The organism is Streptomyces parvus, from assembly GCF_014648875.1.
GTDB lineage: Bacteria > Actinomycetota > Actinomycetes > Streptomycetales > Streptomycetaceae > Streptomyces > Streptomyces parvus.
Genome location: NZ_BMRY01000001.1, coordinates 288,975 through 344,345, shown reverse-complemented (window position 1 = coordinate 344,345; position 55,371 = coordinate 288,975). Strand labels below are relative to the sequence as shown.

General features: G+C 71.5%; 56 protein-coding genes and 2 pseudogenes (2 of these 58 running past the window's edge). 31 read left to right on the top strand and 27 right to left on the bottom strand.

The features are described from left to right. The 4 genes in view from IE140_RS01475 to IE140_RS01460 are tightly spaced (each overlapping or abutting the next) and all read left to right on the top strand, a layout consistent with a single transcriptional unit that may run on beyond the window. A protein-coding gene (locus IE140_RS01475; RefSeq protein WP_150194832.1) for an endonuclease/exonuclease/phosphatase family protein crosses the window boundary here: on the top strand, positions 1-413 show its 3' portion. The gene continues 760 nt to the left of window position 1, outside the view; 413 of the gene's 1,173 nt are visible here — the last part of the coding sequence; its start codon lies off the left edge, out of view; its stop codon occupies positions 411-413. Then, positions 410-1,576 (top strand): glycosyltransferase family 4 protein, encoded by a 1,167-nt coding sequence (locus IE140_RS01470; RefSeq protein ID WP_150194830.1) that lies wholly within the window; start codon positions 410-412, stop codon positions 1,574-1,576. The genes IE140_RS01475 and IE140_RS01470 overlap by 4 nt, the downstream gene beginning before the upstream one ends. Next, a complete protein-coding gene (locus IE140_RS01465) occupies positions 1,573-2,703 on the top strand; it encodes an endonuclease/exonuclease/phosphatase family protein (protein WP_150194828.1) in 1,131 nt (376 codons plus the stop codon). Before IE140_RS01470 ends, IE140_RS01465 begins: the two co-directional genes overlap by 4 nt. After that, entirely contained in the window at positions 2,660-3,670 is a 1,011-nt protein-coding gene (locus tag IE140_RS01460) for an aldo/keto reductase (RefSeq protein WP_093442963.1), read from the top strand. Before IE140_RS01465 ends, IE140_RS01460 begins: the two co-directional genes overlap by 44 nt. 140 nt (positions 3,671-3,810) lie before the next feature. Here the strand turns inward: IE140_RS01460 and IE140_RS01455 are convergent, their stop codons facing one another. Beyond that, positions 3,811-4,575, bottom strand: coding sequence for a GntR family transcriptional regulator (locus IE140_RS01455; RefSeq protein WP_006127478.1), 765 nt, complete (start codon positions 4,573-4,575; stop codon positions 3,811-3,813). 279 nt (positions 4,576-4,854) lie between these two features. On the opposite strand from IE140_RS01455, the gene IE140_RS01450 reads away from it, so the two are divergent. From IE140_RS01450 to IE140_RS01435, 4 genes are all read left to right on the top strand, one after another. Further along, positions 4,855-6,153: a sugar ABC transporter substrate-binding protein gene (locus tag IE140_RS01450; protein WP_032778833.1), complete on the top strand. Its 1,299-nt coding sequence runs from the start codon at positions 4,855-4,857 to the stop codon at positions 6,151-6,153. 115 nt (positions 6,154-6,268) lie between these two features. Then, positions 6,269-7,276 carry a carbohydrate ABC transporter permease gene (locus IE140_RS01445; RefSeq protein ID WP_032763232.1) on the top strand — a complete coding sequence of 336 codons (1,008 nt, stop codon included), beginning with the start codon at positions 6,269-6,271 and terminating at the stop codon, positions 7,274-7,276. After that, the gene (locus tag IE140_RS01440; protein ID WP_032763231.1) at positions 7,273-8,136 is read left to right on the top strand and encodes a carbohydrate ABC transporter permease; all 864 of its coding nucleotides are present in this window, start codon (positions 7,273-7,275) and stop codon (positions 8,134-8,136) included. Before IE140_RS01445 ends, IE140_RS01440 begins: the two co-directional genes overlap by 4 nt. A gap of 9 nt (positions 8,137-8,145) precedes the next feature. Continuing rightward, complete coding sequence (locus tag IE140_RS01435) at positions 8,146-9,675, top strand: glycoside hydrolase family 3 protein (RefSeq protein ID WP_150194826.1); 1,530 nt, start codon at positions 8,146-8,148, stop codon at positions 9,673-9,675. 311 nt (positions 9,676-9,986) lie between these two features. On the opposite strand, the gene nagB is transcribed toward IE140_RS01435, so the two are convergent. After that, the gene (gene nagB / locus IE140_RS01430) at positions 9,987-10,772 is read right to left on the bottom strand and encodes a glucosamine-6-phosphate deaminase (RefSeq protein ID WP_032778839.1); all 786 of its coding nucleotides are present in this window, start codon (positions 10,770-10,772) and stop codon (positions 9,987-9,989) included. Positions 10,773-11,002: 230 nt separating this feature from the next. Here nagB and IE140_RS01425 point away from each other — a divergent pair, with 230 nt between their 5' ends. Both IE140_RS01425 and IE140_RS01420 read left to right on the top strand, forming a co-directional pair. Next, the gene (locus IE140_RS01425) at positions 11,003-12,085 is read left to right on the top strand and encodes an SIS domain-containing protein (RefSeq protein WP_150194823.1); all 1,083 of its coding nucleotides are present in this window, start codon (positions 11,003-11,005) and stop codon (positions 12,083-12,085) included. A 369-nt stretch (positions 12,086-12,454) separates the two neighbouring features. Next, entirely contained in the window at positions 12,455-13,921 is a 1,467-nt protein-coding gene (locus IE140_RS01420; protein WP_032763224.1) for a sensor histidine kinase, read from the top strand. A gap of 184 nt (positions 13,922-14,105) precedes the next feature. Here IE140_RS01420 and IE140_RS01415 read toward each other — a convergent pair whose 3' ends face one another. Next, the gene (locus IE140_RS01415; RefSeq protein ID WP_003953983.1) at positions 14,106-14,363 is read right to left on the bottom strand and encodes a WhiB family transcriptional regulator; all 258 of its coding nucleotides are present in this window, start codon (positions 14,361-14,363) and stop codon (positions 14,106-14,108) included. 320 nt (positions 14,364-14,683) lie between these two features. Continuing rightward, the gene (locus tag IE140_RS01410) at positions 14,684-15,652 is read right to left on the bottom strand and encodes a diacylglycerol/lipid kinase family protein (RefSeq protein ID WP_010061515.1); all 969 of its coding nucleotides are present in this window, start codon (positions 15,650-15,652) and stop codon (positions 14,684-14,686) included. Between the two features lie 165 nt (positions 15,653-15,817). Between IE140_RS01410 and IE140_RS01405 the strand changes: the two genes are divergently transcribed. After that, positions 15,818-16,267: a hypothetical protein gene (locus IE140_RS01405; RefSeq protein WP_032763749.1), complete on the top strand. Its 450-nt coding sequence runs from the start codon at positions 15,818-15,820 to the stop codon at positions 16,265-16,267. A gap of 30 nt (positions 16,268-16,297) precedes the next feature. On the opposite strand, the gene IE140_RS01400 is transcribed toward IE140_RS01405, so the two are convergent. The 3 genes from IE140_RS01400 to IE140_RS01390 all read right to left on the bottom strand — a co-directional run bounded on the left by IE140_RS01400 (position 16,298) and on the right by IE140_RS01390 (position 18,157). Further along, entirely contained in the window at positions 16,298-17,227 is a 930-nt protein-coding gene (locus IE140_RS01400) for an RNA polymerase sigma factor SigF (RefSeq protein ID WP_010072101.1), read from the bottom strand. A gap of 23 nt (positions 17,228-17,250) precedes the next feature. Then, complete coding sequence (locus IE140_RS01395) at positions 17,251-17,664, bottom strand: ATP-binding protein (protein WP_003966375.1); 414 nt, start codon at positions 17,662-17,664, stop codon at positions 17,251-17,253. Between the two features lie 232 nt (positions 17,665-17,896). Continuing rightward, the gene (locus tag IE140_RS01390; RefSeq protein ID WP_093442955.1) at positions 17,897-18,157 is read right to left on the bottom strand and encodes a UBP-type zinc finger domain-containing protein; all 261 of its coding nucleotides are present in this window, start codon (positions 18,155-18,157) and stop codon (positions 17,897-17,899) included. Positions 18,158-18,191: 34 nt separating this feature from the next. Here IE140_RS01390 and IE140_RS01385 point away from each other — a divergent pair, with 34 nt between their 5' ends. Then, the gene (locus tag IE140_RS01385; protein ID WP_150194843.1) at positions 18,192-19,793 is read left to right on the top strand and encodes a Na+/H+ antiporter; all 1,602 of its coding nucleotides are present in this window, start codon (positions 18,192-18,194) and stop codon (positions 19,791-19,793) included. On the opposite strand, the gene IE140_RS01380 is transcribed toward IE140_RS01385, so the two are convergent. Both IE140_RS01380 and IE140_RS01375 read right to left on the bottom strand, forming a co-directional pair. Beyond that, positions 19,769-20,695: a 1-aminocyclopropane-1-carboxylate deaminase/D-cysteine desulfhydrase gene (locus IE140_RS01380; protein ID WP_150194821.1), complete on the bottom strand. Its 927-nt coding sequence runs from the start codon at positions 20,693-20,695 to the stop codon at positions 19,769-19,771. The genes IE140_RS01385 and IE140_RS01380 overlap by 25 nt on opposite strands. Before the next feature lie 34 nt (positions 20,696-20,729). After that, positions 20,730-21,311, bottom strand: coding sequence for a DNA-binding protein (locus IE140_RS01375; protein WP_093443021.1), 582 nt, complete (start codon positions 21,309-21,311; stop codon positions 20,730-20,732). Positions 21,312-21,572: 261 nt separating this feature from the next. On the opposite strand from IE140_RS01375, the gene IE140_RS01370 reads away from it, so the two are divergent. Continuing rightward, positions 21,573-21,776 carry a hypothetical protein gene (locus tag IE140_RS01370; protein ID WP_189459993.1) on the top strand — a complete coding sequence of 68 codons (204 nt, stop codon included), beginning with the start codon at positions 21,573-21,575 and terminating at the stop codon, positions 21,774-21,776. Continuing rightward, complete coding sequence (locus IE140_RS01365) at positions 21,773-22,231, top strand: hypothetical protein (RefSeq protein WP_189459991.1); 459 nt, start codon at positions 21,773-21,775, stop codon at positions 22,229-22,231. The genes IE140_RS01370 and IE140_RS01365 overlap by 4 nt, the downstream gene beginning before the upstream one ends. A gap of 308 nt (positions 22,232-22,539) precedes the next feature. On the opposite strand, the gene IE140_RS01360 is transcribed toward IE140_RS01365, so the two are convergent. The 4 genes and pseudogenes from IE140_RS01360 to IE140_RS01350 form a co-directional block, all read right to left on the bottom strand. After that, complete coding sequence (locus IE140_RS01360; protein ID WP_093442949.1) at positions 22,540-23,739, bottom strand: hypothetical protein; 1,200 nt, start codon at positions 23,737-23,739, stop codon at positions 22,540-22,542. Positions 23,740-23,819: 80 nt separating this feature from the next. Beyond that, positions 23,820-23,975, bottom strand: a pseudogene (locus IE140_RS35800) (1-aminocyclopropane-1-carboxylate deaminase); the annotation flags it as partial. A 34-nt stretch (positions 23,976-24,009) separates the two neighbouring features. After that, positions 24,010-25,206 (bottom strand): globin domain-containing protein, encoded by a 1,197-nt coding sequence (locus IE140_RS01355; RefSeq protein ID WP_150194819.1) that lies wholly within the window; start codon positions 25,204-25,206, stop codon positions 24,010-24,012. Positions 25,207-25,310: 104 nt separating this feature from the next. Next, complete coding sequence (locus IE140_RS01350) at positions 25,311-25,757, bottom strand: RrF2 family transcriptional regulator (protein WP_032763215.1); 447 nt, start codon at positions 25,755-25,757, stop codon at positions 25,311-25,313. 175 nt (positions 25,758-25,932) lie between these two features. Here IE140_RS01350 and IE140_RS01345 point away from each other — a divergent pair, with 175 nt between their 5' ends. The 6 genes and pseudogenes from IE140_RS01345 to IE140_RS01320 all read left to right on the top strand — a co-directional run bounded on the left by IE140_RS01345 (position 25,933) and on the right by IE140_RS01320 (position 31,226). Next, positions 25,933-27,339: a family 2B encapsulin nanocompartment shell protein gene (locus IE140_RS01345; RefSeq protein ID WP_032763214.1), complete on the top strand. Its 1,407-nt coding sequence runs from the start codon at positions 25,933-25,935 to the stop codon at positions 27,337-27,339. Positions 27,340-27,432: 93 nt separating this feature from the next. Further along, the gene (locus tag IE140_RS01340) at positions 27,433-28,476 is read left to right on the top strand and encodes a family 2 encapsulin nanocompartment cargo protein polyprenyl transferase (protein ID WP_150194839.1); all 1,044 of its coding nucleotides are present in this window, start codon (positions 27,433-27,435) and stop codon (positions 28,474-28,476) included. Positions 28,477-28,565: 89 nt separating this feature from the next. Continuing rightward, a complete protein-coding gene (locus IE140_RS01335; protein ID WP_150194817.1) occupies positions 28,566-29,162 on the top strand; it encodes a GNAT family N-acetyltransferase in 597 nt (198 codons plus the stop codon). Positions 29,163-29,228: 66 nt separating this feature from the next. After that, a pseudogene (locus tag IE140_RS01330) lies at positions 29,229-29,660 on the top strand (DUF6304 family protein); the annotation flags it as partial. A gap of 238 nt (positions 29,661-29,898) precedes the next feature. Beyond that, the gene (locus IE140_RS01325) at positions 29,899-30,867 is read left to right on the top strand and encodes a DUF1648 domain-containing protein (protein ID WP_150194813.1); all 969 of its coding nucleotides are present in this window, start codon (positions 29,899-29,901) and stop codon (positions 30,865-30,867) included. A gap of 2 nt (positions 30,868-30,869) precedes the next feature. Beyond that, positions 30,870-31,226: a GntR family transcriptional regulator gene (locus IE140_RS01320; RefSeq protein ID WP_109180063.1), complete on the top strand. Its 357-nt coding sequence runs from the start codon at positions 30,870-30,872 to the stop codon at positions 31,224-31,226. Positions 31,227-31,392: 166 nt separating this feature from the next. On the opposite strand, the gene snpA is transcribed toward IE140_RS01320, so the two are convergent. After that, positions 31,393-32,046 carry a snapalysin gene (gene snpA, locus IE140_RS01315; RefSeq protein ID WP_150194811.1) on the bottom strand — a complete coding sequence of 218 codons (654 nt, stop codon included), beginning with the start codon at positions 32,044-32,046 and terminating at the stop codon, positions 31,393-31,395. Positions 32,047-32,305: 259 nt separating this feature from the next. Here snpA and IE140_RS01310 point away from each other — a divergent pair, with 259 nt between their 5' ends. From IE140_RS01310 to IE140_RS01290, 5 genes are all read left to right on the top strand, one after another. Beyond that, a complete protein-coding gene (locus IE140_RS01310) occupies positions 32,306-33,259 on the top strand; it encodes a LysR family transcriptional regulator (protein WP_093442937.1) in 954 nt (317 codons plus the stop codon). Between the two features lie 100 nt (positions 33,260-33,359). After that, positions 33,360-34,358: an NAD-dependent epimerase/dehydratase family protein gene (locus tag IE140_RS01305; RefSeq protein WP_229826662.1), complete on the top strand. Its 999-nt coding sequence runs from the start codon at positions 33,360-33,362 to the stop codon at positions 34,356-34,358. A gap of 164 nt (positions 34,359-34,522) precedes the next feature. Beyond that, positions 34,523-36,169 carry a choice-of-anchor A family protein gene (locus tag IE140_RS01300; protein WP_229826661.1) on the top strand — a complete coding sequence of 549 codons (1,647 nt, stop codon included), beginning with the start codon at positions 34,523-34,525 and terminating at the stop codon, positions 36,167-36,169. A gap of 33 nt (positions 36,170-36,202) precedes the next feature. Next, positions 36,203-36,562: a DUF952 domain-containing protein gene (locus IE140_RS01295; protein WP_150198405.1), complete on the top strand. Its 360-nt coding sequence runs from the start codon at positions 36,203-36,205 to the stop codon at positions 36,560-36,562. Then, complete coding sequence (locus IE140_RS01290) at positions 36,559-37,440, top strand: SDR family oxidoreductase (RefSeq protein WP_150198403.1); 882 nt, start codon at positions 36,559-36,561, stop codon at positions 37,438-37,440. Before IE140_RS01295 ends, IE140_RS01290 begins: the two co-directional genes overlap by 4 nt. 16 nt (positions 37,441-37,456) lie before the next feature. On the opposite strand, the gene IE140_RS01285 is transcribed toward IE140_RS01290, so the two are convergent. The 8 genes from IE140_RS01285 to IE140_RS01250 all read right to left on the bottom strand — a co-directional run bounded on the left by IE140_RS01285 (position 37,457) and on the right by IE140_RS01250 (position 45,951). Continuing rightward, complete coding sequence (locus IE140_RS01285) at positions 37,457-38,680, bottom strand: DUF1266 domain-containing protein (protein WP_150198409.1); 1,224 nt, start codon at positions 38,678-38,680, stop codon at positions 37,457-37,459. A 5-nt stretch (positions 38,681-38,685) separates the two neighbouring features. After that, positions 38,686-39,867 carry a DUF1266 domain-containing protein gene (locus tag IE140_RS01280; RefSeq protein WP_150198401.1) on the bottom strand — a complete coding sequence of 394 codons (1,182 nt, stop codon included), beginning with the start codon at positions 39,865-39,867 and terminating at the stop codon, positions 38,686-38,688. A 43-nt stretch (positions 39,868-39,910) separates the two neighbouring features. Further along, complete coding sequence (locus tag IE140_RS01275; RefSeq protein WP_150198399.1) at positions 39,911-40,585, bottom strand: response regulator; 675 nt, start codon at positions 40,583-40,585, stop codon at positions 39,911-39,913. Then, positions 40,582-41,901 carry a sensor histidine kinase gene (locus IE140_RS01270; protein WP_189459989.1) on the bottom strand — a complete coding sequence of 440 codons (1,320 nt, stop codon included), beginning with the start codon at positions 41,899-41,901 and terminating at the stop codon, positions 40,582-40,584. Before IE140_RS01270 ends, IE140_RS01275 begins: the two co-directional genes overlap by 4 nt. Before the next feature lie 28 nt (positions 41,902-41,929). After that, entirely contained in the window at positions 41,930-43,090 is a 1,161-nt protein-coding gene (locus tag IE140_RS01265) for an acyltransferase family protein (RefSeq protein WP_150194691.1), read from the bottom strand. Beyond that, complete coding sequence (locus tag IE140_RS01260) at positions 43,087-44,052, bottom strand: alpha/beta hydrolase (RefSeq protein ID WP_150194689.1); 966 nt, start codon at positions 44,050-44,052, stop codon at positions 43,087-43,089. The genes IE140_RS01265 and IE140_RS01260 overlap by 4 nt, the downstream gene beginning before the upstream one ends. Positions 44,053-44,252: 200 nt before the next feature. Further along, on the bottom strand, positions 44,253-45,125 hold the full coding sequence (locus IE140_RS01255) for an alpha/beta fold hydrolase (protein WP_150194687.1): 873 nt from the start codon (positions 45,123-45,125) through the stop codon (positions 44,253-44,255). 136 nt (positions 45,126-45,261) lie between these two features. After that, positions 45,262-45,951, bottom strand: coding sequence for a TetR/AcrR family transcriptional regulator (locus tag IE140_RS01250; RefSeq protein WP_093440255.1), 690 nt, complete (start codon positions 45,949-45,951; stop codon positions 45,262-45,264). A gap of 128 nt (positions 45,952-46,079) precedes the next feature. On the opposite strand from IE140_RS01250, the gene IE140_RS01245 reads away from it, so the two are divergent. After that, positions 46,080-47,198 (top strand): serine hydrolase domain-containing protein, encoded by a 1,119-nt coding sequence (locus IE140_RS01245; protein ID WP_150194685.1) that lies wholly within the window; start codon positions 46,080-46,082, stop codon positions 47,196-47,198. 73 nt (positions 47,199-47,271) lie between these two features. Here IE140_RS01245 and IE140_RS01240 read toward each other — a convergent pair whose 3' ends face one another. After that, positions 47,272-47,685, bottom strand: a complete 414-nt coding sequence (locus tag IE140_RS01240; RefSeq protein ID WP_189459987.1) for a MerR family transcriptional regulator — start codon at positions 47,683-47,685, stop codon at positions 47,272-47,274. Positions 47,686-48,117: 432 nt separating this feature from the next. On the opposite strand from IE140_RS01240, the gene IE140_RS01235 reads away from it, so the two are divergent. Then, positions 48,118-49,608 (top strand): SulP family inorganic anion transporter, encoded by a 1,491-nt coding sequence (locus tag IE140_RS01235; protein WP_150194696.1) that lies wholly within the window; start codon positions 48,118-48,120, stop codon positions 49,606-49,608. A 198-nt stretch (positions 49,609-49,806) separates the two neighbouring features. Here IE140_RS01235 and sodN read toward each other — a convergent pair whose 3' ends face one another. Next, positions 49,807-50,202 carry a superoxide dismutase, Ni gene (gene sodN / locus IE140_RS01230; protein ID WP_003966342.1) on the bottom strand — a complete coding sequence of 132 codons (396 nt, stop codon included), beginning with the start codon at positions 50,200-50,202 and terminating at the stop codon, positions 49,807-49,809. A 191-nt stretch (positions 50,203-50,393) separates the two neighbouring features. Here sodN and sodX point away from each other — a divergent pair, with 191 nt between their 5' ends. Continuing rightward, on the top strand, positions 50,394-50,822 hold the full coding sequence (gene sodX / locus IE140_RS01225) for a nickel-type superoxide dismutase maturation protease (RefSeq protein ID WP_093440284.1): 429 nt from the start codon (positions 50,394-50,396) through the stop codon (positions 50,820-50,822). Here the strand turns inward: sodX and IE140_RS01220 are convergent. Beyond that, entirely contained in the window at positions 50,735-51,355 is a 621-nt protein-coding gene (locus IE140_RS01220) for a CGNR zinc finger domain-containing protein (RefSeq protein ID WP_093440268.1), read from the bottom strand. The genes sodX and IE140_RS01220 overlap by 88 nt on opposite strands. Before the next feature lie 100 nt (positions 51,356-51,455). Between IE140_RS01220 and IE140_RS01215 the strand changes: the two genes are divergently transcribed. The 3 genes from IE140_RS01215 to IE140_RS01205 all read left to right on the top strand — a co-directional run bounded on the left by IE140_RS01215 (position 51,456) and on the right by IE140_RS01205 (position 53,682). Continuing rightward, positions 51,456-52,217, top strand: coding sequence for a class I SAM-dependent methyltransferase (locus IE140_RS01215; protein ID WP_150194683.1), 762 nt, complete (start codon positions 51,456-51,458; stop codon positions 52,215-52,217). A gap of 197 nt (positions 52,218-52,414) precedes the next feature. Continuing rightward, entirely contained in the window at positions 52,415-52,903 is a 489-nt protein-coding gene (locus IE140_RS01210; protein ID WP_150194681.1) for a SigE family RNA polymerase sigma factor, read from the top strand. Continuing rightward, positions 52,900-53,682 (top strand): hypothetical protein, encoded by a 783-nt coding sequence (locus tag IE140_RS01205; RefSeq protein ID WP_150194679.1) that lies wholly within the window; start codon positions 52,900-52,902, stop codon positions 53,680-53,682. The genes IE140_RS01210 and IE140_RS01205 overlap by 4 nt, the downstream gene beginning before the upstream one ends. Positions 53,683-53,791: 109 nt before the next feature. Here IE140_RS01205 and IE140_RS01200 read toward each other — a convergent pair whose 3' ends face one another. Together IE140_RS01200 and IE140_RS01195 are read right to left on the bottom strand one after the other, a co-directional pair. Next, the gene (locus tag IE140_RS01200; RefSeq protein ID WP_030715429.1) at positions 53,792-54,556 is read right to left on the bottom strand and encodes an amino acid ABC transporter ATP-binding protein; all 765 of its coding nucleotides are present in this window, start codon (positions 54,554-54,556) and stop codon (positions 53,792-53,794) included. Next, positions 54,553-55,371: the 3' portion of an amino acid ABC transporter permease gene (locus tag IE140_RS01195; RefSeq protein ID WP_093440275.1), read on the bottom strand. It continues 150 nt past the right edge of the window; the window shows 819 of its 969 coding nt (coding positions 151-969); the start codon falls outside the window, past its right edge; the stop codon is at positions 54,553-54,555. Before IE140_RS01195 ends, IE140_RS01200 begins: the two co-directional genes overlap by 4 nt.

The following is a 55,371-nucleotide window of genomic DNA, read 5'->3' as shown; positions in this document are numbered from 1 at the left end:
ACGTCGACCGCAACCCCCTGACCGCCGCCTACCACCGCTCCGTGCGGCAGCTCTCCGACCGCCGCGACCGCCACTTCCGGGCCCTGCGCGACGACCTCGACGCCAACGAGAACCCGGTGGTCCTCGCCGGGGACCTCAACGTGCTGCCGGGCACCGGGGACCTGCGCTGGTTCGACGGGCTGCGGGACGCCGCCGACGCCGGGGACTCGGTGTACCCGGCGACGTTCCCGGTGAGCGGCCCGGCCCTCTGGCGGCTCGACTGGGCGTTCGTGTCGCCCCGGGTCGACCTGCACCGGCAGTCCGTCCAGGACCCGCCCGCCGCGCTCTCCACCCACCGGCTGATCGAGCTGGACCTCTCCCTGCCCACCTCCGGAGCTACCACCGCCCCGGCCACCGAGAAGGACCGGTCATGACCCGGCGCTCCGCGCGCTCGCCCCGCTTCGACGCGGCGATCGTGCTCACCTACTACCTCCCGTACACCAGCGGGCTCACCGAAGTGGCGCGCACGGTCGCCGAAGGGCTGGCCGCGCGGGGCCGCCGGGTCGCCGTCGTCGCCTGCCGCCACGAACCCGGACATCCCGCGCGGGAGACCGTGAACGGCGTGGAGGTGTTCCGCGCCCCGGTCGTCGCCCGCATCGGACGGGGTGTGGTCAGCCCCGCGTTCGCCCCGCTCGCCGGACGGATCGCCCGCGCCTCCCGGGTCGTCAACCTCCATCTGCCGATGCTGGAGGCCGGGATCGTCGCCCGGCTCGCCGGAGACACCCCGGTCGTCGCCACCCACCACGACGACGTCTGGCTGGCCGGCGGCGCGCTCGCCCCGCTCCAGGTCAAGGTGGTCGACGCCTCGGTCGCCGGGGCGCTGCGCCGCTCCTCCGCCGTCGTCGTCAACAACGTGGACCACGCGGAGCATTCACGCCACTGGCCCCTGATGCGCGAGCGCCGTCTGCTCTCCATCGCCCCGCCCTGCCGGGAGCGCGAGCCCGCGCCCGCCGCCTTCCGCGAGACGGCGGGCCCGCACTTCGGCTTCCTCGGCCGGATCGCCCCGGAGAAGGGGCTGCACCACCTGGTCGACGCCTTCCGGACCTTCCCGGACCCCGAGGCCCGGCTGCTCATCGCGGGGGACTACTCCAAGGTCGCCGGCGGCAGCGTCGTCGGGGCGCTGCGCACCCGGGCCGGGGACGACCCCCGCATCCGCTTCACCGGCTTCCTCCACGACGAGCAGGTGGCGGGCTTCTACGCCTCGCTGGACGCCTTCGCCCTCCCGTCCGTGGCCGAGGAGTCCTTCGGCATCTCGCAGGCGGAGGCGATGATGCTCGGCGTCCCCTCGGTCGCGAGCGACGCCCCGGGGATGCGCGTCCCGGTGACGGAGACGGGTTTCGGCCGTCTCTTCCCGCCCGGCGACGCCCACGCCCTGGCCGCGGCCCTGCGCGAGGTGGCCGCCTACCCGCCGGAGCGCCGCGCCGAGGGCGGCCGTGCCGCCCGCGCCCGGTACGGGACGGACCACTGCCTGGACGCCTACGACGCCCTGTTCCGGGAGGCCGGGGCGCTCCGGGGGGCCCAGGGAGCCCGCGCGTGACGGAGTCGGAACCCCTGGCCGCCGCGGCCGTCGGTGCCGGGGGATGGCCCCTGTGGGCGGCGGCCGCCTGGGCCGGATTCCTCGCCGCCCACCTCGCCCTCAACGGCCGCTGGTGGTTCTGGCTGCTGCCCTCGCTGCTGCCGCCGCCCCTCTTCGTCGCGGTCCCTGCCCTGCTCCTGGTGCTCGCCGGGGCGACGGGGGACCTCGCGGCCGGAGCGGTGGCGGCCGCGGCTCTGCTGCTGGGGGCCCGGCAGTCCGGTCTGGTGCCCGGCGCACTGGTCCGGGGAGCACGCCGCCCGCCGCCGGACGGGGCCGTGCGCGTCGTCTCCTGGAACACCCAGCACTGGTGCCAGAGCACCGACCCCGAGCCGTTCTACGCCTTCCTGCGCGAGCTCGACGCCGACGTCTACCTCCTCCAGGAGTACCACCACGACCGGTTCAACGGCACCTACCGGCTGATCGACGACGAGCGGCGGCTGCGCGCGGCCTTCCCCGGTCACGAGGCCGTCATCGCCCGCGGCCTGATCACCCTCTCCCGCCTTCCGGTCGCCGCGACCCTCGAGACGGCCGCCCGCCGGACCCTGCGGGTGGATCTGGAGATGCCCGGCGACGGTCGGATTCTCGCCATGTTCAATGTCCACATCCCGGTACAGCTGCGGCTGATCAGCCCGTTGCGCGCAGACTTCTACCGCGCGGTCCGCTCCCGGGCCGCCGACCGGCGGCAGGAGTACCGGGGACTCCTCGCGGACGTCGCCGGCTGCCCCCATCCGGCCCTGATCGCCGGGGACTTCAACACCACCGCCGCGATCGGGGACGCCCGCCGCATCGCCCGCCTCGGCTCCGATGCCGTCGCCCTGGCCGGGAAGCTCTGCCCCGTCTCCTGGCAGCCTCGCCCGGGTCTGCGCTGGTGGCGGCTGGACTGGGTGCTCAGCACACCGGGCGCCCGCGTCCACACCTACCGCTTCCGCGATCCGCGCGGGCTGTCCGACCACTGCGTCCAGGAGGTGTCCGTGTCGCTCGCCGAACCGGACGAACGGCCCCCGGCCGGCCTCCGTGTCCACCACCACGACGAAGGAACCCACCATGCGTTACCGCTACCTCGGCAAGACCGGCCTGCGGGTCAGTGAACTCTGCCTGGGCGCCATGACGTTCGGCCGTGAGGCCGACGAGACCACCAGCCACGCCCTGCTGGACCGCTTCACCGAGGCGGGCGGCACCTTCGTGGACACCGCCGACATCTACTCCGCCGGAGCCTCCGAGGAGATCCTCGGCCGCTGGCTGAAGAGACAGCGCCGCGACGACGTGGTGATCGCCACCAAGGTCCGGTACGGCACCGGGGAAGGCCAGAACGACCGCGGCCTGGGCCGCAACCACCTGATCGCCGGGGTCGAGTCGAGCCTGCGCCGGCTCGGCACCGACCACATCGACCTCTACCAGGTGCACGCCTGGGACCCCGGCACCCCGCTGGAGGAGACCCTGGCGACGCTGGACGCCCTGGTCACCTCCGGCAAGGTGCGCTACATCGGGGCCAGCAACTTCTCCGGCTGGCAGCTCCAGAAGGCCGTCGACCTCAGCCGTGCGAACGGCTGGGAGCCCTTCACCGCCCTCCAGCCGCTCTACAACCTGCTGGACCGCTCCGCCGAGTGGGAACTGCTGGAGGTCAGCCGCAACGAGGGCCTCGGCGTCATCCCGTGGAGCCCGCTGCGCGGCGGCTGGCTGAGCGGCGCGATCCGGCGCGGCGCGGAACGGCCGCCCACGGGCACCCGCGTGGAGACCGCCGAGCGGCTCGGCTGGGGCGAGTCCTGGAGCGCGTACGAGGGCGACGAGCGCACCTGGCGGGTGCTGGACGCCCTGCACGAGGTCGCGGGACGCACGGGCCTGGCGGTGCCGGTGCTGGCCCTCGCCTGGCTGCTCGGCCGGCCCGGCGTCACCGCGCCCATCGTGGGCGCGCGCACCCTGGAGCAGCTGGAGACCAACCTGGGCGCAGCCGACCTGGACCTGGACCCGGCAGACGCGGACCTGCTCACCACGGCGAGCGACCAGACGCTCCCGTACCCGTACAGCGTGATCGAGATGGACCCCGAGCTGCGCTGACGCTCCCGAGGGCGTGCCAGGCGTCGCGGGGCGGGCGGGACTTTCGATACACGCCCTGGCGTGACCGAAAAAGGGCGGTGGCCCGGGGAAACGATCCCCGGGCCACCGCCCTGTGTCCGTCGTGCCGGAGGCTGCGGCTCTCAGTCCGTCGGGCGCTTGAGGCGCGCCACGAACTTGTAGCGGTCGCCCCGGTACACCGAGCGCACCCACTCCACCGGTTCGCCCTGGCCGTCCACCGAATGGCGGGACAGCATGAGCATCGGCAGACCCACGTCGGTGCCCAGCAGCCCCGCTTCCCGGGGCGTGGCGAGCGAGGTCTCGATGGTCTCCTCCGCCTCGGCGAGACGGACGTCGTACACCTCGGCGAGTGCGGTGTAGAGCGAGGTGTACTTCACCAGCGAACGGCGCAGCGCAGGGAAGCGTTTGGCCGAAAGGTGTGTGGTCTCGATCGCCATCGGCTCCCCGCTGGCGAGCCGGAGCCGCTCGATGCGCAGCACCCTGCCGCCCGTCGAGATGTCCAGCAGACCGGCGAGGGTGTCGTCCGCCGTGACGTAGCCGATGTCCAGCAGTTGGGACGTCGGTTCCAGCCCCTGGGCGCGCATGTCCTCGGTGTACGAGGTGAGCTGGAGGGCCTGGGAGACCTTCGGCTTGGCGACGAAGGTGCCCTTGCCCTGGATGCGTTCCAGCCGGCCCTCGACGACCAGTTCCTGGAGGGCCTGGCGCACGGTGGTGCGCGAGGTGTCGAACTCGGCGGCCAGGGTGCGTTCGGGCGGCACAGGGGTGCCCGGCGGCAGGGTGTCCGTCATGTCGAGGAGATGCCGCTTGAGCCGGTAGTACTTCGGTACGCGCGCCGTGCGCGTACCCGTACCGGTCTCGCTCCCCGTACTGCCCCCGTCGGCACTCATGGCCCGCCTTCCCGACGCTTGCGTTGCTGCCGTCACCGGCTCCTCCGTCTGTCGCGGCTCACATGGTGGCACGGTCCGGTCACGGGTCGTCGCCCTCCCTTAGGTGTCGGTCCTATAACGGACGCGAGTGCACTTCTTATACACCCTTGACACCCCTAAAGGTCTAGGCCAAGCTCCCGGTACTGGTCTAAACCATTAAAGACCAGGTCCAGCCCCAGCAGAACTCGTCGAATGTCTTCGCGGTGGGTGGGGTTGCAGCATCCCTGAGGAGGGTTTGACGTGAAGCGCAAGCTCATCGCGGCGATCGGTGTCGCGGGTATGTTGGTTTCGGTCGCGGCGTGTGGTTCGGACGACAAGAATTCGTCCGCCGACCCGAAGGACCGCAAGGAAACCCTGACCGTCTGGCTCATGGGTGAGGCCCAGTCCACCTGGCCTGAGCTGGTCAAGGACGTCAACGCCGAGTTCAACAAGAAGTACCCGGGCGTCACGGTCAAGGTTCAGTACCAGCAGTGGGCCGACAAGGTCAAGAAGCTGGACACCTCCCTCGGTGGCGACAAATTCCCGGACGTTGTCGAACTCGGCAACACCGAGACGATGCAGTACATCCTCAATGGTGCGCTCGGAGAAATCGACCCCAAGAAGTACGAGAACTCGGACACCTGGATCAAGGGTCTGAAGGACACGTGCTCCTTCGAGGGCAAGACCTACTGCGTTCCTTACTACGCGAGCGCCCGTCTCGCCGTGTACAACAAGGACATGCTGAAGGCCGGCACCGGCAGCGACGCCCTCCCGCAGACCGAGGACGAGTTCCTCGCCGCGATGGACAAGGTCGACGCCGAGCTGGGCAAGAAGGACAAGCGCGCCTCCTCCCTCTACTTCCCGGGCCGTTACTGGTACGCCGCGATGTCGTACGTCGCCGCCTACGGTGGCCAGATAGCAACGTACGACGAGGGCAGCAAGGAGTGGAAGGCCGCGCTCTCCACCCCCGAGGCGCAGAAGGGCCTCCAGCACTTCGTCGACCTGGTCAAGAAGTACAACAAGGCCGACGTGACGAAGGACGAGCAGGACCACGCCAACGTCATGGCCAACGAGAAGGCCGCGGTCATCTACGGCCAGGCCTGGGAGGCCGGCAGCGTCACCACCGGCGAGAACGGCAACCCGAAGCTCGAGGGCAAGATCGCCACGGCCGGTATGCCCGGCCCCGAGGGCAAGGCCCTCCCGTCCTTCATCGGCGGCTCGGACCTCGCGACCATCTCCAAGTCCAAGGTCCAGGACCTCGGCGAGGAGTGGATCTCCCTCTTCACCAACGCGAAGTCCATGGAGGTCCTCGCGTCGAAGAACATCCTCCCCAACAACGAGAAGCAGCTTGAGCCGCTGAAGGCCAAGCCGGAGACCGCCGCCATCGCCAACGCGGTGCCGGACGCCTGGTTCACGCCGATCGCGCCGGGCTGGGCCTCCGTGGAGAAGGAGGAGATCCTCCAGAACATGCTCCTGGAGATCGTCAAGGGTGCCTCCGTCGCCGACGCCAGCAAGAAGGCCGACGAGAAGATCAACGAGCTGATCAACAAGGAATCCTGACCTTCCGATCGCCAGGCGGGGGCCCGGCACCTGTGCCGGGCCCCCGCTCCTTTCCCGCAAATGCATGCCGTGAATTCCGGGGTCCGCCCCGGACCCGCGATGGAAGGTCAGCCACGTGTCTGCCGCTGATACCAAGGCCGCCGGGCCGCCGGTCCCCGTACCCCCCGACCCGCAGGCGATCGGGAAGTCGTCCCACGACGACGATGCGCCCCGGGTGCAGAAGAGGAAGCGGAAGAAGGGTGAACTCCTCCCCTACTTCCTGATCCTCCCGGCGATCGTGGCGATCGCCGCCGTCTACCTCTACCCCCTCGGCAAGACGGTCGTCATGTCCTTCCAGGACATGGGCCGCCGCGAGCTGTGGTCGGGAGAGCCGGCCCCCTGGGTCGGCTTCGAGCAGTTCACGAACATCCTCGGCGACTCCGAGTTCTGGTGGGTCACCTTCCGCACGGTCGTCTTCATGGCCATCTGCGTCGTGCTCACCATGGGCATCGGGCTGCTGGTCGCCCTGCTCATGCGCAGGCTCTCCACCTGGGTCCGGCTGGTGCTCACCGCCTGCCTCATCGCCGCCTGGTCCATGCCGCTGATGGTCGCCGCCTCGATCTTCCGCTTCATGGCCGACTCCGACTACGGCCTGATCAACACCCTGATCGCCAAGGTCGTCGGCGAGGACTGGCTCGGACACAACTGGTACCTCAACCCCGTCCAGGGCTTCGGCATCATCACGCTGCTGGTCGTCTGGGGCGCCATCCCGTTCGTCGTCGTCACCCTGTACGCCGCCCTCACCCAGGTCCCCAAGGAACTGGAGGAGGCCGCCGCCCTCGACGGCGCCAGTGCCTACGGCATCTACAAGTTCGTCACCTGGCCGGTCATCAAGCCGGTCTTCACCATGGTCGCCACCCTCTCGGTGATCTGGGACTTCAACGTCTTCGGCCAGATCTGGCTGCTGCGCGGCAACAAGCCCGAGCCGGAGTACGAGACCCTCGGCCTCTACTCCTACTCCAAGGCGTTCGAGTCCACCTCCTTCAGCCAGGGCACCGCGATCGCCCTCATCACGGTGCTGCTGCTGTCCGGCGTGGCCGTGTACTACCTGCGCCAGCTCATGAAGACGGGAGAGGTCGAATGAGCAGCACGACCCAGACGACACAGGCGCTGCGGCCCGACCGCAAGAAGAGCCGGCTCCACCTCGACATCCTCGGCCTCGGCATCGCCCTGGTCATGGTCTTCCCGGTCTACTGGCTGGTCATCAGCGCCCTGCGGCCCAACCGGGAGATCCGCAGCTACGACCAGACGCTCTGGCCCACGTCGATCACCTTCGACAACTTCGTCCGGGCCACCGAGCAGCCGAACTTCGGCACGGCCATCCAGTCCAGCCTGATCGTCGCGGTCACCGCGGTGGTCGGCGGCATGATCATCGCGACGCTGGCGGCCTTGGCGATCGGCCGGTTCCGGTTCTTCGGCCGCAAGGCCCTGGTCCTGATCATGATCCTGGTCCAGATGCTGCCGCCGACCGCGATGCTCATCCCCATCTACGCCCAGCTCAACGCGATGGGCGGGATCGACGAGTACTGGGGCCTGATCGTCGTCTACCTCGTCTCCACGCTGCCCTTCGCCACCATCATGATCCGCGGCTTCGTCGTGAACATCCCGGTGGAGCTGGAGGAGTCCGCGATGGTGGACGGCTGCACCCGCTTCCAGGCCTTCCGCCGGGTGATCTTCCCGCTGCTCGCCCCCGGGCTCGCCGCCGCGTCGATCTTCGCCCTGGTGAACGCGTGGAACGAGTACCTCTTCGCGTACATCCTGATCAACGACAACTCCAAGTACACGCTGAACGTCTGGCTGATGACGTTCACGACCGAGCGCGGAACGGACTACGGAGCCCTCATGGCCGCATCGACCATGATCGCCATCCCCGTCGTCGTGTTCTTCATGATCATCCAGAAGAAGATGGCCGCAGGCCTGACTTCCGGCGCCGTGAAGGGATAGTGCGGGCCCATGACCACCCTCGTCTCCACCACGGACACGGTGACGCGCGACGCGCTCGCCGTGCTCCAGCCCGGATTCACCGGAACCACCGCACCGGACTGGCTGCTGCGCCGCGTCGGTGAGGGCCTCGCCTCCGTGGGCCTGTTCGGCCGCAACATCACCTCGCCCGAGCAGCTCACCGCCCTCACCGAGCGGCTGCGCGCCGAACGGGACGACGTCCTCGTCGCCATCGACGAGGAGGGCGGCGACGTGACCCGCCTGGAGGTCACGCACGGCTCCTCGTTCCCCGGCAACTTCGCCCTCGGCACGGTGGACGACGTCCACCTGACCCGGGCCGTGGCCCAGGAGCTCGGCCGCCGGCTCGCCGAGTGCGGCGTCAACCTCAACTGGGCGCCGTCCGCCGACGTCAACTCCAACCCGGACAACCCGGTCATCGGCGTACGCTCCTTCGGCGCCGACACCCGGCTCGCCGCCCGGCACACCGCCGCGTACATCGAGGGGCTCCAGGCCGCCGGCGTCGCCGCCTGCACCAAGCACTTCCCCGGACACGGCGACACCGCGGTCGACTCGCACCTCGCGATGCCCCGCATCGATGTGGACCTCGACACCTTGCACGCCCGTGAGCTGGTGCCCTTCCGGGCGGCCATCGCCGCGGGTTCCAAATCGGTGATGAGCGCGCATATCCTGCTTCCCGCACTCGATCCGGACCGCCCGGCGACCCTGAGCCCGCAGATCCTCACCGGTCTGCTGCGCCAGGAGCTGGGCTACGACGGCCTGATCGTCACGGACGCCGTGGAGATGGACGCCATCGCCGGTGCGTACGGCATCGAGCGCGGGTCCGTCCTCGCCCTCGCGGCGGGCGCCGACGCCATCTGTGTGGGCGGCGGCCTGGCCGACGAGGAGACGGTGCTGCGGCTGCGCGACGCCCTCGTCGCGGCCGTGCGCAGCGGGGAACTGACCGAGGAGCGGCTCGCCGACGCGGCCGCCCGTGTACGAGCCCTGGCGTCCTGGACGCAGAGGGTTCGGGGGGACATCCGGGAGTCGGGCGCGGCAGTGCAGGAGGGGACCGCGCCCGGCACCGGAGTCAGCTCCGACATCGGCCTGATAGCCGCCCGCCGCGCGGTCCGGGTGACCGGTTCCGGCGACCGCCTGACCGAGGCGGCGTACGTGGCCTCGTTCGGCGCGGAGGCGAACATCGCGGTCGGCGACGAGACCCCGTGGGGCATCGCCGCCGAGCTGGAGCGGATCCTGCCCGGCACGGGCACGGACACCTACACGGCCGGGACCACCGGTGCGGTGGACACGATCCTGGCAGCGGCGGGGGAGCGGCGCGTCGTCGCCGTGGTCCGCGACGAGCACCGGCACGCCTGGATGGGCGCGGCGCTCGACGCCCTGCTGGCGGCCCGCCCGGACACGGTCGTGGTCGAGATGGGCCTGCCCCAGTCGGACCCGAGGGGCGCGCTTTATGTCGCCACCCACGGCGCGGCAAGGGTCTGCGGTCAGGCAGCAGCGGAAGCGCTGACGGGCACGAAGTCCTGACACCGGGCAAACCCAGCCCGTCCGGCGACACCCAGCCCGTCCGGCGTTTGAGGACAAGGCCTGGGGCCGGTGGGCCCGCAGCAAAAGCTTCGGGCCGGCCAAACCCAGCCCGTCCGGGACCGCAGCTCAAAAGCTTCGGCCGGCCAAAATCAAGCCCGTCCGGCGATTGAGGACAAAACCTCCCGCCGGACGGGCTGCACCATTTCCGCACCGCGCACCCGCGCACCGCGCACCGCACGGCTCAGGGCCGGGACACCGCAACGGCGTCCCGGCCCTGAGTCGTACAGGAGCAAGGGGTGAGGGGCGAAGCCCTACAGCCCCTGCCACCCCGGCTTCGCCGCATACGTGGCCCGGAAGTAGTCCGCCAGCTTCAGCTTCGACGCCGCCGCCTCGTCCACCACCACCGTCGCGTGCGGGTGCAGCTGGAGCGCCGACGCCGGAACGATCGAGGCCACCGGCCCCTCCACCGTCTGGGCGACGGCCTCCGCCTTGCCCTCGCCGGTGGCCAGCAGGATCGGGTGCCGGGCGTCCAGGATCGTCCCGATGCCCTGCGTGATCACGTGGTGCGGCACCTGCTCGATGTCGTCGTCGAAGAAGCGCGCGTTGTCCACCCGGGTCTGCTCGGTCAGCGTCTTGATCCGGGTGCGCGAGGCGAGCGAGGAGCACGGCTCGTTGAAGCCGATGTGCCCGTCCGTGCCTATGCCCAGCAGCTGGAGGTCGACGCCGCCCGCCTCCGCCAGCGCCCGGTCGTACGCCTCGCAGGCCGCCTGGACGTCCTCGGCCGCGCCGTCGGGGCCCATGAAGGACGCCTCGGAGAGCCCGAGCGGCTCGATGACCTCGCGCAGCACCACGGAGCGGTACGACTCCGGGTGGCCCGCGGGCAGCCCGACGTACTCGTCGAGCTGGCAGATCCGGGCGCGCGAGGCGTCGACCGCGCCGGAGGCGACCTTCGACGCGAGCGCGCGGTAGATGGGCAGCGGGGTCGAGCCGGTGGCAACGCCGAGCAGGGCGTCGGGCTTGCGGCGGAGCAGCGCGGCGATGGCCTCCGCGATCAGTTCGCCGCCTGCCGTGGCGTCCGGGACGATGACAACTTCCACGCTGTGCCTGCCGATCTGACTAGAGGAGGAGGTGGTATAGACCAATCAAACTCCAATTTAGCAGAATCGGGCAGCCGTACGGAGAGGAGTCCACGCACCGGCGGCCCGCATCCCCGCCCGCCGCAGACGCCCCTCCCCGCCCGCCCCGGCCCGCTGGCGGCCCACGGAATTGCCTGGTCGACTTGTCCGGTACGGCGACACCGCAGCCGACAGCACAGGGAGGCCCCCATATGTCCGCCACCTTTCCGGCCGACCCGGGCGGCCAGGGCGACCGGCCCGGCTGCATCATGTCCGGCGAGATGGCCGAGCAGCCCGCGATGCTGCGCCGCATCCTCGACCGGGGCGCGCCCCGCATCCGCGAGGTCGCCGCCGAGATCGCCGCCCGGAAGCCCCGCTTCGTCCTGCTCACCGCGCGCGGTACCTCCGACAACGCGGCCCTGTACGCGAAGTACCTGCTGGAGATCCGCCTCGGCCTGCCCTGCGGCCTCGCTTCCATGTCCACCACGACGGCGTACGGGGCCAAGCCGGATCTGCGGGACGTCCTGGTGATCACCGTCAGCCAGTCGGGCGGTTCACCGGACCTGGTGGCCTCGACGCAGGCGGCCCGGGACGCCGGGGCCGTCACCCTCGCCGTCACCAACAACCCGGACTCCGCGCTCGCCGCCGTGTCCGAGTACCACATCGACATCCTGGCGGGCCCGGAGAAGGCGCTGCCGGCCACCAAGACGTACACCGCCTCCCTGCTCTCCCTGTACCTCTTCGTGGAGGGCCTGGGCGGCCGCGACGGCACCGACGCCGCCGCGGCGCTGCCGGACCTCGCGGGCGTGATCCTGGGCCGCCGGGCCGAGGTCAAGGCGCTGGCCTCCCGCTACCGCTTCGCCGAACGCATGGTGATCACCTCGCGCGGCTACGGCTATCCGACGGCTAAGGAAGCGGCCCTGAAGCTCATGGAGACCAGCTACATCCCCGCTCTCTCCTACTCCGGCGCGGATCTGCTGCACGGTCCGCTGGCGATGGTCGACAACATCTCCCCGGTGATCGCCGTGGTCACCGACGGCCGGGGCGGCGAGGCGCTCCAGCCGGTGCTGGACCGGCTGCGCGGGCGGGGCGCGGATCTCTTCGTGGTCGGCCCCAAGGCCCAGGTGGAGGCGGCGTCGGCCGGGTTCTCGCTGCCCACGGCGGGCGTCCCGGAGGAGTTGCAGCCGGTCCTGGAGATCCTGCCGCTGCAGATGCTGGCGTACGAGGTGACGATCGCCCGGGGCCAGGACCCGGACGCGCCCCGCGCCCTGGCGAAGGTCACCGAGACCCGCTGAAAACCGGAGGCGGTGGCGCCCCGAAAACACCCGCGGGCCGCGGCGCCGGGGCGGGACCCTCAGCCCGCCCGGCACCGCAGCCCGGAGCTACCTGGCCGGCGGTGTGCGGTGCCCCCGGCCACTGGAGGCACCGGCGCGGTCAGGGCAGAGAGCGCCGGGTGCCTCGGTCCACTCTCCTGTGCGGGGAGAGCGGAGGTCTTGATGAACATTGTGGACTAGACCAATACCCGTGTCCATCCGTGTGCACGACATTCTCGGGCCGGCCGCCGCCCCTGTCCATCGTCGTACCTCCGTACACCTGCACGGCTCATCGGCCCCAGCGGTTCGAACGCCTTCGGTAACCCCAGGTACGCTCCACACGTGCCCTCCATGAACGACCTCGTCCGCCAGCACACCGCTCTGAGCGACACCGACCTCGAGTGGCTCCATCTGCTGGTCTCGGAGTGGCAGCTGCTCTCCGACCTGTCCTTCGCCGACCTCGTGCTGTGGGTGCCCACCCGCGACGGCACCCGGTACGTCTCCGTCGCCCAGATGCGCCCCAACACCGGGCCCACCTCCTACCAGGACGACATGGTCGGCCACCTGGTCCCGCGCGGCCGCCGCCCGCTGCTGGACGCGGCCCTGGACGAGGGACGGATCGTGCGCGAGGGTGATCCGGAGTGGCGCGAGGAGGTGCCCGTACGGGTCGAGTCCATCCCCGTACGCCGCGACGGCCGGGTCCTCGGCGTCATCGCCCGCAACACCAACCTGCTCACCGTGCGCACCCCCTCCCGGCTGGAGCTCACCTACCTCCAGTCCGCCTCCGACCTGGCCCAGATGATCGCGGCCGGGGCCTTCCCGTTCCCCGGGCAGCAGGTCGACATGGACGCCTCCCCGCGCGTGGGCGACGGCCTGATCCGGCTCGACGCCGACGGGATCGTCCAGTACGCCAGCCCCAACGGCCTCTCCGCCTACCACCGCCTCGGCCTCGCCTCCGATCTGGTCGGCCACCACCTCGGTACCGTCACCGCCGAACTGGCCCCGTCGCGGGGGCCGGTGGACGAGGCTCTGGTCAAGGTGGCCAGCGGTTACGCGCCCCGCGAGTTCGAGGTGGAGTGCGCGGGCGGGGTGATCCAACTGCGGGCCATTCCGCTCAAGCCCAAGGGCGTCCGGATCGGCTCCCTGGTCCTCCTGAGGGACGTCACCGAACTGCGCCGCCGCGAGCGCGAGTTGATCACGAAGGACGCGACCATCCGGGAGATCCACCACCGGGTGAAGAACAACCTCCAGACGGTGGCCGCCCTGTTGCGCCTCCAGTCCCGCCGGATGGACTCCGAGCAGGGCCGCGAGGCCCTCAACGAGGCGGTCCGGCGCGTCGGTTCGATCGCCATCGTCCATGAGACGCTGTCCCAGAATCTGGACGAGCGGGTCGAGTTCGACGAGATCGCCGACCGGGTCATCGCGATGGTGTCGGAGATCTCGCCGGGCAAGGTCACCTGCCGGCGCACCGGACGCTTCGGCATCCTCGACGCCGAGGTCGCCACCCCGCTCTCCATGGTCCTGACCGAGGTGCTGCAGAACGCCCTGGAGCACGCCTTCGCTCTGGCCGACCACGGCACGGTCGAGGTCTCCGCCGTGCGCGGCGGATCGCCCACCGAGGGGCGGTTGCTGATCACCGTCACCGACGACGGGCGCGGGCTGCCCGAGGGGTTCGACCCGAAGCAGGCCGGCAACCTCGGGCTCCAGATCGTACGGACGCTGGTCGAGGGGGAGTTGGGCGGTACGTTCGGCATGGTCCCGGCCCCCGAGCGCGGCACCCAGGTGGTGCTGGACCTCCCGGTTCAGGGTCTCAAGTAGCCGGGCCGTCCCGGGGGACCGGGCGCACACAGCAGAGCGGGCCCGGACCGTGGTGACGGTCCGGGCCCGCTCCGTGATGCTCACGTTGCGATGCGCTTCGGGGTACTGCGCGCTGCGACTCGAAGGCGGGGCTGTGCGTACGCTCTGTACGCGCCGCCGGGCTGAGGCTTGGTGCGGGGGTCGCTCAGGCGCTGGCGTTACGCGCCCGGTTGCGAGCGGCGCGGCGCTTCATCGCGCGGCGCTCGTCCTCGCTGAGGCCACCCCAGACGCCGGAGTCCTGGCCGGACTCGAGCGCCCACTGCAGGCACTGCTCCATGACGGGGCAGCGGCGGCAGACAGCCTTGGCTTCCTCGATCTGCAGCAGCGCGGGACCGGTGTTGCCGATGGGGAAGAACAGCTCGGGGTCTTCCTCACGACAAACGGCGTTGTGACGCCAGTCCATGGCTGCTACCTCTCCTTGGTATTACACGCTTGTTGCTTGTGAATGTGAACGCTTTCACGAATCCCCCCGCAGATGACGGGCCGACCCCCAGGTGGACTGGGTGTGGTCTGTGATGGTGAGGAGGGGTTCTGGCTCTCAGTGGAGGCCGGTGTTGCGGGCCGTCCCGATCGCCATGAAGAGATTCCCAAACCTCGGCGACGGATACAACCCCTTCTGGAAAGTTTTTTTTGATTCCTCGGTGTCGACTAGGTCACAGGCGCACTTCTTGGGGGTGGGACCCAGTCCAAACGTTCGAGTTAAAGGACTTTCGGCCCTTCCACTCACACAATCACACGCAGTGCACGGCGTACGCCTGTGAACGTCACGCTCGTACGCAGTCCCAGGTGGTCACCGTCCATCTGGAAGGGCAGTGGGACCTTTGAATGCAAGGTGAAGTCCGTGAGGTCATGCCGTGAAACGGCATGCTTCCCGCGGGGCCCCTTCTCGGGGCTCGAAGTGAGCAGCTGGGTGCCGTACAGGGCCACCGCCGGGGTGGACAGACGCTTCAGTCCGAGGACGTCCAGCGCGGTGTCGAAGGAGGCCTTCGGCGAGGCGTAGACCGGGCGATTGCCCAGGTAGGTCCAGGGGGCGGTGTTGCAGATTATGGACAGCGCGAGGTCGGTCACCGGGTCCTGGCCGGGCACGTCGAGCGTGATCGTCCCGTGTCTGCGGTGGGCCTCGTTCAGGAACTGCCGCACCACCTGGCGGACGTACAGGGCGTGCGTCGAACGCTTGCCGCCCTCGCGTTTCTGTTCGACCCGGCCGACGACTCCCGCGTCGAACCCGAGTCCGGCACAGAAAGTGAACCAGCGTTCGGGGACGGACTCGTCCTCCGTGCCCGGGGTGCCGGCGGCCAGGCCCAGACCAACCGTGCGTTCGGTCCGGTTCTCCAGGGCGTCCAGGATCGCGCCGGTCGCCTCCACCGCGTCGTTCGGCAGCCCCAGGGCGCGCGCGAAGACATTGGTGGACCCGCCGGGGACCACGGCGAGCTTCGGGAGGCTGTCCACGTCCGGACCCCGGTGCAGCAGCCCGTTCACGACCTCGTTGACCGTGCCGTCGCCGCCGAGGGCGACCACCAGATCGATGTCGTCGCTGTCCGCGGCCCGCCGCCCCAGATCCCGCGCGTGCCCCCGGTACTCCGTGGTCACCGCCTCCAGCTTCATCTCGCTGGCCAGCGCGTGGATGAGCACGTCACGGGTGCGGGCACTGGTGGTGGTAGCAGCTGGATTGACCACGAGGAGTGCGCGCATGACGGCCAGCCTACCTACCGGGCGGTTCGGCCCTGAAGTCCCGGTTCGCTGCGCTCGGGTCCGGTGACGGAGCGTGATGGTCTGCCCCGGTCCACCGCCGAACGGGTGCGGCTCCCGCGCACCCCGGCTTCACTTCCGGGCGCCGGGGATGCCAACCTGAAAGGCGTGAGCACTCAGCAGACACCGTCCACGCCGTCGCCCTCCACCGCGGAGCGCCCGACCAGGATCACCGTCCTCGCCGGGGTCAACGCCCTCGAAGGCGTGGCTCTCGCCGTCGGTGGGATCTACCTGCTGATCATGGGGCTGCTGGGGAAGCTGGAAAGCACGCAGCAGGCGGAGACGGTCGGGATCACCCTGGTCGCGCTCGGCGCCATCCCGCTGATCGCCGCCCGCGGACTGCTGCTGCTGCGCAGCTGGAGCCGGGGGCCCGCGCTGATCACCCAGATCATGGCGCTGCCGGTGGCCTGGACGCTGTTGCGCTCGCAGGGTGCGCTGATCCCCACCGGGATCGTGCTCGCGGTGGTCGCCGTCACCGGCCTCGTGCTCGTCCTGAACCCGGCGACCACCCAGGACCTGGGCATCCGCCGGGGGCCGAGGACGACCCCCGACGCCTGAGCCTTCCGGCCCCGCTCGTCACTCCTCGGCTCACTCCTCGACGAGCAGCCGCTCGCGGAGCTGCGCCAGGGTGCGGGCCAGCAGCCGCGAGACGTGCATCTGCGAGATGCCGACCTCCTGGGCGATCTGCGACTGGGTCATGTTCCCGAAGAAACGCAGCAGCAGGATCCGCTTCTCGCGCGGCGGCAGGTCCTCCAGGAGCGGCTTGAGCGACTCCCGGTACTCCACGCCCTCCAGCGCCTCGTCCTCCGAGCCCAGCGTGTCCGCCACGGCCGGCGACTCGTCGTCCGTGTCCGGCACGTCCAGCGAGAGCGTGCTGTACGCGTTGGCCGACTCCAGGCCCTCCAGCACCTCCTCCTCGGAGATGCCGAGCCGCTCCGCCAGCTCGTGCACGGTCGGCGAACGGCCGTGCTGCTGGGAGAGCTCCGCGGTGGCCGTGGTCAGCGAGAGGCGCAGCTCCTGGAGACGGCGCGGCACCCGCACCGCCCAGCCCTTGTCCCGGAAGTGGCGCTTGATCTCGCCGACCACCGTGGGCGTGGCGTACGTCGAGAACTCCACCCCCCGGTCCGGGTCGAACCGGTCCACGGACTTGATCAGCCCGATCGTGGCGACCTGCGTCAGGTCGTCCAGCGGCTCGCCGCGATTGCGGAACCGGCGGGCCAGATGCTCCACCAGCGGCAGATGCATGCGCACCAGCCGGTTGCGCAGCTCGGCCTTCTCCGGGGAACCGTCGGGCAGCTCCCGCAGTTCGAAGAACAGGGCCCGGGCCCCGCTGCGGTCGTGTGGATCGTGGTGCCCGTGCTCGCTCATCTGGCCCGCCCGCTCTGCCTGCGACTGCTGCTCCACCGCGACGTCGAAGCCCTCGGGCCCGTCCGCTCCGTCCACCGGATGCGGCCGGGCCTGTTGCTCCGGGATGCCTGCTGGGCGCACCACCCCGGACCGGATCGTCTCGTCCCGCACAGGACCGTCCCCGTTCCCGTTGCTCACGCCGGCCCGGGGCCGGCGCCGCGCTGTTTGTAGAGGCTGATGCTGACCGTACGGTCGTCCGCGACCGTGGAGTCGACCTTGCCGGCCAGTGCGGAGAGCACCGTCCAGGCGAAGGTGTCGCGCTCGGGCGCCCGGCCGTCGGTGGTGGGCGCCGACACCGTCACTTCGAGGGAGTCGTCGACGAGGCGGAAGACGCAGCTGAGGACGGAACCCGGCACGGCCTGCTGGAGCAGGATCGCGCAGGCCTCGTCGACCGCGATGCGAAGATCCTCGATCTCGTCGAGAGTGAAGTCCAAACGCGCTGCGAGACCGGCCGTGGCCGTTCGCAGCACCGACAGGTAGGCACCCGCAGCGGGCAGCCGGACTTCCACGAAGTCCTGATTCCCGGGCTCGCCTGCGATCTGGGACACCCTCACCTCCAAGGTGGCACAAACTCTTTCGAGGTTCCGGGAAGGGTGGCCCGGAGCCATGCGGTCCGTCGACGGTTCTTCGGCTCGGCGACGTTATCGGATCCATGATGCCGTGTCGTACGGACCCCATACCTCGACCGTCACTCATGGTAAGCCCATGAGTACGGACAGTGGCTAGGGGTCTGCGGCGTCCAATTGCGAAGAACCGGCGCCGCATTGACGTACCCAGACGTCAGACGATCGAACCGTCCTCGAAGCACCAGCGCCAGCTCTCGCCCGGCTCGAAGCTCCGCATCACGGGGTGACCGGTCGCCCGGAAGTGTCCGGTGGCGTGCCGCAGCGGCGACGAATCGCAGCAGCCGACGTGCCCGCAGGTCAGACAGAGCCGCAGTTGCACGGGGTGGGTGCCCGCCTCCAGGCACTCGGGACAGGTCTCACCGAGCGGCACGGGCTCGGGGCGTGGCAGATCCGCTGCATGCGCACACTCGCTCATGATGGGCAGGTTACGACGGATCGAGGACGGTGGGATGGACGCGCTGCCGCTGATCGCCCTGGTCGCCGTGAGTGCCGCGGTGGCCGGCGCGGCCCGCCGCACCCCGGTGCCCGCACCGCTCGTGCTCGTCGCCGTGGGGCTCGTGGCCGGTTATCTGCCGGGCGTCCCGACGTACCACCTGGACGCCCATGTCGTCCTCCCGCTGCTGCTTCCGCCGCTGCTCCACACGGCGGCCCTGGACAGCTCCTACCTGGACCTGCGGGCAAACATCCGGCCGGTCGCGCTGCTCTCCGTGGGCTACACGCTCTTCGCCACCGTCGCGGTGGGCTGGCTGGCGTACCGGATCATCCCGGACCTGCCGCTGACCGCCGCCCTGGTCCTGGGGGCGGTCGTCGCCCCGCCGGACGCCGTGACGGCCGCCGCGATCGCCCGCCGGGTGGGGCTGCCCGCCCGGGTGACCACGATCCTCCAGGGCGAGTCCCTGGTGAACGACGCCACGGCGATCACCGCCTTCAGGGTGGCCCTGGCCGCGGCGGTGGGGGAGGGGATGAGCTGGGGCGCCGGCATCGGCGAGTTCCTGCTCGCCGCGATCGGCGGGGTCGGCGTCGGGCTGCTGCTGATGGTGCCGCTGCACTGGCTGCGCACGCACCTGAAGGAGGCTCTCCTCCAGAACACGCTGTCCCTCCTGATCCCCTTCGTGGCGTACGCGGCGGCCGAACGGGTGCACGCCTCCGGTGTCCTCGCCGTGGTCGTCGTCGCCCTCTATCTGGGGCACCGTTCCTGGCAGGTCGACTTCGCCACCCGGCTCCAGGAAGCGGCCGTCTGGAAGATGGTGGCGTTCATCCTGGAGTCCACGGTGTTCGCGCTGATCGGCCTCCAGCTGCCGTTCGTCCTGAAGGAGCTCGGCCCGTTCGGCGTCCAGGAAGCCATCGGTTACGCCGTCGTGGTCTTCCTGGCCGTCGTCGTGGTCCGCTTCGTCTGGGTCTACCCGGCCACCTATCTGCCCCGGTGGCTCTCCCGCCGCGTCCGGGAGCGTGAACCCGGGACCGACTGGACTGCGCCGCTCATCGTCGGCTGGGCGGGGATGCGCGGGGTCGTCTCCCTCGCCGTCGCGTTCTCCATCCCGCTGGTCACACAGGACGGCGAACCCTTCCCGGCCCGCAGCCTGGTGCTGTTCCTGACCTTCACCACCGTCATCGGGACGCTGGTGATCCAGGGCCTGACCCTGCCCGTCCTCGTCCGCGTACTGAAGCTGCCGCACCCCGACCCGCAGACCGTCACGCTCATCGAGGCGCAGGCCCAGAGCGAGGCGTCCGAGGCGGCGGAGGCCCGGCTGCGGGAACTGCTCGACGACCCGCACAACAGCCTGCCGCCACCGCTGGCCGACCGGCTGCGCACCGTGCTGGAGCGCCGCCGCAACGCCGTCTGGGAGCGGCTGGGCGCCGCCGACCCGGTCACCGGGGAATCGGCGGACGACACCTACCGGCGGCTCTCACGGGAGATGATCGAGGCCGAACGCGCAGTCTTCGTCCGGCTCCGGGACGAGCGGCGGATCGACGACGAGATGATGCGTACGCTGCTGCGCCGGCTGGACCTGGAGGAAGCGGCCGCCTACCGGGAGACGGACGGCTCCTGAGGCGGCGCGTCCGGGGCACCGGTGATCACGGCGGCCACCCGGCTGCCCCGCGCGAACGCCCCCTCGCCGGCCAGCGCGGCCAGCGCGTACAGCAGCTTGGCGACGTAGACGCGCTCCACGGGCAGCCCGTGCCGCTCCTCGAAACCATCGGCGAAGGCGTTCAGCTCCGGGGTCGTACGGGCGTAGCCGCCGAAGGTGAAGCGTTCCTCCAGCGACCAGTCCCCGGCCGGGCCGCCGAACGCCTCGCGCTGGAGCCGCGCCACCTCCCCGGCCAGGAAACCCCCGCCGACCACCGGCACGCCCAGTGCCCGCTGCCCGGGATCCAGCCCGGCGGCGAGCCCGGCCAGGGTGCCCCCGGTCCCGCAGGCCACGGCCGCCACATCGACCTCTCCGGCCAACTCGCGCCCCAGCGCCGTACAGCCCTGTGCGGCCAGGGCATTGCTGCCGCCCTCCGGGACGACCACCACGTCCCCGAACCGGCTCAGCAGCCCCTTCAGGACCTCGGGCGAGGCCTTCTCCCGGTACGTCGTACGGTCCACGAAGTGCAGCCGCATCCCGTCGGCCGCGCACCGGGCCAGCGAGGGGTTGAGCGGCCGGTGCGCCAGCTCGTCGCCGCGGACGACGCCGACGGTCCCGAAGCCCAGCAGCCGCCCGGCCGCCGCGGTGGCCCGGAGGTGGTTGGAGTACGCGCCGCCGAACGTGAGCACGGTGCGCCCGGCGGCGGCCTCCAGATTGAGGACGAGTTTGCGCCACTTGTTGCCCGGCAGATCGGGGTGGACCAGATCGTCCCGCTTGAGGAACAGCCGGACCCCGTGGCGGGCGAAACCCTCGTCCTGGACCTCCTGCAAGGGGGAGGGGAGCCGGGGCTGAAGTGCGCGGGCGAGGTCTACGGGCGGGCTCACCCTCCCATTGTGGCCGTGCCCTCTCCCCGTGCCGTCATAGCGTCTGCGGTACGCCCCGGTCCCACAGCTCCTCGGCATGCTCCGCGAACCGGTCGAACATGCCGCTGTCTCCCTGGCGACGCAGATGCAGAAGAGGTGAGTCGTGGCCGACGAGCCGCGCCAGGTGCGGCGTCACGAGTGCATCATGATCGAACCTGAACACGGAAAGGGACACATGGTTCACGGCGTCCTCGGGGCTGCTGAAGCGCGTCTCCAGACCGTCCAGGGGGCCGAGCCGTCCCAGGTGCTCCAGGCTGATCCGGATGCGTGTGCCGACGCTCAGGGCGACGTCTTCGATGGCCTCACGCTGTCGGGTCACCTCTCCATCAGGATCGCCCAGCAGGAAGCGCACACGGCACCCCGACGCGATCTTGCGGCGCAGCGTCTCTATGAAGGCAGGCTGCTCCAACCAGACGAAGTAGTTCGTGTACCCGGCGAAGAAGATGTCCGTGGAGGCCCCTGCGATCAGTTCGCCCCACACGGTCGACGGGCAGGCGGACCGGTAGGGATAGGCGTGGGCCAACTCGCGGTCATGGCCGGTCTTCACCCGTTCCTGAACAGCCTTGGGCCAGATCATGTCTTCATCCACCTTCAGCGCCCGGCACGCGTCGACGCGGTTTCTTGCATGCGGTAACAGCTCGGCGTCGGCCAGCCACCGTTCCACCGTGGTGGCAAGCTTCCGGGGCGTGAGCTTGGCGTCTTCCATAGCTGATCGTAGAGCGGCGTTCAAGACTTCCCCCTGCGACATTTGGGCGTTCTTGAACCGTAGGGCTCAACGGTACAACTGTCCCTGATTCGGGGAGAGATACGTCCTTCAGGGGCATGGACCATCACGTCCATGACGACTCCAGACACGACCATGGACCCGCCCGCGCACCTCATATCCGTCCCGGAGCCTCCGAAGCCGGTGGAGGGCTGCGACGTGTGCCAGGCGTTGGATGCCCAGCGGCGGGAGGCCAGAGGCTGGGGCGACTACTCGGCGGCGACGGACGCGAGTGTGGAGATCCGGCGGCACCCGCACACGACCCGGAAGCGCCGATGATCACGCAGGGGGCGATGGCAGTGGAGATGCAGCAGTGGCGCGACGGTCGCAAGGCGGCGGAGGACGCGACCGAGGCACTCAGCGGGGCACTGGTGGCGCTCGGGATCGAGGCCGAACGGGTCAGCCACCTGCGGCCGGTGGTGGCCTATTCGGGAAGGCCGTACGTCCACATGGGAGCCATGCCCGCAGACATGGTGGAGCGTATGGCCGAGGCACTGAGGCGTGACGACCCGATCCTGCCCAACCACCCTGAGAAGCGTCCGGCGCGCTGCTCGGGAACCCTGGCGAGCTGGGGCCGGAGAGTCGCGAGAGCTATCGGTCCAACTTTTCTGTACTTGTTCAAGGGCGCGCCTGCGGCGCGCCGGGTGGCCGGTCCGCCCGGACCGGGCATGCGGCCTGGCGGCCGGTCCCGACAGGGCGACCGCCACCCGTCCGCAGGGCTTCCCAGGCCGTAGGAAAGCCGAAGTGGCGCTATCGGCCCCTCGCTTCGTTCCTCACGGCGCGCCGACACTCACGTGACCCTGGTCGAGAACCCGTCCACCAGGAGCTTCGTCGTTTACGCAGGACTGTCCAACTCGTGCTCAACACCGCCGGCTCGGAGGAGGCTCCTTGTGAAGGCGGGCGATGCCGAGCATGGTGTGGCGATAGTCCTTCGAGCGCTCGGCCACGGTGTGGTCCCGGGCTGAGCGAGTGGGGGAGCGGTCCTCCCGCTGAGGGCACCGAGACGCTCGCGGACGCGTGGGCGGGGCTGACGTACGGACGGTCAGGAGAGAGCTCGGACAAGCGTCCCCGGGATGATGTAGAGCGCGAAAAAGGCGAGCGGCAGCGACAGCGCCACGCACATGCAGGCTGTGAGGGCCATCCACAGGGGCGCCAGGATTCCGAGCGGATTTTCGTTGTCCGCGACCCCCTGGACGTACCAGACCTTGCGGTACGGAAGGGGAACCACCGCCGGGCCGCCCGACGAACGCCGGTACTCGTGTCGACGGCCCGTCACATCAGTGACGGCGAAGACGTGATAGTGCCCCCCGCTCCTGCTGGTCTCCTTGCGCGCGAACCAGGCACGCACGCACTCGCCTCGACGCACAGTCCGCCACAGGAGCGATAGTTGCCGAGGGGCGGCGGCTCCCACGACAAAGGCGACAGCACCCATGGCGCAGGCGATGAAGGAGGCCAGCAGGACGCTCATGAGCCGTTCGAACGGGTTACCCCATTCGCTGTCCGTACCACCTGCCCAGTAGAGCGCGACCCCGTGGACGGCCAGCAGAGCGAACAGGCCCCTGACCGCGAGCTGCTTGCCGGTGTATCGCTCCCGCAGCCGCGGCTTCCGGCCGGACTTGGGGGCTGTCTCGCGCAAGGGAGCGGCTGCGACAGGCGCCGCTTGCTTCTGCGGTACGGGGTGTCCGGCGACCGGCGTACGCGTCGTAGGAGCTGAGCCGGGGGCCGCGGCGCCGACGGCAGGCCCGTCCCCTTCGGAGAGGCGAACCGCGTCCGCCGCGCACACCGCGATCAGCCGCACCGCACCGCCGCCCGGCGCCCACGGGTGCTCGCCGGCGGAGGGGCCGTGGCGAGGATCGAAGAAGCAGAGCGGAAGCCGCCTGGGAAGGGGTTTCCCGGACAGCCGCGCGTCCAGACAGGCCAGGGCGTGCCGACCCTCGTCCAGCGCACGGAGGGCGTCCGGGCTGTCCGGGCGACCCGGCGAGGGGAGAAGCCGCCGCCCTGAGCCGGAACGCCGTCGACCCGTCCCGAGGCTCCGGGTCGCCTGCTCATAGGCGTCCAGGGCCTGCCGGTAATGGGCTACCGCGTCCGCGTCGGCATCAGGCTGCCCGGGAGTGAACGTGTGGGCGGTGAGCAACTCTCCGAAAGCGGTGATCTCTTCGTCCAGACGGGCAGCTTCATCCCGCCTCTGTCTTCGACTCTCGCGCCCCTGGTGATACTTCAGCACCTGCGCCCCCTCATGCACACCAGCTCTCATTCTGCCTGACCGAAGCCGAAAGCGGGTCGTGCACGGAGACGGGGACGTGGACAGGGGCCTGACCGGATACCGGAAAGACCGGGTTGGACCAGATCGTCCCGCTTGAGGAACAGTCGCACGCCGTGGCGGGCGAAACCCTCGTCCTGGACCTCCTGCAAGAGGGAGGGGAGCCGGGGCCGCAGGAGGGCGTCGAGGCGGGGAGGGCCGGGGGGCGGGCTGGTCACCCGCCCGTTGTCGCCCGCCTGCCGTGGCGGTGTTTCAGGCAGAGGCCAGCCAGAGGTCCGGGCCGAACACCTCGTAGTGGACGTCGGCCGGCCGTACGCCCGCCTCCAGCAGCTGGGCCCGGACCGCCCGCATGAAGGGGAGCGGGCCGCACAGGTAGGCGTGCGTTCCCGGCCGTACGGCGATGCCGTCCAGGTCGACGAGGCCGGTGCGGTTCGCCGGCTGTCCGGCCTCCGGGGCCTCGTACCAGAAGTGCGCCTCGGCGTCCGGGAGCTTCTCCGTCAGCCGCACGTGGTCGGTGCGCAGGGCGTGGTCGGCCGGTGAGCGGTCCCCGTGCACGACGGTGACCGGGCCCCGGTGCCCTTCCTGCGCGAGGTACTCCAGCATCGACAGCATGGGGGTGCAGCCGATGCCCGCCGAGGCCAGCAGCAGGGGCGCGTCCAGGTGGTCGAGCACCAGGTCCCCGTAGGGGACCGAGACGCGCAGCAGGTCGCCGACGCGGATGTGCTCGTGCAGGTGACGGGAGACCTCGCCGTCGGGCGAACCCTGGCCGCGCACGCGCTTGACGGTGATCGACCGGAGCCGGGAGCCGGGGGCGCAGGAGAGGCTGTACTGACGTATCTGGCGTGCCCCGTCCGGAAGTTCGACCTGAACGGAGACGTACTGGCCGGGCCGGAAGGCCGGCGCGGGAGTGTCCTCGGAGGAGCGCAGCAGGAACGTGGCGACGTCCTCGGTCTCCTCCACCCGGGCGGTGACCTCCCATTCCCGCCACACGTCTCCCGCCGCGACTCCCTGCTGGGCGTAGAGGCGTTCCTCGATGGCGATCAGGGCGTTCGCCATCAGCCAGTAGACCTCGTCCCAGGCGGCGGCGACCTCCGGGGTGACCGCGTCGCCCAGGACGTCGGCGATGGCCGCGAACAGATGGGTGTGCACCACCTCGTACTGCTCGGGGGTCACCCCGAGCGAGGCGTGCTTGTGGGCGATCCGGTCCAGCATCACGTCGGGCCGGGTGCCGGGCTGCTCGACCAGCGCGGTCGCGAACGCGGCGATGGATCCGGCCAGGGCTTTGCGCTGATCGCCGGAGGCCTGGTTGCCGCGGTTGAACAGGTCTCGCAGCAGCTCGGGGTGGGCGGCGAAGAGCTTCTCGTAGAAGAGGTCGGCGATGTCCCCGATGGCCGCGCCGACGGCGGGAAGGGTGGCGCGGACGGTGGCGGTGGACCGGTCGGAGAGCATGAGGCTCCTTATTATTGGAATGTTGGATGCATATTTAAGGGCGGGGGGGGATCCGCCCCGGCGTACGGGGTGTTCTGGCGTGTCGGTGATGGTCCGGGGCGGGATCAGTCGGGTGGCGGGCCGCTGCCGATGCCGAGCAGGAGCGGGCCGGTGGGGGAGGTGACGAGGTCGGGGACGGTGATCGGGTCCAGTGCGGCGTAGAAGGCCTCCTGGGCCCCTCGCAGGGCGCCGCGCAGTCGGCAGGCGGAGCGGAGGGGGCAGGGGGTGTCGCCCTCGCACTCGACGACCTCCTCCGGCCCCTCCAGCTCCCGCACCAGTGAGCCGATCGACGCGGAGCGGCCGGCCGCGGTCAGGGTGAGTCCGCCGCCCCGGCCGCGCCGGGCGTCGAGCAGGCCCAGGTGCTGGAGCCGGGCGACGACCTTCGCGGCATGAGTGTACGGGACCCGCATGGTGGCCGCCACCTCGCGGGTGGTCGGGGCTTCCGTGTCCTCGGCGACGGCCAGCCGCATGAGGACGCGGAGTGCCACGTCCGTGAATCTCGTCAACCGCATGGGCTCAGAGTAGATAAGTTGCACGATGGATGCAAATTAAAAGGGTGGGCCGGTGACGGGCTCAACGTGCCCCACCTGAAGGTGGATTAGTCACACTCTTTTGTGTAATGGCGGGTCCGCCCCTCCTGCTGAAAGTCTTTCCTCGCAGGTCAGCCCATGATCGAGAGGACGTCAGATGTCCGTTGGTGAAGAGGTTCGCGACACGCAGGCGCCGCCGCAGCAGAGTCTGGGGACGGCGGCTGCGCGGAACCTCGCGACGACCACCAAATCCGCGCCGCAGATGCAGGAGATCACCTCACGGTGGCTGCTGAAGATGCTGCCGTGGGTGCAGGTACAGGGCGGTACGTACCGGGTGAACCGTCGGCTCAGCTATTCGGTCGGTGACGGCCGGGTGACCTTCGTCCAGACCGGGGACCGGGTGGCCGTGATCCCCGCGGAGCTGGGGGAGCTGCCCGCTCTGCGCAACTTCGGGGACGAGGAGGTCCTCGCCGAGCTCGCCCGCAGGTGCGAGCAGCGGGACGTGGGCGCGGGGGAGGTGCTCGCCGCCTCGGGGGACGCGGCGGACCGGGTCTTTCTGCTGGCGCACGGCAAGATCGAGAAGGTCGGATCCGGCCTCTACGGGGACGAGACGGAGCTCGGGGTCCTCGCCGACGGCGCGTACTTCGGCGACCAGAGTCTGATCGACGGCGATGCTGTTTGGGAGTACACGGCCCGCACGCTCACCCCGTGCACGCTCCTCACCCTGAGCCGGGCCGATGTGTACAACCTCGCCGAGCGCGCCGAATCTCTGCAGGGCCACCTTGCCGGACTGCTCTCCATTCCGGAACAGCGGACCAACCACTACGGCGAGGCGGCGATCGACCTCTCCGCCGGCCATGTCGGCGAGGCGGTCGTCCCGCACACCTTCGTCGACTACGAAGCGGCGCCCCGCGAGTACGAACTGAGCGTCGCCCAGACCGTGCTGAAGGTCCACAGCAGGGTCGCCGACCTCTACAACCAGCCGATGAACCAGACCGAGCAGCAGTTGAGGCTCACGGTCGAGGCGCTGCGCGAGCGCCAGGAGCACGAGCTGATCAACAACAGGGAGTTCGGACTTCTCAACAACTGCGACTACGGGCAGCGGATCCAGCCGCACGACGGGGTGCCCAGCCCGGACGACATGGACGAGCTGCTCTCGCGCCGCCGCGGATCGAAGCTCTTCCTCGCCCACCCGAAGGCGATCGCCGCCTTCGGCCGTGAGTGCAGCCGGCGGGGACTCGTCCCGGAGAGCGTCGACATCGGCGGTCACCACGTGCCCGCCTGGCGCGGGGTGCCGATCTTCCCGTCCAACAAGATCCCCGTCACCGACGCCCGCACCACCTCCATCATCTGCATGAGGACCGGCGAGGCCGAGCAGGGCGTCATCGGCCTCCAGCAGACCGGCATCCCCGACGAGATCGAACCGAGCCTCTCGGTCCGCTTCATGGGGATCGACGAGCAGGCGATCATCTCCTACCTCGTGACGGCGTACTACTCCGCCGCCATCCTGGTACCGGACGCCCTCGGAGTGCTGGAGAACGTCGAGGTCAGCCGCTGGCGCTGATCCCGAGTCACCCCGGGGGTCCGGGCGGGCAGCCGCCGCCCGGACCCTCCGGGTCCGCACCCACCGCCTCGCCCCAGGGAGTTGACCGTGACCATGACCAGTACGGACGCAGCGACGGAAGGGCACGAGGCCGCGGCGCTCCTGGAGCGCACCCGCGCCGTCGTCGACCCGCATCTGCGATCGGCCGTGGAGTCGTTGCCCGGCGCCATGCGCCGGATCGCGATGTACCACTTCGGCTGGCAGAACGCCGACGGAACCCCGGCCTCCGGCCAGGCCGGAAAGGCCGTCAGGCCGGCCCTCGTGCTGGCCGCCGCCCGCGCCCTGGGCGGCGATCCGGAACGCGCGATCCGGGCCGCCGTCGCCGTCGAACTCGCCCACAACTTCACGCTGCTCCACGACGACGTCATCGACGAGGACACCACCCGCAGGCACCGGCCCACCGCCTGGGCGGTCTTCGGCGTCCCGGACGCCATCATCACCGGCGACGCCATGCTCGCCCTCGCCCAGCGGCTGCTGGCCGAGGACACGCACCCGGCCGCCGCGCCCGCCGCCGCCCGGCTCTCCACCTGCATCATCGAGCTGTGCGCGGGCCAGCAGGCGGACTGCGCCTTCGAGGAGCGCGGCCCCGACGAGGTCACCCTCGACGAATGCCTCACCATGGCGGCCGCCAAGACCGGCGCCCTGCTCGGCTGCGCCTGCGCGCTCGGCGCCCTCTACGCCGGGGCTGAGGACCGGGCCGTCCGCGCGATGGACGGGTTCGGCCGGGAGGTGGGTCTCTCGTTCCAGCTCATCGACGACCTGATCGGCATCTGGGGCGACCCCGACCACACCGGCAAGCCCGTCGGGGCCGACCTCTCCGCCCACAAGAAGTCCCTGCCCGTGGTCGCCGCTCTCACCTCGGGCACCCCGGCCGCCGCCGAGCTCGCCGCGCTCTACCGGGGGCCCATGAACACCGCCGCCGAGGTGAGCAGGGCGGCCGACGCGGTGGACCGGGCCGGCGGGCGGGACTGGGCCCAGGTCTGCGCGGCCGACCGGATGGCCCGGGCGGTCCACCACCTCTCCCGGGCGGTCCCCGACCCGAGCACGGCGGGCGACCTGCTGGCGCTGGCCGAATTCGTCACCCGCCGGACCAGCTGACCCACGTCGGGTGACCGGCGGAGCCCTGTCAACTCTAGTATTCCGGAGGTTGGTTGAAGGAAGGCAGCAGAGAGAGGCGGCAGCCCGTCATGGGTATACGGATCCAGCAGGCGGAGCGACGCGACCGGGAGCTCGTCGTGTCGGTGATGGAGGAGGCCTTCCACGACGACCCGGTCAGCAGTTGGGTGTTCCCCGACGAGGCGCACCGGCGCGCGGTGCACGGGAAGTTCCTCGGCGTCTTCGTCGACGTCGCCCTCGATGAGGGCCGTATCGACATCGCCGAGGACGAGGCGGCGGTGGCCCTCTGGCTCCAGGTGCCCGCCGGGGCCCCCGAGGAGGAGGACCCCACCCCCGCCCTGATGCGTGAGACCGCCGATCCCGACAACGAGCGCTGCGAACTGGTGGGCAGGCTGACCGGAGCGGTCCACCCGCACGACCGCGCGCACGCCTATCTGCTGATGATCGGCGTCCGTCCCGGCCGTCAGGGGGAGGGCATCGGGGCGGAGTTGATCGGGGCGGAACTGGAGCGCTGTGACCGGGACGGGCTGCCGGCCTATCTGGAGGCGAGCAGCGCCCGGAGCCGGACGCTGTACGAGCGGCTCGGATTCCGCCTCCTCGGCCGGGCGCTCGACCTGCCGGACGGCCCGCCGATGTACCCCATGTGGCGGGAGCCCCGAACGGGTTGATGCCCGTCGCCCCACCACGGAGGGCGGTACGGAAGTTGTCAGAGGCAGGGGCTACAGTCCCTGCTCATGACAGATGAGTCGTGGGCCGGCTGGTACCGGGACAACCAGGGTTCCGAAGCCGTCGTACTCACCACGGACGGACAGCGGATCCGGACCCGGATCAGAGGGGCCGACTTCGAGGGTGAGAGCTTCGACGTCCTGAGGCCCGTCGCGGGCGCCCCGCCGGAGAACGGGACGTTCGGTCTGAAGGACGGCGCGCTCGCCGACTGCGTCCTGGAGTGGGACCGGCCGCTGCCCGTCCTCGTCGCGGGCGCGCTCCGCCACGCCACACTCACCTGCCTGCTCTCCCTGCGCCGGGCCGACCCGCATCTCCACCTCGCCCTCCATCTGGACGGCGCGGTGTACGAGTCGGCCCGCGCCGAACGCGACTTCGCCGCGGCCCTGGCCGCCGTCCAGCGGATCCTGCCGGACGACGTCAGTGTCCAGACCTCTGTCGCCTGGCCCGGAGCCGCCTGACCCGAAGCCGGCCCGCTGCCACCCGGCAAACCTCCGGCCACCCGGCTACCTCCCGCCACCAGGGAACCTTCCGCCACCCGGCAACCCCCCGTCACCGCCGCACCGTTCGCGTCCGCCCCGTACCGCATCCCGGTACGGGGCGGACGCGCGTCGCGCCGCTGCCTTCACCCGTTGCCTCCGCCACATTGTTCTACTAGCATGCGAACAACGGAGGTTTTCCATGACAAGCAAGAACCTTGGCCGCGTCACTCTCGCCGCCCTGCCCTTTGTGCTCGCACTCCTCATCGACCTCGCGCTCTACGCCGCCGTGGCGGACCGCCTGCCCGACCGCATGGCCGTCCACTTCGACGCCGGCGGATCCGCCAACGGATACACGAGCTCCCGTTCCTATCTGCTCTACACGCTCGCCTCGCTGATCGTGCTCGGCGCGCTGTGGGTGTTCATCGCGGTCAAGGGCAGGCTCCACGGCCGCGCCCACCGGTGGCTCATCGGCGGAGGGTTCGCCGCGGCCGCGTTCCTCGGCTATCTGCTGATCGCCGTCCTGTTCGTCAACGTGGACGTCCCCGACGGCGGTTCGGCCGGCGGGTTCCCGCTCCGGCACATCGCGGTGGCCCTCGCGGCGGCCGCCCTCGCCGGAGCCCTCGGAGCGCTGCTGTCCCGGCTGGTCCCCCTGCCCGAGGACCCCCGCGACCCGGACCGGGCGACCCGGGAGAGGCTCGTGCTCGCCGACGGCGAGGTGGCCGCCTGGGGGCGCGGCATCGGCGCCTGGTGGGCACCCGTCGCCGTGCTGGTGCTGCTGGCGGCCGGTGTCACCGTGGGCCGGGAGCAGAGCTGGTTCATCGGGGTGCCGCTGATCCTGTTCGCCCTGGTGACGGGCACCTTCTGCCGCCCCCACGTCACCGTGGACCGGCGCGGCCTCACCGTCTCCGGTCTGCTGCCCCGGCCCCGGGTGCGGGTCCCGCTGGAGCGGATGGAGGGCGCGGACAGCCGCCCGGTCAACGCCCTCGCGGAGTACGGCGGCTGGGGCTACCGCATCCGCCCCGAGCGCAGCGGCGTCATCACCCGCTCGGGCGAGGCCATCGTCGTCAGCCTGACGAGCGGCCGCGAGTTCGCCGTCACCGTCGGTGACTCGGCCACCGGCGCCGCTCTGCTCAACACGCTGCTCGACCGGCAGCGGGCGGGGCGCTGACCATGCTCTTCCGGGTCGATCCGACCTCCACCGTCCCGCTCGGGGACCAGATCGCCGCCTCGGTCCGGCGTGCGGTCGCCGAGGGCGCGGTGGCTCCGGGCGAGCGGCTGCCCGCCGCCCGGACGCTCGCCGAATCCCTCGGCGTGAACGTCCACACCGTGCTGCGCGGTTACCAACGGCTCCGCGAGGAAGGGCTCATCGAGCTGCGCCGCGGCCGGGGCGCGGCGATCACCGCGGGCGCCTCGCCGCAGCGCGCCCGGCTGCTGGAGAGGGTGCGCGAAGCGGTCGCGGACGCCCGGGACCTGGGCATGACCGAGGACGAACTGCTGACCCTCGTCCGTAACGAACTCGACGCCTGAACTCGACGCCGGACAGCGCAGCGGGCCGCTCCGGAGACGGAACGGCCCGCTGTGTGACGCGGCGGGGGGCAGGCCGGTCCCGGGACACGGGACCGGCCTCCTGCTCCCTCGTGGGGAGCCGCACGGTGGTGCGGAACGGGGTGTGCGAAGCGGTGCCGCGTACGGGTCAGGAGGTCGCGGCGGCGAACCCGTAGCGCCACAGCTGGTTGACCCGGGCCCGCTCGTTGGCGTCCGGCTGGGCGTTGGTGCAGGACGGGCCGGGGCCGCCGCCCGACATCAGCTGGCTGCACGGGCCCGAGTAGGTGTCCGGGAGGCCGAGGACGTGCCCGGTCTCGTGGGTGGTGACGCGAGTCGAGTTGTACTGCTGGTTCTGCCGGTAGTCCAGGAAGATGTAGCCGCGGCCGTGCCCGTCCGTGCTCGCGTAGGAGCCCCGGGAGTCGTTGCCCTCGTAGTACCGGAAGTCCGCGTTGGAGCCCTCCTGGAGGCGGACGTTGGAGACCGCGCTGTTCCAGATCTGGGTGCTGCGGGCTATCTGGGTGCGGAAGCTCGGAGCGCTGGACGCGTTGTAGGTGACGGTGACCGCCAGCGCTCCCGGGTTGGCCGCCCGCTTCTTGGCGACCGACTTCATGACCGCGTCGTAGAACGCCTGGTTGGCCGCTGCGTTCTCGCTCGACCCGGTGTAGGCGGCGATGGTCGTGGCGGTGGACGTCGTGGGCGTGGCGGGGGCCGGAGCGGCGGTCACGGCGGGTGCGGCGCCGAGCGTCGCCACGAGGCCGAGACCGGCGACTGCGGAGGCGAGAACGGTCCTGAGGTGTCTCATGGGGGGTCTCCTACGGATCCGATGAACCCACGCCGTGGGGGTGCCCTGGGTGCGGGCCCGGCGTGGGGGCGGTACGGGGAGAGTGTGGTGGAGCGCACGGGCGTCGCGGATGATGTCAAACGGGGATAGGGGCGCCCTATCCCCGGTGGCCGGATCCGGGCCGGCACCCGTCCTGTTGGTCAACAGCCGGTGAAATAAGCTCGTTTGTTGTGGTCTCGGCGTCTGGCGTGCGACCGGCGGCGGTCATAGTCTCCGCTGCATGGAGCTGGAGGTGAGACACCTCAGGGCGCTGTGCGCCATCGCCGACGCGGGCAGTCTGCACCAGGCGGCCCGCCGCCTCGGCGTGAGCCAGCCCTCCCTGACCACTCAGCTGCAACGGATCGAGAACGTTCTCGGTGCCGAGCTGTTCCTCCGCGAACGGACCGGCTGCCGCCCGACCTCCCTGGGGCGCGCCGTCCTGAGCCGGGCCCGGCCCCTCGTCGACGGCATGAGCGACCTGGTCACCGCGGCCCTGGCGGAGGCCGAGGCCGCCCGGCCCCGCGGCTCCCGGCTGCGCATCGGCTCCACCGCGAGCCGGGTCATCGGTGGCTGGCTGCGCCGGCTGCGGGTCGCCCTGCCCGGCACCGACATCTCCCTGCGGGTCGATGTCTCCGCCCACGCGCTGCTGCGTTCGGTCGCGGCGGGCCGCCTGGACGTCGCCTTCGTGCACGAGGTGGAGGGCTGCCCGCTCACCTTGCCGGAGGGGCTGGAGCAGCGCGTACTCGTGGACCGGGAACCGCAGTTCATCTCCCTCTCCCGGGACCACCCGGCCGCCCGCCGCCGCGTGGTGGAGCTCGGCGATCTGGCGGGCGACCCCTGGATGGTCGATCCGACGGTGGACGGCGAGTGGGACGGGGTGCGCCGGGTGCTCGGCGCCGCCGGACTGAACCCGCCGGTCCTGCACGGCGACTACCTCACCGCCGCCTCCCTCGTCGTGCTCGGCGAGGCGGTCGCCCCCTGCCAGCCGACGTCGGGCCCGCGCGACGACATGGTGATCCGCCCGCTGCTGGGCGATCCGCTCGCCGTACGCCTCCTCCTGGTGTCCCGGCCCGGTACCGACACCGAGGTGGTGTACGCGCAGTTGGAGGACGCCTACCGGGACGCGGCACGACGGGCGAGCGGCTACCACGAGTGGCTGCTGCGCCACCGTTCCCCGCTGGCCCGTACGTCCTGACCCGCACGGTTCCCCCGGCCCGTCGGCCGGCGAGAGTTCCCGGTTCTGCTGACAGCGTGCCCGGGTTCCGCCACCGCCCGCCGGTGGGCAGAGTCGTTCCATGAGGCTTCTGATGCTGGGCGGTACGGAGTTCGTCGGACGGGCCGTCACCGACGCGGCGCTGGAGCGGGGCTGGGATGTCACGGTGTTCCACCGCGGCCGCCACGCGCCCCCGCCCGGCGTGAGCGCGCTGACCGGGGACCGGACCGCGGGCGAGCGGGGGCTCGCGGCGCTGGCGGAGAGCGGGCGGGGCTGGGACCTGGTCGTCGACACCTGGAGCGGTGCCCCGGCCGCCGTCCGGGACGCCGCCCGTCTGCTGTCCGGCCGGGCGGGGCACTTCAGTTACGTCTCCAGCCGTTCGGTGTACGCCCACCCGGCCGCCCCCGGACTCGACGAGAACGGCCCGCTGGTGACCGGCGCCTCGCCCGACGACGGCGGCGACGTGCCGTACGACCGGGCCAAGCGCGGCGGCGAGCTGGCCGCCCTCGACGCCTTCGGGGACCGGGCCCTGCTGGCGCGGGCCGGGCTGATCATCGGCCCCGGCGAGAACATCGGCAGGCTTCCCTGGTGGCTGTCGCGGATCGACCGCGGCGGACCCGTGATCGCCCCCGGCCGGCCCGATGTGGAGCTCCAGTACATCGACGCCCGGGACCTGGCGGTATGGATCCTGGACGCGGCGGCGGACGGGCTGCACGGCGCGTACAACACCGTCAGCCGCCCCGGCCACGCGACCATGGGTGAGCTGCTGGAGGCCTGTGTGCGGACCACCGGCTCCGACGCCGAGCTGCGCTGGACCGATCCGGAGGTCCTGCTGGCCGCCGGGGCCGAGCCCTGGAGCGACCTGCCGATCTGGCTGCCGCCGGGCGAGCTGTACGACACGCTCCACCGGGGCGACCACACCAAGGCGCACGCGGCGGGGCTGCGCTGCCGCCCGGTGGAGGAGACCGTCGCGGACACCTGGACCTGGCTGCGCGCGCTCGGCGGCACCGCCCCCCGGCGCCCCGACCGCCCGGCCGTCGGCCTCGACCCCGAACTGGAGGCGAAGCTGCTGGCGTCCTGACGGCTGCCGGTGGCCCGGCGCCCCGGTGGTCTGACACCTCGGCACTCCGACACGCCGCTCCTGTGCGCGTGTCGCCCGAAGAAACCACCCATAGGCCTACGCAACAGGGCAAGAGCGGCGTGTCATACAAAACGACAAAGTGATGACCATGCATATTGCGCGGCATGGAACAGAAGGCGCGCAGGCGCGGCAACGCAATCCGGGCAGCAGTGACAGTGGCCACGGCCGCGGCGATGGTGGGCGTGCTGGCCCCGGCCGCGGGGGCCGATCCGCTGCCGGGCGGACTGGGACCCTGCCTCGGCAGCTCCTGCCCGCCCAGCTGGAACGACCCCAACAACGGTCCGGTCGTCGGCTTCGACAGCAACATCAACGTCTTCGTCGGCGGGGACTTCCTGGTCCGCGAGGCGGCGGCCGAGGCGGAGGGCAAGGTCGTCACGCTCGGCGAGTTCGACATGAACAAGCGGGCGGGGGTCTCTCAGGTCTACAACGTCGGTATCGCGGGCGTCGGTTCGCGGGTGCCGCCGCCGGACGGCTCCGACTATCTGACGACGGGCGGGGACGTCACCATCGCCGACGGTCAGCGACTCCTCGCGGAGGAGGGTGAGCACTCCGGCCGCGTCGCGTACGCGGGGGAGCTCACGGGCACGGTGAGCCCGGCCACCGCTCCGCGCTTCGACGAGGACGCGGCCGCCCCGTTCACCGAGCTGCGCCCGCAGCTCACCGAGGCCAGTCAGTGCTACGCGTACGACGGCGACGAGCACCGGGAAGCGACGGGCACGTGGCAGCAGGTCGGTGACGTCATGACGTTCACCGGCGACGGCACGTCCGCGATCCAGATCTTCGACGTGGACGTGGACCTGGAGTCGGAGGCGGGCGGCAACACGGGGTTCGTGTTCAACGGGATCCCCGCGGGCGCGACCGTCCTGGTCAACGTGTACGGCAGCACGCGCAGCGTCGCCACGTTCATGGGCTCGTTCCCCAACGAGGGCCTCCGCGAGAACCTGCTGTGGAACTTCCCGGACGCCACCGATCTGTCGCTGACGGGCCCGGCCCAGTTCGAGGGCAGCGTGCTGGTCGGCCAGCCGACGAGCAGCACCGTCCTCAGCATGAGCGGCACCAACGGCCGCTTCTACACGGCGGGTTCGCTCACCCACACCTCGCAGGGCCAGTCGGGCGGCCAGGAGATCCACGCGTACCCGTTCGACGGGGACCTGCCGTCCTGCACCCCCGACCCGACGCCGACGCCCACGGACCCCACGCCGACGCCCACGGATCCCACGCCGACGCCGACGGACCCGACGCCGACGCCGACGCCGACGGATCCCACGCCGACGCCGACGGATCCCACGCCGACGCCGACGGACCCGACGCCGACGCCGACGCCGACGGATCCCACGCCGACGCCGACGGACCCGACGCCGACGCCGACGGATCCCACTCCGACCCCGACGGACCCGACTCCGACGCCGACGCCCACGGATCCGACGCCCACGCCGACAGACCCGACTCCGACGCCCACGGATCCCACGCCCACGCCGACGGATCCCACCCCAACCCCCACCGATCCCACCCCGACGCCCACCGAGCCGACGCCGACCCCCACCGACCCGACCCCGTCTCCCACCGACCCGACCCCGACCCCCACCCACCACACGCCGCGCCCCACGCACTCGCCGAGCCATCCGGGTGAGCTGCCCGACACCGGCTCCCGGGGCGGCGAATGGATCATCGGGTCCATCGCGGCAGCACTGGTGGCCGCCGGCGGTACGGTCCTCGTGGCCACGCGCAGGGCTCGTCGCCGCACCTTCTGACCGGCGCGAAGCAGCGCCCGCTAGCGTGGTTCGATGACCGAACCGCTGCTGCACCTCGCCGAAGCACCTCTGTGGGAGGCGGCCCGCGGGACAGGGACGTACGAGATGTCCACCCGCGGCCGCACCCTCCAGCAGGAGGGTTTCATCCATCTCTCGCTGCCCCACCAACTCCCCGGTGTGGCACGGATGCTGTACGGGGCCGACGACCGGGACCTCGTGGTCCTGGTCGTCGACCCCGGCCGCCTCGCCGATCCCGTCCGGTACGAGGCGATGAAGCCCGGCGGCGAGGAGTTCCCGCACCTGTACGGACCGCTCCCCGTGGGCGCCGTCGTCGAGGTGCGGCGCCTTGCCGACTGGCACCCCGACCGACGAGAGGAAGACGAACCCCAGTGATCGGCCCCCTCACCGCGGTGACCGGAGCGAGCGGAGCGGTCGGTGGCAGGGTCGCCCGACGGCTGGCCCGCACCGGCGTCCCCGTACGGCTCCTCGGCCGCGACCCCGCCCGGCTGCCCGACGTGCCCGGCGCCGACCATGCGCCCGCCGCCCCCTACGGCGACGGGGAGGCCATGCGCCGCGCCCTCGACGGAGCCCACACCCTGTTCCTGGTCTCCGCCCACGAGAGCCCGCACCGGGTCCGCGAGCACACCACCGCCATCGACGCCGCCGTGGCGGTGGGGGTGGAGCGGATCGTGTACGTCTCCTTCCAAGGAGCCGCGCCCGACGCCACGTTCACGTTCGCCCGTGACCACTGGGACACCGAGGCCCATATCCGTACCGCCGAGATCCGCCACACCTTCCTGCGGGACAACTGGTACCTCGCGGGGCTGCCCGCGATGACCGGGACCGACGGCGTCCTGCGCGGACCCGGCGGCGACGGGCGGGTGGCAGCCGTCGCCCACGAGGACATCGCCGACGCGGCGGCGGCCGTCCTGCTGGACGAGGGCACGGACCACGACGGCCGGGTCTACGACCTCACCGGACCCGAGGCGTTCACCCTCGCCGAGGCGGCCGACGAACTGAGCCGGGTCACCGGGCGGCCCGTCGTCTACGTCCCCGAGACCCGGGAGGAGGCCTACGCCTCCCGGGCCGGCTACGGGGCCGAGGAATGGGAGGTGGCCGGCTGGGTCACCTCCTACGAGGCCATCGCGGGCGGCGAACTGGCCGCCGTCTCCGACGCGGTGCCCACGCTCACCGGACGCCCGGCGCAGAGCTTCGCCCAGTTCCTGGTGGAGAACCCGGACAGCTACCGCCATCTGCTCCCCGGCGGCTGACCGGGGGACCCCCGTGTCAGCGCCACGGGATGTGGCGCCACGGACTGCCCTCGCTCTCCGTCAGCAGGCGGTGGGCGAGGACGTTCTGTTCGTAGAACGGCCCGTACTCCTCGTCGTCGAACCGCAGCACCCGCCCCAGCGCGTACCCGGCGGAGAACTCCTCCCACGAGCGGTACGCCGACTTGCTCAGCGCCCCGGCGTACACGATCGCCGCCTCGGCGTCGGCCGGACCGCAGAACCGCGCCGACAACCCCCAGCGCGCCAGGTTCACCGCCCGCCCGTAGTCGTACGCGACCGTCGTGCGCACCCGGCCGTCCGGCGGCAGCAGCCCGTCCGCGCGGAACCGGGCCTCGTAGCGCATGATCCGGCGCACCAGGTCCTCGATGCCCTTGACCTTGCTCGCGTCGGCCCCGAGGTCCTGGGCGTGACCGGCGGCGGTCTCCCGCCACAGGTCGGCCGAGGGCAGCTCGCCGATGGCCGCCGCCAGCTGTTCGCGGGCGCGCAGCGCGAAGTCCGGTTCCGGCGGGCTGTTGGTCGCGTCCAGCAGGAAGTCCAGCTGCCGGCGCCATCCCTCGTGGCCGGTGATGCCCCAGGAGTCGCGGAGCTGTTCGCGCTCGTCGACGTACTCGCGGTAGACGGTGCCGACCTCGTTCCACGGCACGGCGTTCCCGATCGCCAGATGCACCCCGCAGGCCAGCCCGTAGGCCAGCGGCCCGTGCAGCGCGCCGTGCCGCAGCGCGACGAGCCGGTTGCCGGACGCCCGGTCGTTCTCCGCGTACGCCCGCTGCCACAGCGCCAGGTCGGGAGGGGCGGTGGGCAGCAGCAGCTGACCGGGCGTTCCCACGTTCACACCCAGCCACACCTGCGGATCACTCCAGCCGAACTCGGCGATCCACCGCAGCGAGACCCCGCGGAAGACCCAGTCCGGGTGCCACGCGGGCAGCATGCCCCGGGTGAGGAGCGGCCGGCAGACGAAGCCCGCCGGGTCGACGTGCCGTCGCCACATCACGGTGTCCGGATCGGCGTCCACCTCGGCGCGCGGGGCCGGGATGTACAGCTCGGTCCCGGCCAGCGCGGCCAGTTGACCCCGTACGTCGCCGCGCAGGGCGGCCTCGTGGAGGAGCTGCTCCGTCTCGGACGGCGGGACCCAGGGGGCGGGGGCCCGGGGCGAGGAGGCGGGCGCTCCCGGGGGCAGCTGAGCGGCGTGAGGGCCCGGGATCGGGTTCGGGTTCGGGTTCATGAGGTTCACGACCAGGGGAGGTTCCGGTACGGGCCGGCGGGATCCTGGGTCAGGGTGCGGTGCTCGGCGAGCGACTGCTGGTACGTGGCCTCCGCCGCCTCCGGGCCGTCGTCCTCCGCGCGGTGGACCAGGCGGGCCATGAGGTAGCCGAGGGAGAAGTCCGGCCAGGAGGAGTAGGCGCTCCGGGCGAGTTCGCCGAGGCGCAGGACGTCCTGCTCGGCCTCGTACGGATCGGTGTACCGGGTGCCGAGCGCGAGCCGTACGACGTTGACCGCCCGGCCGAGGTCGAAGGCGGCCAGCGTGTCGACGCGGCCGTCCGGGGCGAGCGCGCCGTCCGCCCGGAGCTTGTCCTCGTACAGGGCGATGTGGTGCAGCGACCGCTCCGCCAGCGCCCGGTCGCCGGCGTCACGCGCGGTGAACGCCCGGCCCACCGCCTCGGCCCACTCCTCGCGCGCCGGTGTCCGCCCCGTCCGGACGGCCAGGGTGTGCCGGGTGCGCAGGACGGCTTCCTGGACGCGCCCGACCAGCTGGTTCTTCATCAGTGACGCGAGGCGGTCGCGGTACTCGGCGCGGTGCTGGATGCCCCACGGGCGGCGCAGCCGGGCCCGGTCGGCCGCGTAGTCCTCGTAGGCGGCGCCCAGCCGGTTCCAGATCAGGCCGTTGGTGACGGCCAAGTGGGCGCCGAGCGCCAGTCCGTGGGCGAGCGGGCCGTGCAGGGGGCCGCCGCTGTCGGTGAGCAGCACCCCACCCTCCGGCCCGCCGAGGCGTTCGGCGGCCTTCAGCCAGGCCTTGAGGCGCCCGGGCCGGGCGTCGACCATCGCCGCGTACGGGGTGCCGTGGTTCACGGCCAGCCGCCGCACGTCGTACGGCCAGGTCCGGGCCAGTTCGCCGAGGCCCACCTCGCGGAAGACCCACTCGGGGTGCCAGGGCGGCAGCATCCCCTGGGTCAGGACCGGGACGCAGGTCCGCCGGGTGGCCTCGTCACGGATCGTGGGCAGCGGGGCCGTCCAGCCGGGGATGTCCGCGTGCAGCCGGGCGACGAGCACGTACAGCCGGGTCCGCGCGAGCAGCTCCACCACGGCGTCGGCGCTCCCGGCCCCGACGGCGGTGGACAGCGCGCGCTCGATCTCCGTGGGCGGCGGCACCGTACCGACGGCCCCTGTTCCTGCCCTGTTCCCCGTTGTCACGGAGCCGATCCTACGAAACGGGCCCCGCGCCCGGCCCGGGTGGTCAGAGCCCGCCCGGACGCACCAGCCCCGACTCGTACGCGAACACCGCCGCCTGGGTCCGGTCGCGGAGCCCCAACTTGACCAGGATGCGGCCCACATGGGTCTTCACCGTCTGCTCGGCGACGATCAGCTGCCGGGCGATCTCGGCGTTCGACAGGCCGCCCGCGACCAGCGTCAGCACCTCCGTCTCGCGCTCGGTCAGATCCCCGACCCGCTCCTTGAGCGGCGCGCGGGGCGCCCCGGCCGTCCGGGAGAACTCCACGATCAGCCGCTTGGTGATGTTGGGGGAGAGCAGCGCGTCGCCCGACGCCACGACCCGTACGGCATGGGCGAGTTCATCGGCGGAGGCGTCCTTGAGCAGGAAACCGGAGGCGCCCGCGCGCAGTGCCTCGTAGACGTACTCGTCGAGATCGAAGGTGGTCAGGACGAGCACCTTCACCGTCGAGCCCTCGGGAGAGGTGATCCGCCGGGTCGCCTCGATGCCGCCCAGCTCGGGCATCCGGATGTCCATCAGGACGACGTCCGGGGCGAGTTCGGCGACCTTGTCGATCGCGTCGAGCCCGTTGACGGCCTGGCCGACGACCTCGATGTCCGGCTCGGCGTTGAGCAGTACCGTGAAGCCCTGGCGGACCATCATCTGGTCGTCGGCGATCACGGCGCGGATGGGTGGGGTCATCGGGCTTCCTCGGTCGTCCGGGTTGTCTGCGTACTGGTGGGGAGGATCGCGGTGACTTCCCAGCCGCCCTCGGGAGTCGGCCCGGTGGCCAGCTCGCCACCGAGCATCGCCGCGCGCTCACGCATCCCGAGAAGCCCGTGGCGTACGCCGGGGGAGGGCGCGGCCACGCGGTCCGGCGGGGAGTTGACGACCTGAACGGTCAGTCCGGTGGGCCCGTGCCCGATCACCACCTCGGCGCTCGCCCCGGGCGCGTGGCGCATCACGTTGCTCAGGGCCTCCTGCACGATGCGGTACGCGGACAGCTCGACGCCGGGCGGGAGGGGGCGGGGTTCGCCGGTGGTGGACACGGTGACGGCGAGTCCGGCGGAGCGCACGGTGGCGACCAGCTCGCCCAGCCGGTCGAGACCGGGCTGCGGAGCATGCCGCGTACTCTGCACGGGCGCGTCCTCGGAACGCAGGACACCCAGCACCCGGCGCAGTTCGGCGAGGGCTTCGAGCGCGTTCTGGCGGATGCCGGTCAGATTCTCCCGCAGCTCGTCGGTGGGGTGCTCCACCAGATGCGGGGCGACCTGGGCCTGGATGGAGATCACCGACATGTGGTGGGCGACCACGTCGTGCAGCTCCCGGGCGATCCGGTTGCGCTCCTCCAGTAGGGCGCGCCGGGCCCGCTCCTCGGCGGTCAACTCGGCCTGGACGACGAGGTCCTTACGGGCGAGGCGCAGGCTGCGCAACGCCGCGCCGAGGACCAGGGCGACGACGAACACCGGTGCGGAGCGGTCCAGGTCGAGGTTGTGCCGCTGGGTCTGGTGCAGCGTGAGGGCCATGCCCGCCAGCAGTGTGAGGGCCAGCGCCCCCGTCGCACGGCGCAGCGGGACGCGCAGTGCCAGCAGGAACAGCGCCCCGCCCTGGAACACCATCCCCATGATGCTCCAGGGGAACAGCCGGTCCGGGCTCATGACCGGCTCGGTGACCAGGACCGTGGTCACCGAGAGCGCGGTCGCCGCCCACCAGGCCCCGACCGGGCGGATCATCCCGGCGACCAGCACCGCGGACTGCGCCAGGGCGGCCAGCACGGCCCACCCGCTGACTCCGTTGCTCGCGTCCGTGACCAGCTCGTTGGTACGGGGCACCGCGAAGCAGGCGGCCGCGATGATCAGCAGCACCAGCAACGACGGCCGCCACGCCGGCGCGTCCGGCTCGCCCATGCGGGGCACCCGGTCGGCGGGCGCCGCCCACAACTCCTCGTACAGCGCACGCGGCGCGCGGCGCACCGCCGCCCGCAGACGCACCGCCCTCGAGGACGTCACGGCCCTCACCGCCCCCTCGGCTCGACCAGCCCACAGACTAGGCACGACGCGCCCGCCCCTTCCGCTCGGGTGCGGATTCCCGTACGACGAGGGAGCCCCCGCCGCCGCGCCGCCCGCCCTGCTCGTAACTCCGGAACACCGCCCAGCACCCCAGCAGCGCCAGGGCGAACACCGGCAGCCAGAGCAACCGGGCGACCACCCAGCCCGCCCCGTCGGGCACGGTGTGCAGCCCCGGCAGCGGGCCGTCCGCGAGCAGCAGCGCGGTCGTCGTCACGACGATCATCGCGGTCTGGTGCCAGAGGAACACGGTCATCGCCGCCAGATTGACCACCGCCACCACCGCCCACGCGGTCGGCCCGCGCAGCGGCCCGAGCAGCAGCAGCGCCGCCCCGCACTGGGCCAGGCCGAAGGCGACGGCGGCCAGGCTCGGCGGGTCCAGATTGGACATCCGGCCGCCCGGAACGCCGACCATGGAGGCCGGATACCCCGCCCACAGCACGAGGGCGGCGGCCGCCGTCGCCCCGCCGAGCAGCAGCGCCCAGCGGCTCGTCCGGCCGCGCAGCCCGCCCCGGGCCACCAGCGCCCCCAGGCAGTAGGGCACCAGCCACCCCGCGACGACGTTGATCCGCCCCAGCTCGTGCGGACCGCCGAGACCGAGGCGTACGAGGTCGACGTGCAGCACCACCACGAGCGGCCACAGCGGGTGCAGCCGGGCCACCAGCGGAGTCAGCGCGGTCAGCACGGCGAAGACCAGCAGGAACCACAGCGGGGACCAGACCAGCTTGCCCAGCGCCCGGACGGTGGACTCGCCCACCCCGGCCGCCAGCATCGCCGCGGCCGCGAGCGTCCACACCACCAGCACCGCCGCCAACGGCCGGAACAGCCGCGCCAGACGGCCGCCCACCCACCGCCCGTACGGCACACCGCGCTTCCGTGCCGAGGCCCAACTCCCCGCCGCCACCATCCCGCCCACCAGGAAGAACACCGCGAGCGTCTGGAAGAGCCAGGAGACGGGGGTGAGGTGCGGCATGGCGGTCAGCGGGCTCGCCCCGCGCACCGTGCCGCTGTCGGCCACGAGCGCGGTGACCAGCCAGTGTCCGCCCACCACGCCGAGGATCGCCAGGGCCCGCAGGGCGTCGACGGCCCGGTCGCGGCCGGGCGGGGTGGCGGCCTCGATCCGCGCGACGAGCCCGGTCATCGGGAGGCCCCCAGCGGTTCGGCACCGGCCACGATCCGGGCCAGGTTCGTCAGCGAACGCGAACCGCGCAGCAGATAGTCGCTGTGGCCGCCGTCGCCCGCGTCGAACACCTCGGCCCCGAACTCCTCCGCCACCGGATCGGTCCCGAACCCCACCGTGGCGACGAACGGAACCCGCACCCGGACATGGGGCACGCGGGCGATCCAGTCGTCACCGCCGCGCCCCGCCCACACCCGCGCCCCGGTGCGCAGCGAGCGGGCGTCCTCGCCCGCGACCCCGGGGCTGCCGTAGAGGACGAGGGCGTCGGCCGCCGTGCCGGGGGCGGACCGGGCGCAGATCACGGAGCCGTACGAGTGGCAGAGCAGGCTGATCCGGGCGACGGGGCGCACCGCGCGCACCTCGTCCACCAGAGCCCGCAGCCCCGGCGCGGCCTTGTCGGCGTGCCCGGTCGTCAGGGCGGCCGGGCTGATGGTGGCGGGGGAGCGGTAGCCCAGCCAGACGATGACGGCCCCGCCCCCGCCCAACTCCCGGTGCAGCGCCCGGGCGTCACGCCGCAGCCGCCAGTAAGCATCCAGCCCGACTCCGGCTCCCGGCACCAAGACCGCGATCCGCCGGGCCGAGGACAGCTCGCCCACGACCTCCACGCTCCGGCCGCCGTCCCGCCCGTCGAAGGACAGGAACTGCCGCCCCGCCGCGGCCATCCCCCGCAGCGAGTCCGCCCGCTTCAGGTCCCCGTGCGCCTCCGCCGCCCGTCCGGCCGCCCGGATGTCGCTCCGGCTGACCGCGTACCGCTCCTCCAGCGCCGCCGGGCTCGCGTCCCGCAGCGGCCCGGTCACGGTCGGCGCGGGGGCGGGCACGGCCTCGGGCCGGGCCGCTCCGGACACCGGCACGGCCACCGCGAAGGTGACGAGGGCGGCGAGCAGGGCGCGGCGCAGACGGGGTCTGCGCGGGCGGTCGGGCATGGGGTGAGGTCCTTCCGTACCAGGGGCAATGCGTGCTTCCGGTACAGAAGTTATGAACGGGAGCCGGTAGTCGGCGTCCCGCTGAGGAGTGCACCTGCGGGGTGGCTCTCAGGTATGACGTGGGGAATGGGGCACGGGGGCAGCGGCGGGTGGTGTCACGGCGTCAGCTTCCGGCGGTCCGCACGGGGCGTGGCACGGCGTCAGCTCCGCCCCGTGTGGTCCAGGATCGCGGCGGCGAGCGGGGCGTGGACCTCGCGGGGCAGGGCGTGGCCCATGCCGGGGATCTCGACGAGCCGGGCGCCGCGGATCACTTGGGCGAGGTGCTCGGCGTGCGGGGCCGGCGCGACCGGTTCGGCGGGGGCGGAGGTGATCAGCGTGGGCACCTCGGTGACGGCGAGCTGCTCGGTGCGCTCCATACCGGAGTAGTCGGCGCGGGCGTGCGCGGTGCCGGTGTGGTGGTGGCCGGTGTGCGCGATGATCCGGCGTTCCAGTTCGCGGGCGTACGCGGCGTCGAACGGGATCAGGTCGCCGCCGAGCACCCGCCAGTGCTCGACGCGCCGCTCCAGCTCCGCCTCCGGGCCCCGGTCCTCGACGGGCCGCGACCACAGCTCCATCAGTTCCGGGGAGACGCCTGGCAGCTCCTCGGGCGGGATGCGGTGGCCGTCCGGCGCGACATACGGCGTGGAGCTGAGCGCGTTCGTCCCGATGACGGTGGCGCTGAGTAGCCGCTCGGGGTGGTCGGCGACGAGCAGCTGCGTGAGCATGCCGCCCATCGACATCCCCGCCACATGCGCGCGCTCCACATCGAACGCGTCCAGCACGGCGACGGCGTCCTCGGCCAACGCGGTGAGCGGATAGGGCTGTTCGTCGAAGGAGGCGGTGGATCGGCCGGTGTCCCGGTGGTCGTACCGGATCACCCGGTGCTGTACGGCCAGCAGCTCGACCAGCTCATCGGGCCAGCCGAGCCCGGACGCCTGCGCACCCATGACCAGCAGCAGGACGGGCGCGTCCGGAGCACCCTGCTCCTCGGCCCAGAGGCGGACGCCGGGGGCGATGTCGACGAAGCGTTCCATGGTGGACCTCACTGTTCCGGCGGATGCCATGAATTAGACGAGACGTCTCGTCTCGTTGTGAGGTTAGCGCATCGCCCGGTGTGAGGCCAGTGGCGGTGCGGGCCGGTCGGGACCGAGCGTGGTGGTGGCTTCCGCCTCAGGCTGCCGGGCCGGGCTGTCCGGTGGACCGGCCGGTGCGTACCGCCGCCTCGATGTCGGCGAGCTGGGCGGCGAGGAGCTCTTCGAACGCGGCACCGCGATCCGCCCCGAGCGGGCGGACGTCGCGGGCGAAGTGGGCCAGGGCGGGGAAGCGCTCGGGGTCGGCGCCGAGCACGCTGACGCGGAACAGCTCCATGCCCTGTTCGTACTCCTCCGAAGTGATGGTGCTGACTCCGGCCTCGGAGGCGACCAGTGCGGCGATGAGGACCGCGAGCCGGTGGTAGCGCACCGGGATCTCCTCGTCGGGCAGCCCCGACATGCGCAGAGCCTGGAGTACCTCCTCGACGACCAGCCGGGAGCCGGCGCCGCCCGATGCGTACTGCCCCCAGACCGCTGCGAGTTGGGGCTGCCGGCCGAACGTGTCTCGCACGCGCAGGGCCAGGTCGGTGATGCGCTGCTTCCAGTCGCCCTCGGGGCGGTAGCCGTCCATCGAGGTCAGCAGGATCCGGTCGGCGACCGCACGCAGCAGTTCCGTCTTGCTGCGGAAGTGCCGGTAGAGGCTGGAGGAGTCGGTCCCGAGGGTCGCGGCGAGCTTGCGGACGCTGAACGACTCGCTGCCGCTCGTGCGCAGCAACTCCGCTGCCGCGTCCAGGATCTCCTCGGTCGACCAGCGCTTTCGACCTGCCATTTCGCCCCTCTCGTCGGGCTCAGCCTAACTCATGCACTCGGTGTGCGCGCGATATGCACTCGCTGTTGCACGCACTGCGTGCATAATGAGGACGTGGGCTCATCTCAGGCCGAGCGAAGGGACACGCCATGAAGGAAACGTTGGATTGTGCTGAGCTGGACGCAGCCATCGAGAACGTGCACCGCGCCGGGATACCCGGCCTGTTCGCCGAGGTCCGGGACGGCGAACAGGTCTGGCGGGGTGCCGCCGGGGTCGCCGACACCGTCACCGGGCGCCCCGTCACCGCGGACCTGCGGCACCGGGTCGGCAGTGTCACCAAGACCTTCACGGCCGCTGCGGTGCTTCAGCAGGTCGAAGCCGGCCGGATCGGTCTCGACGCGCCGATCGGCCGGTATCTCCCGGAGCTGGTGCCCGGAGGGCCCGGTGGCGCGATCACAGTCCGGATGCTGATCAACCACACGAGCGGACTCGCCGAGTACCTCCCGTACGCCTACCCCTCGTTCAAGGCGCTCCCCGTCGTCGCGGACACCGACCCGCGGAGCCTGGACGGCCACCGGTTCACCCGGTTCGACCCCGTCGAACTGATCGGGCTGGGGGTCACCGCGCCGGCCGGCGGCACTCCGGGCGGCGCTCCGGGGGTGTACTCCAACACCAACTACCTGCTCCTCGCCCAGCTCCTGGAGCAGGTGACCGGCACCACGGCCGAGCAGTGCATCACCCGGAACGTCATCGAGCGCGCCGGGCTCCGCGACACCGGGTTCCCTTCCGGACCGCGTGTCGACGGGGAGCACTCCCAGCTCTACGAGGCGTGGTTCGGCATGATCGATCCGCCGCGCGACTACAGCGTCTACGACATGTCCTTCGCGGGACCGGCAGGCTCCCTGATATCGACCGTCGCGGACCTCAACCGCTTCTACCGCCTGCTGCTGGCCGGAGAGATCGTCAGCCCGTCGTCGCTGGCGCAGATGCAACGGACCGGCCCGGTCATCTCCCAGGAGGGCAAGCCGATCGACTACGGCCTCGGCCTGTATCCCATGGAGGGCCCCGGCCAGGGCGTCTTCTGGGGCCACGGCGGCACGGTCTGGGGCGGCGGGACGCTGGCCATGATCCGTGCCGACGGCGAACGGCAGATGGCGGTCGCCGTGAACCTCCAGCGGTGGAACAGGCTCGACGCCTCCGGCGAGCCGCAACCCCACCCCATCGACGAGGCGCTCGCGACGCTCCACCGCGTGGCGATGTACGGCTGACGGCTGACCGGACGCGGAGCAGCCCTCGCCGCTTCGGCCCGCCTCCCCGGACTGGCCTCTGCGGAAGCCGTCGTCAGGCCGGGGAGGCGGGCGCGTTCCGTTCCACGCGGGCGCGCAGGGTGCCTTCGAAGTCCTCTGCGCGGGAGAGTTGGACGCGGAGGTTCTCGACCTGCTCTGCGGCTTCCTGCTGGTAGGCGCGGACGCGTTCCAGAAGTGTCTCGCGCTCGTCGGCTTCGAGGGCGGCGCCGGCGTCGAGGCGATCGGTGGCGTCGAGCAGGTCGCGCATCTGGTCCAGGGTGAAGCCGAGCGGCTTCATGCGGCGGATGACCATGAGGCGGGCGACATCGGTCTCGGTGTAGAGGCGGAAGCCGCCCCGGGAGCGGGCGGAGGGGGCGACGAGGCCGGTCTCCTCGTAGTGGCGGATGGTCCGCAGGGAGAGTTCGGTCCGTGCGGCGACCTCGCCGATCTGCATGTGCTTGCCGTCCACGTCCGTGACCCCTGGCCCTTCTCCTTCGGCGGCGGCCTCGGCCGGGTGGGCGACGCCGCCGATCTCTACCCTAACGTTAGGGTAGAGTTGTTGGTGGTGAGGGCGGCGTTCCGCAGCCCCGCCCTTGCCGTGTCGGGGTCGATGGTGGCCCCGGCGAAGTACCGATTCTTGCAGGAGAGAAGCGTGCGCGAGTCCATGACGCATGGTGCCGCCGCCTGCCCGCCGTGACGCTTCGTCTTCGGACGTGACCCTGGCCGCGTCGGCGGCTGTTCCCGGCACCGTCCCCATTTCGCCTTCCGGCGCCGTATGTCGCGGTGCCGCCCGCGGGGTTCCGGCCTGGCTTCTCCGCTCCCTCCCGCATGTCCCGGCCCGCCGAACGGGGCGGGCCCGAGCACGACAGGTTCCGCTCCCTTGTCTTCTGCCGCCCCTGCTCTGTCCTCGGCCGCGCGCCTGCGCGGTCTGAAGCCCGACTGGATCTCCGACCCGAAGGTCTGGCGTACGGAGGTCCTGGCCGGCCTGGTCGTCGCCCTCGCGCTGATTCCCGAGGCCATCTCGTTCTCGATCATCGCGGGTGTGGATCCGGCGATCGGCCTGTTCGCCTCCTTCACCATGGCTGTCGTCATCTCGGTCGTCGGCGGCCGGCGGGCGATGATCTCCGCCGCGACCGGTGCCGTCGCCCTGGTGATCGCGCCGCTGAACCGGGAGCACGGCTTCGGCTATCTCGTCGCCGCCGTCGTCCTCGCCGGTGTCTTCCAGGTCGTTCTGGGTGCGCTGGGCGTGGCGAAACTGATGAGGTTCATCCCGCGCTCGGTGATGGTCGGTTTCGTCAACTCCCTCGCCATCCTGATCTTCATGGCCCAGATCCCGGAGATGCGCGACGTCCCGTGGGCCGTCTATCCACTGATCGCTGCCGGTCTCGCGCTCATGGTGTTCTTCCCGAAGGTCACCACGGTGATTCCTGCGCCGCTGGTCTCCATCGTCATCCTCACCGTGATCACCGTCGGCGCGGCCATCGCGGTGCCGACCGTGGGCGACAAGGGTGAACTGCCGTCCTCCCTGCCCGTTCCGGGCCTGCCGGACGTTCCGTTCACGCTCGACACGCTGACGACGATCGCCCCGTACGCGTTCGCGATGGCGCTGGTCGGCCTGATGGAGTCGCTGATGACGGCCAAGCTGGTCGACGACATCACCGACACCCACTCCAACAAGACGCGCGAGTCCATCGGTCAGGGCATCGCCAACATCGTCACCGGCTTCTTCGGCGGCATGGGCGGCTGCGCCATGATCGGCCAGACGATGATCAACGTGAAGGTGTCCGGCGCCCGCACCCGCGTCTCGACCTTCCTCGCCGGCGCGTTCCTGATGGTGCTGTGCATCGTTTTCGGCTCAGTGGTCTCCGACATCCCCATGGCGGCCCTGGTCGCCGTGATGGTCATGGTGTCGTTCGCGACCTTCGACTGGCACTCCATCGCCCCGAAGACCCTCAAGCGGATGCCCGCCGGGGAGATCGCCGTCATGGTGATCACCGTCGCAGCGGTCGTGGCCACCCACAACCTCGCCATCGGCGTCGTCCTGGGGTCCATCACCGCCATGGTCGTCTTCGCCAAGCGGGTCGCCCACCTCGCCGAGGTCACCGCCGTGGTCGCCCCCGACGGCGAGACAGTGGTCTACCGGGTCACGGGCGAGCTGTTCTTCGCCTCCTCCAACGACCTGGTGGGGCAGTTCGACTACGCCACCGACCCGGACAGGGTGGTCATCGACCTGAGCTCGGCGCACATCTGGGACGCCTCCTCCGTCGCCGCCCTCGACGCGATCGAGACCAAGTACGCCCGGCGTGGCAAGACCGTGGAGATCACCGGGCTCAACACCCCGAGCGCCCGCCTGCACGGCAGGCTCAGCGGCGAACTGACCGCCGGTCACTGACCGGCCCCGTGGCCCACCCGACAGGACCCCGGCCCACGCGCCGGGACTCTCCGTCATGGCCCGATGCTGTCGAGAGGCCCGTGAAGAAGACCGCACCCGGCCCGCCTCGGCCGCCGTGCTCGGCGACCCGCGGACCGGGTGCGGACAGCCGGAGCGACGCGGCCCGCGGAACCGCGGGCAGGGCCACCCGGCCAGGGATCAGGCCTTCTTCGTCTCCCAGAAGATCCGGTCGACCTCGGCGATCAGGTCCAGCGCCTTCTGGCCCGTCTTCGGGTCGTTCGAGCCCTTGGCCGCGGAGAGCGCCTTCAGGGTGTCGTTGATGAGCTGGTGCAGCTCCGGGTACTTCTCGAAGTGCGGGGGCTTGAAGTAGTCGCTCCAGAGCACCGAGACGTGGTGCTTCGCGAGCTCGGCGCGCTGCTCCTTGATCAGGACGGCGCGGGTGCGGAAGTCCGCGTCCTCGTTGGCCTGGTACTTCTCCTGGACGGCCTTGACCGACTCGGCCTCGATGCGGGCCTGGGCCGGGTCGTACACGCCGCAGGGCAGGTCGCAGTGGGCGCTGACCTTCACCTTGGGGGCAAACAGGCGGGAAAGCATGGAGCTGTCCTCCTCGTGATCGTCTTCTCAGGTGGGACATTACTCCGTGGAGCGCCGCTTTCCGTGGCTGCCCCAGGGGCTTAGGTCAAAAGTCCGGTGTGAGAATCGGGCCGTCGGCCGAATGTACGGGGCGCTCCGCGGAAGGGCGTCGTACGGGACGGTGTACGGAGGAGGAGCGGGCGGTGGCGCAGATGCCGGAGCGGCGACAGGTGTCCGGGGGCAGGCGGGTGACGCGGCGTCCGTTGCGGGTGGTGGAGGTGACGGGGCCCTCGATGGTGCCCACGCTCTACCACGGCGATCTGCTGCTCGTGCAGTACGGCGTCCCCGTCCGCCCCGGTGACGTGGTCATCCTGCGGCACCCCTTCCAGCAGGACCTGCTGGTGGTGAAGCGGGCCGTCGAGCGGCGGCCCGGTGGGTGGTGGGTGCGGGGCGACAACACCTTCGCGGGCGGGGACAGCACGGATTACGGGGTCGTGCCCGAGGAGTTCGTGCTGGCCCGGGTACGGGCCCGCTACCGGCCCCTGGCGAAGGGTCAGCGGTCGGTGACGGCGGTGCTGGGCTGGGCGGCCTCCGCGCTGCGGCCGGTGCGCTCGGCCTCCTCGCGTTTGCGGGCGCGGTAGGCGGCCACGTTCGCCCGGGTCGCGCAGCGGTCCGAGCAGTAGCGCCTGGAGCGGTTGGTGGACGTGTCCAGGTAGGCGTTGCGGCAGGGGGCCGCCTCGCAGAGGCCGAGCCGGTCCACGCCGTGCCCGGTGAGGTGGAAGGCCAGGCCCATCGCCGCGATGGCCGCGTAGCCCGCGGTCGCGTTCGACGGGTGGTCCGCCAGGTGCATGTGCCAGTCCGGCCTGCCGTCCTCGTCCCGGAAGTCGTGCCCCGAGATCTGCGGGCTCACCGGGAACTCCAGCAGCAGCGAGTTCAGCAGGTCGACCGCCAGCGTCTCGTCGCCGTCGTCCGCCGCCTCGAAGACCGCGCGCAGCCGTGCCCGCACGGAACGGAACCGGGTCACGTCCGCCTCCGTCGCCCGCCGCGCCGCCTGCTGGCTGCCGCCGAACAGCTCCCGGACCGTCTCGACGGAGGTGAGCCTGTCCTTGTTGCGGGCCGGCTCCTCGGTGTTGACCAGGCGCACGGCGTAGTCCGAGTAAGAGGCCAGTTCCACTTGTAGTCCTTACGGCGTCGGTCTAGAGTCGGGGCATCGACAAGTGTAATGGTCGAAGTGCCCTCATGGGCATTACGGCGGGTATGACGTGGAGGCGGACGTGACGGAGACGGCTACGGGCACCGACTGGCAGTCCTGGCAGGAGAGCTGGGACCGGCAGCAGGAGTGGTACATGCCCGACCGCGAGGAGCGGTTCCGGGTGATGCTGGACATGGTCGAGGCGGTCGTCGGACCGGAACCGCGGGTGCTCGACCTCGCGTGCGGTACGGGAAGTATTACGGACCGGCTCCTCAAGCGGTTCCCGAACGCCACGAGTACCGGCGTCGATCTCGACCCCGCGCTGCTCACCATCGCCCGCGGCACCTTCGACGGCGACGACCGCGTCACCTTCGTCACCGCCGACCTCAAGGACCCGGACTGGACGGAGCGGCTGCCCCACACCTCGTACGACGCCGTCCTCACCGCCACCGCCCTGCACTGGCTGCACAGCGAGCCGCTCGCCACGCTGTACGGGCAGCTCGGCGGGCTCGTCCGGGACGGCGGGGTCTTCATGAACGCCGACCGCACGATCGACCCGGCCACCCCGCGGATCAACGCCGCCGAGCGCGCCCACCGGCACGCCGCGATGGACCGCGCCAAGGCCGCGGGCGCCCTGGACTGGGCCGAGTGGTGGGCCGTCGCCGCCAAGGACCCCGTCCTCGCCGCACCCACCGCCGAGCGGTTCGAGATCTACGGCGAGCACGCGGACGGTGACATGCCCTCCGCCGACTGGCACGCCCGTACGCTCGTCGCCTCCGGCTTCGGCGAGGCCCGCGCGGTCTGGGCGTCCCCCTCGGACAGCCTGGTCCTCGCGGTGAAGTAGCCGCCCGCGCGGGCCGCAGGGCGAGGAGAGGGGCGGCACGGGCTTCGGGCCCGTGCCGCCCCTTTTCCTTTCTCCGCCGCCACCCGCAACCTGCGCCGGGCCCCGGCGCACTGGAAGGGTGAGACGGTCCGCCTCCGCGGGCCGGAAAGCGGTGCGAGAAGGGGGCGGGGACTTGTCCGTTCCGGGGAGGGGCCGCCATGCGGGCCGATGACGACGAGGCGTTGCGCGCCTTCGTGGAGGGCAGACGCACCGCGCTGTTCCGCAGCGCCTATCTGCTCTGCGGCGACCGGCACGAGGCCGAGGACCTCGTCCAGAGCGCCCTGGTCAAGGTCGTCCTCGGCGGCCGGCGCCACGGGCGGCTCGACAACATCGAGGCGTACGCCCGCAAGACGCTGGTCAACACGTTCATCGCGAGCCGCCGGCGGTTCTGGCGGCGGGAGCGGGCCTACGGCGAACTGCCCGACCGCTCGGGGAACACGGCCGACGCGGACACCGGTCTGGTCGTCAGGGAGGCGCTCGCCCGGCTCACGGCCAGGCAGCGGGCGGTGCTGGTGCTCCGCTACTGGGAGGACCTGAGCGTGGAGGCCACGGCCGAGGCGCTCGGGATGCGGACGAACACGGTCAAGAGCCACACGGCTCGGGGCCTGGCGGCGCTGCGCGCCGGGATGGCGGAGGAACTGGTATGAACGACGTCCGTGAACTGCTCGGCCGCGCCGTCGAGGGGGCGGGGAAGCCCGAGTTCTCCGCCGGGGCCGTGTACGCGAAGGCCGCCCGGATCCGCAGGCGACGCCGGGCCGCCGCCTCAGCAGCCGTCCTCGCGGTGGTCGCCGCCGGGGCGTTCACCCTGCCCCGGGCGGGCGGCGACGAGGACCCGGTACACACCTCGGTGGCGACGGCCGGGCCGTCCCCGTCCGCCTCCGCGGACGACCGGGCCGGGCGGCTGGCCGCGCTGCTGCCGCCGGACGTGGGGGAGATCGAAGAGGTCTCGCTCCTCGCCCTCATCAGGGGGGCGACACCCGAACAGGCGCGGACCGCCCGTCTCGGACCGCTGGACGGGCAGTACGCGATCCGCAAGGACGGCGGCGTCGGCTATCTGGTGCTGACCCTGGAGGACCGGGAGACGGTGGAGCAGAAGACGGGCCGGCCGGCCGATCCGGACGAGGACCTCTGCGTCCGGGTGGGCCAGGAGCCGTCCCGTACCGACTGTGAACGCGAGCCGCTTCCGGACGGCCGGACGCTGACGACGTGGCGCGACACGATGGACGTCGGGGGCGACGACAGTGCCGACTGGGGGCCCGAACTGGCCGCCCGGCTCACGCAGTCGGACGGCTCGCAGTTCCTCGTACGCTCCAGCACCGGTTTCGAGGGCTCCGGCACCCAGGGGCCGCTGCTGTCGGAGCCCCCGCTTACCCGGCAGCAGCTGAAGAAGCTGCTCACCGGTCCGGAGGTGCTGCCGAAGAGCTGAGGGCGCGGGCGCGCACGCGGGGGAGTGCGGCGGGCGCGGCCCGACGCGCGGGAGGGCGGTGCGGACCGTGGACCGCACCGCCCTCCCGTATGCGACGGGGGCTCGCCCCTTACAGCACCTTCGACAGGAACGACTTCGTCCGGTCGTGCTGCGGGTTGGTCAGCACCTCGCGCGGGTGGCCCGACTCGACCACCACACCGTCGTCCATGAAGACCAGCGCGTCGCCCACCTCGCGGGCGAAGCCCATCTCGTGCGTGACGACGATCATCGTCATGCCGTCCTCGGCGAGGCCCCGCATGACGTCCAGGACGTCACCGACCAGCTCCGGGTCGAGCGCGGAGGTCGGCTCGTCGAAGAGCATCAGCTTCGGCTCCATCGCCAGCGCGCGGGCGATGGCGACGCGCTGCTGCTGGCCGCCGGAGAGCTGCGAGGGGTAGTTCTTCGCCTTGTCGGCGAGGCCCACCCGGTCCAGCAGCTTCTCGGCGCGGGCCCGGGCCACGGCCTTGGCCTCGCCCTTGACCTGGATCGGCGCCTCCATGACGTTCTCCAGCGCCGTCATGTGCGGGAACAGGTTGAAGCGCTGGAAGACCATGCCGATGTCACGGCGCTGCAGGGCGACCTCGCTGTCCTTCAGCTCGTAGAGCTTGTCGCCCTTCTGCCGGTAGCCGACCAGCTCGCCGTCGACCGAGAGCCGGCCGGCGTTGATCTTCTCCAGGTGGTTGATGCACCGCAGGAAGGTCGACTTGCCGGAGCCGGACGGGCCGATCAGGCAAAACACCTCACGCGGGGCGACCTCCAGGTCGATGCCCTTGAGGATGTGGGCGGCACCGAAGGACTTGTGGACGCCCTCGGCCTTCACCATGGGGGTGGTCATGCGGAGACACCTCCGGAGGGCCGGTTGCTGAACGCGGCGAGGTTGACCTTGACGCGCTGCCACGGGGTGAGCGGCAGCGAACGCAGCGAGCCGCGGGCGAAACGGCGCTCCAGGTAGTACTGGCCGACGCTGAACACACTGGTCATCACGATGTACCAGATGGACGCGACGAACAGCATCTCCATCACCGCGTACGACGTGGAGCCGATCTGCGAGGTGGAGCGGAGCAGTTCGTTGTACGTGACCGCGTAGACGAGCGACGAGGTCTTCAGCATGTTGATGAACTCGTTGCCGGTCGGCGGGATGATCACCCGCAGCGCCTGCGGGAGGACCACGCGGCGCATGGTCTTCGCCTGGGTCATGCCCAGCGCGTGCGAGGCCTCGGTCTGGCCCTCGTCGACGGACTGGATGCCGGCGCGGCAGATCTCCGCCATGTAGGCGGCCTCGTTCAGGGCGAGCCCCAGCAGGGCGCACATGAACGGGGTCATGACGTCCGTCATCTCGTCCTTGTAGATGAACGGGATGTTCAGGACCGGGAAGATCAGCGCCAGGTTGAACCAGAGCAGCAGCTGTACGTAGACCGGGGTGCCGCGGAAGAACCAGATGTACAGCCAGGCCACCCAGCTGGTGACCGGGTTCTTCGACAGCCGCATCACGGCGAGCACGACGCCGAGGATCACGCCGAGCACCATCGCGAGGACGCTGATCAGCAGGGTGCGGCCCGCACCGGCGACGACGTTCTTGTCGAACAGCTTGTCGCCGACGGCCTGCCACTGGATGTTGCCCTGCGAGAAGGCATATCCGAGGGCGACGAG

Coding starts and splice junctions, on each gene's coding strand:
- IE140_RS01325 (WP_150194813.1), top strand. CDS start 29,899: ATGACAAGCAAGAACCTTGGCCGCGTCACTCTCGCCGCCCTGCCCTTT.
- IE140_RS01210 (WP_150194681.1), top strand. CDS start 52,415: ATGCGGGCCGATGACGACGAGGCGTTGCGCGCCTTCGTGGAGGGCAGA.
- IE140_RS01385 (WP_150194843.1), top strand. CDS start 18,192: ATGGACGCGCTGCCGCTGATCGCCCTGGTCGCCGTGAGTGCCGCGGTG.
- IE140_RS01390 (WP_093442955.1), bottom strand. CDS start 18,157: ATGAGCGAGTGTGCGCATGCAGCGGATCTGCCACGCCCCGAGCCCGTG.
- IE140_RS01375 (WP_093443021.1), bottom strand. CDS start 21,311: ATGATCTGGCCCAAGGCTGTTCAGGAACGGGTGAAGACCGGCCATGAC.
- IE140_RS01420 (WP_032763224.1), top strand. CDS start 12,455: ATGAACGACCTCGTCCGCCAGCACACCGCTCTGAGCGACACCGACCTC.
- IE140_RS01410 (WP_010061515.1), bottom strand. CDS start 15,652: ATGCGCGCACTCCTCGTGGTCAATCCAGCTGCTACCACCACCAGTGCC.
- IE140_RS01415 (WP_003953983.1), bottom strand. CDS start 14,363: ATGGACTGGCGTCACAACGCCGTTTGTCGTGAGGAAGACCCCGAGCTG.
- IE140_RS01460 (WP_093442963.1), top strand. CDS start 2,660: ATGCGTTACCGCTACCTCGGCAAGACCGGCCTGCGGGTCAGTGAACTC.
- IE140_RS01440 (WP_032763231.1), top strand. CDS start 7,273: ATGAGCAGCACGACCCAGACGACACAGGCGCTGCGGCCCGACCGCAAG.
- IE140_RS01350 (WP_032763215.1), bottom strand. CDS start 25,757: ATGCGGTTGACGAGATTCACGGACGTGGCACTCCGCGTCCTCATGCGG.
- sodX (WP_093440284.1), top strand. CDS start 50,394: ATGCCGGAGCGGCGACAGGTGTCCGGGGGCAGGCGGGTGACGCGGCGT.
- IE140_RS01205 (WP_150194679.1), top strand. CDS start 52,900: ATGAACGACGTCCGTGAACTGCTCGGCCGCGCCGTCGAGGGGGCGGGG.
- IE140_RS01285 (WP_150198409.1), bottom strand. CDS start 38,680: ATGAACCCGAACCCGAACCCGATCCCGGGCCCTCACGCCGCTCAGCTG.
- IE140_RS01245 (WP_150194685.1), top strand. CDS start 46,080: ATGAAGGAAACGTTGGATTGTGCTGAGCTGGACGCAGCCATCGAGAAC.
- IE140_RS01320 (WP_109180063.1), top strand. CDS start 30,870: ATGCTCTTCCGGGTCGATCCGACCTCCACCGTCCCGCTCGGGGACCAG.
- IE140_RS01275 (WP_150198399.1), bottom strand. CDS start 40,585: ATGACCCCACCCATCCGCGCCGTGATCGCCGACGACCAGATGATGGTC.
- IE140_RS01335 (WP_150194817.1), top strand. CDS start 28,566: ATGGGTATACGGATCCAGCAGGCGGAGCGACGCGACCGGGAGCTCGTC.
- IE140_RS01250 (WP_093440255.1), bottom strand. CDS start 45,951: ATGGCAGGTCGAAAGCGCTGGTCGACCGAGGAGATCCTGGACGCGGCA.
- sodN (WP_003966342.1), bottom strand. CDS start 50,202: ATGCTTTCCCGCCTGTTTGCCCCCAAGGTGAAGGTCAGCGCCCACTGC.
- IE140_RS01200 (WP_030715429.1), bottom strand. CDS start 54,556: ATGACCACCCCCATGGTGAAGGCCGAGGGCGTCCACAAGTCCTTCGGT.
- snpA (WP_150194811.1), bottom strand. CDS start 32,046: ATGAGACACCTCAGGACCGTTCTCGCCTCCGCAGTCGCCGGTCTCGGC.
- IE140_RS01345 (WP_032763214.1), top strand. CDS start 25,933: ATGTCCGTTGGTGAAGAGGTTCGCGACACGCAGGCGCCGCCGCAGCAG.
- IE140_RS01305 (WP_229826662.1), top strand. CDS start 33,360: ATGAGGCTTCTGATGCTGGGCGGTACGGAGTTCGTCGGACGGGCCGTC.
- IE140_RS01365 (WP_189459991.1), top strand. CDS start 21,773: ATGATCACGCAGGGGGCGATGGCAGTGGAGATGCAGCAGTGGCGCGAC.
- IE140_RS01370 (WP_189459993.1), top strand. CDS start 21,573: ATGACGACTCCAGACACGACCATGGACCCGCCCGCGCACCTCATATCC.
- IE140_RS01295 (WP_150198405.1), top strand. CDS start 36,203: ATGACCGAACCGCTGCTGCACCTCGCCGAAGCACCTCTGTGGGAGGCG.
- IE140_RS01355 (WP_150194819.1), bottom strand. CDS start 25,206: ATGCTCTCCGACCGGTCCACCGCCACCGTCCGCGCCACCCTTCCCGCC.
- IE140_RS01265 (WP_150194691.1), bottom strand. CDS start 43,090: ATGACCGGGCTCGTCGCGCGGATCGAGGCCGCCACCCCGCCCGGCCGC.
- IE140_RS01260 (WP_150194689.1), bottom strand. CDS start 44,052: ATGCCCGACCGCCCGCGCAGACCCCGTCTGCGCCGCGCCCTGCTCGCC.
- IE140_RS01435 (WP_150194826.1), top strand. CDS start 8,146: ATGACCACCCTCGTCTCCACCACGGACACGGTGACGCGCGACGCGCTC.
- IE140_RS01455 (WP_006127478.1), bottom strand. CDS start 4,575: ATGAGTGCCGACGGGGGCAGTACGGGGAGCGAGACCGGTACGGGTACG.
- IE140_RS01425 (WP_150194823.1), top strand. CDS start 11,003: ATGTCCGCCACCTTTCCGGCCGACCCGGGCGGCCAGGGCGACCGGCCC.
- IE140_RS01310 (WP_093442937.1), top strand. CDS start 32,306: ATGGAGCTGGAGGTGAGACACCTCAGGGCGCTGTGCGCCATCGCCGAC.
- IE140_RS01470 (WP_150194830.1), top strand. CDS start 410: ATGACCCGGCGCTCCGCGCGCTCGCCCCGCTTCGACGCGGCGATCGTG.
- IE140_RS01340 (WP_150194839.1), top strand. CDS start 27,433: ATGACCAGTACGGACGCAGCGACGGAAGGGCACGAGGCCGCGGCGCTC.
- IE140_RS01255 (WP_150194687.1), bottom strand. CDS start 45,125: ATGGAACGCTTCGTCGACATCGCCCCCGGCGTCCGCCTCTGGGCCGAG.
- IE140_RS01300 (WP_229826661.1), top strand. CDS start 34,523: ATGGAACAGAAGGCGCGCAGGCGCGGCAACGCAATCCGGGCAGCAGTG.